Origin of the sequence: Isoptericola chiayiensis (genome assembly GCF_013149805.1) — a bacterium.
Classification (GTDB): domain Bacteria; phylum Actinomycetota; class Actinomycetes; order Actinomycetales; family Cellulomonadaceae; genus Isoptericola; species Isoptericola chiayiensis.
The window spans coordinates 607099-663051 of the sequence record NZ_JABEZT010000002.1 but is presented as its reverse complement, the minus strand read 5'-3'; the positions used below and the strand labels follow the sequence as shown (position 1 = coordinate 663051).

57 protein-coding genes, 2 tRNA genes and 1 pseudogene (1 of these 60 only partly in view) are annotated in these 55953 nt (G+C 72.5%); 32 read left to right on the top strand and 28 right to left on the bottom strand.

Features of this window, described 5'->3' with window-relative positions; all coding sequences use genetic code 11:
- Both HDG68_RS06195 and HDG68_RS06190 read right to left on the bottom strand, forming a co-directional pair.
- On the bottom strand, positions 1-540 hold the 5' portion of the coding sequence (locus HDG68_RS06195) for an enoyl-CoA hydratase-related protein (protein WP_172150262.1). The gene continues 312 nt to the left of window position 1, outside the view; the window shows 540 of its 852 coding nt (coding positions 1-540); it begins with the start codon at positions 538-540; its stop codon lies beyond the left edge, outside the window.
- A gap of 123 nt (positions 541-663) precedes the next feature.
- Positions 664-1449, bottom strand: a complete 786-nt coding sequence (locus HDG68_RS06190) for a maleylpyruvate isomerase N-terminal domain-containing protein (RefSeq protein ID WP_172150260.1) — start codon at positions 1447-1449, stop codon at positions 664-666.
- A 163-nt stretch (positions 1450-1612) separates the two neighbouring features.
- Between HDG68_RS06190 and lepA the strand changes: the two genes are divergently transcribed.
- Positions 1613-3490, top strand: a complete 1878-nt coding sequence (gene lepA / locus HDG68_RS06185; RefSeq protein WP_172150258.1) for a translation elongation factor 4 — start codon at positions 1613-1615, stop codon at positions 3488-3490.
- Complete coding sequence (gene hemW, locus HDG68_RS06180; protein ID WP_172150256.1) at positions 3490-4779, top strand: radical SAM family heme chaperone HemW; 1290 nt, start codon at positions 3490-3492, stop codon at positions 4777-4779. Before lepA ends, hemW begins: the two co-directional genes overlap by 1 nt.
- Here hemW and HDG68_RS06175 read toward each other — a convergent pair whose 3' ends face one another.
- Positions 4780-5184, bottom strand: a complete 405-nt coding sequence (locus tag HDG68_RS06175; protein ID WP_343037450.1) for a DUF4870 domain-containing protein — start codon at positions 5182-5184, stop codon at positions 4780-4782. It abuts the gene before it with no gap.
- Between the two features lie 131 nt (positions 5185-5315).
- Positions 5316-5717: a DUF4870 domain-containing protein gene (locus HDG68_RS06170; RefSeq protein WP_172150254.1), complete on the bottom strand. Its 402-nt coding sequence runs from the start codon at positions 5715-5717 to the stop codon at positions 5316-5318.
- A 126-nt stretch (positions 5718-5843) separates the two neighbouring features.
- On the opposite strand from HDG68_RS06170, the gene HDG68_RS06165 reads away from it, so the two are divergent.
- Positions 5844-6380 (top strand): DUF4282 domain-containing protein, encoded by a 537-nt coding sequence (locus tag HDG68_RS06165; RefSeq protein ID WP_172150252.1) that lies wholly within the window; start codon positions 5844-5846, stop codon positions 6378-6380.
- 15 nt (positions 6381-6395) lie between these two features.
- Here HDG68_RS06165 and HDG68_RS06160 read toward each other — a convergent pair whose 3' ends face one another.
- On the bottom strand, positions 6396-7265 hold the full coding sequence (locus HDG68_RS06160) for a DUF3097 family protein (RefSeq protein ID WP_172150250.1): 870 nt from the start codon (positions 7263-7265) through the stop codon (positions 6396-6398).
- A 179-nt stretch (positions 7266-7444) separates the two neighbouring features.
- On the opposite strand from HDG68_RS06160, the gene hrcA reads away from it, so the two are divergent.
- The 13 genes from hrcA (at position 7445) to HDG68_RS06095 (ending at position 21660) form a co-directional block, all read left to right on the top strand.
- Positions 7445-8485: a heat-inducible transcriptional repressor HrcA gene (gene hrcA, locus HDG68_RS06155; protein WP_172150248.1), complete on the top strand. Its 1041-nt coding sequence runs from the start codon at positions 7445-7447 to the stop codon at positions 8483-8485.
- 55 nt (positions 8486-8540) lie between these two features.
- The gene (gene dnaJ, locus HDG68_RS06150) at positions 8541-9662 is read left to right on the top strand and encodes a molecular chaperone DnaJ (RefSeq protein ID WP_172150246.1); all 1122 of its coding nucleotides are present in this window, start codon (positions 8541-8543) and stop codon (positions 9660-9662) included.
- Positions 9663-9684: 22 nt separating this feature from the next.
- On the top strand, positions 9685-10464 hold the full coding sequence (locus tag HDG68_RS06145) for a 16S rRNA (uracil(1498)-N(3))-methyltransferase (protein WP_172150244.1): 780 nt from the start codon (positions 9685-9687) through the stop codon (positions 10462-10464).
- 10 nt (positions 10465-10474) lie between these two features.
- Positions 10475-10828: an HIT domain-containing protein gene (locus HDG68_RS06140; protein WP_172150242.1), complete on the top strand. Its 354-nt coding sequence runs from the start codon at positions 10475-10477 to the stop codon at positions 10826-10828.
- Positions 10829-10830: 2 nt separating this feature from the next.
- Positions 10831-11895, top strand: coding sequence for a PhoH family protein (locus HDG68_RS06135; protein WP_172150240.1), 1065 nt, complete (start codon positions 10831-10833; stop codon positions 11893-11895).
- A complete protein-coding gene (gene ybeY / locus HDG68_RS06130; protein ID WP_172150238.1) occupies positions 11892-12344 on the top strand; it encodes an rRNA maturation RNase YbeY in 453 nt (150 codons plus the stop codon). Before HDG68_RS06135 ends, ybeY begins: the two co-directional genes overlap by 4 nt.
- A gap of 3 nt (positions 12345-12347) precedes the next feature.
- Positions 12348-13655, top strand: a complete 1308-nt coding sequence (locus HDG68_RS06125; RefSeq protein ID WP_172150236.1) for a CBS domain-containing protein — start codon at positions 12348-12350, stop codon at positions 13653-13655.
- Complete coding sequence (era, locus tag HDG68_RS06120) at positions 13652-14602, top strand: GTPase Era (protein WP_172150234.1); 951 nt, start codon at positions 13652-13654, stop codon at positions 14600-14602. The genes HDG68_RS06125 and era overlap by 4 nt, the downstream gene beginning before the upstream one ends.
- Before the next feature lie 21 nt (positions 14603-14623).
- Positions 14624-16219, top strand: a complete 1596-nt coding sequence (locus HDG68_RS06115; RefSeq protein ID WP_172150233.1) for an alpha/beta hydrolase family protein — start codon at positions 14624-14626, stop codon at positions 16217-16219.
- A gap of 91 nt (positions 16220-16310) precedes the next feature.
- Positions 16311-18068, top strand: a complete 1758-nt coding sequence (locus HDG68_RS06110; RefSeq protein ID WP_172150232.1) for a DUF7937 domain-containing protein — start codon at positions 16311-16313, stop codon at positions 18066-18068.
- A gap of 245 nt (positions 18069-18313) precedes the next feature.
- Positions 18314-20104, top strand: coding sequence for a 2-isopropylmalate synthase (leuA, locus tag HDG68_RS06105; RefSeq protein ID WP_172150231.1), 1791 nt, complete (start codon positions 18314-18316; stop codon positions 20102-20104).
- 30 nt (positions 20105-20134) lie between these two features.
- Positions 20135-20869, top strand: a complete 735-nt coding sequence (recO, locus tag HDG68_RS06100) for a DNA repair protein RecO (RefSeq protein WP_172150230.1) — start codon at positions 20135-20137, stop codon at positions 20867-20869.
- Entirely contained in the window at positions 20869-21660 is a 792-nt protein-coding gene (locus HDG68_RS06095) for an isoprenyl transferase (protein ID WP_172150229.1), read from the top strand. Before recO ends, HDG68_RS06095 begins: the two co-directional genes overlap by 1 nt.
- 145 nt (positions 21661-21805) lie before the next feature.
- Here HDG68_RS06095 and HDG68_RS06090 read toward each other — a convergent pair whose 3' ends face one another.
- The 9 genes from HDG68_RS06090 to HDG68_RS06050 form a co-directional block, all read right to left on the bottom strand.
- Positions 21806-22873 (bottom strand): ABC transporter substrate-binding protein, encoded by a 1068-nt coding sequence (locus HDG68_RS06090; protein ID WP_172150228.1) that lies wholly within the window; start codon positions 22871-22873, stop codon positions 21806-21808.
- A gap of 119 nt (positions 22874-22992) precedes the next feature.
- The gene (locus HDG68_RS06085; protein ID WP_172150227.1) at positions 22993-23868 is read right to left on the bottom strand and encodes an ABC transporter ATP-binding protein; all 876 of its coding nucleotides are present in this window, start codon (positions 23866-23868) and stop codon (positions 22993-22995) included.
- A complete protein-coding gene (locus tag HDG68_RS06080) occupies positions 23865-24929 on the bottom strand; it encodes a FecCD family ABC transporter permease (protein WP_172150225.1) in 1065 nt (354 codons plus the stop codon). Before HDG68_RS06080 ends, HDG68_RS06085 begins: the two co-directional genes overlap by 4 nt.
- 1 nt (position 24930) lies before the next feature.
- The gene (locus HDG68_RS06075; RefSeq protein ID WP_172150223.1) at positions 24931-25968 is read right to left on the bottom strand and encodes a FecCD family ABC transporter permease; all 1038 of its coding nucleotides are present in this window, start codon (positions 25966-25968) and stop codon (positions 24931-24933) included.
- The gene (locus HDG68_RS06070) at positions 25968-26513 is read right to left on the bottom strand and encodes a DedA family protein (protein WP_246253578.1); all 546 of its coding nucleotides are present in this window, start codon (positions 26511-26513) and stop codon (positions 25968-25970) included. The genes HDG68_RS06075 and HDG68_RS06070 overlap by 1 nt, the downstream gene beginning before the upstream one ends.
- Positions 26514-26547: 34 nt before the next feature.
- Positions 26548-26958 (bottom strand): Fur family transcriptional regulator, encoded by a 411-nt coding sequence (locus tag HDG68_RS06065; protein ID WP_172150219.1) that lies wholly within the window; start codon positions 26956-26958, stop codon positions 26548-26550.
- Positions 26955-27884 carry a metal ABC transporter permease gene (locus HDG68_RS06060; protein ID WP_172150217.1) on the bottom strand — a complete coding sequence of 310 codons (930 nt, stop codon included), beginning with the start codon at positions 27882-27884 and terminating at the stop codon, positions 26955-26957. The genes HDG68_RS06065 and HDG68_RS06060 overlap by 4 nt, the downstream gene beginning before the upstream one ends.
- Positions 27881-28687, bottom strand: a complete 807-nt coding sequence (locus tag HDG68_RS06055) for an ATP-binding cassette domain-containing protein (protein WP_172150215.1) — start codon at positions 28685-28687, stop codon at positions 27881-27883. Before HDG68_RS06055 ends, HDG68_RS06060 begins: the two co-directional genes overlap by 4 nt.
- Positions 28684-29691 carry a metal ABC transporter substrate-binding protein gene (locus HDG68_RS06050; RefSeq protein ID WP_172150213.1) on the bottom strand — a complete coding sequence of 336 codons (1008 nt, stop codon included), beginning with the start codon at positions 29689-29691 and terminating at the stop codon, positions 28684-28686. Before HDG68_RS06050 ends, HDG68_RS06055 begins: the two co-directional genes overlap by 4 nt.
- A 199-nt stretch (positions 29692-29890) precedes the next feature.
- Between HDG68_RS06050 and HDG68_RS06045 the strand changes: the two genes are divergently transcribed.
- Positions 29891-31285 carry a glycine--tRNA ligase gene (locus tag HDG68_RS06045; RefSeq protein WP_172150211.1) on the top strand — a complete coding sequence of 465 codons (1395 nt, stop codon included), beginning with the start codon at positions 29891-29893 and terminating at the stop codon, positions 31283-31285.
- A 105-nt stretch (positions 31286-31390) separates the two neighbouring features.
- Here HDG68_RS06045 and HDG68_RS06040 read toward each other — a convergent pair whose 3' ends face one another.
- Positions 31391-31534 (bottom strand): hypothetical protein, encoded by a 144-nt coding sequence (locus HDG68_RS06040; RefSeq protein WP_172150209.1) that lies wholly within the window; start codon positions 31532-31534, stop codon positions 31391-31393.
- 111 nt (positions 31535-31645) lie between these two features.
- Positions 31646-31801 (bottom strand): hypothetical protein, encoded by a 156-nt coding sequence (locus HDG68_RS06035; RefSeq protein WP_172150207.1) that lies wholly within the window; start codon positions 31799-31801, stop codon positions 31646-31648.
- 126 nt (positions 31802-31927) lie between these two features.
- Between HDG68_RS06035 and dusB the strand changes: the two genes are divergently transcribed.
- Complete coding sequence (gene dusB, locus HDG68_RS06030; protein ID WP_172150205.1) at positions 31928-33178, top strand: tRNA dihydrouridine synthase DusB; 1251 nt, start codon at positions 31928-31930, stop codon at positions 33176-33178.
- Between the two features lie 100 nt (positions 33179-33278).
- Here dusB and HDG68_RS06025 read toward each other — a convergent pair whose 3' ends face one another.
- Positions 33279-35093, bottom strand: a complete 1815-nt coding sequence (locus tag HDG68_RS06025) for a glycoside hydrolase family 13 protein (protein WP_172150203.1) — start codon at positions 35091-35093, stop codon at positions 33279-33281.
- Between the two features lie 159 nt (positions 35094-35252).
- Complete coding sequence (locus HDG68_RS06020; protein WP_343037449.1) at positions 35253-36275, bottom strand: LacI family DNA-binding transcriptional regulator; 1023 nt, start codon at positions 36273-36275, stop codon at positions 35253-35255.
- A 193-nt stretch (positions 36276-36468) separates the two neighbouring features.
- Here HDG68_RS06020 and HDG68_RS06015 point away from each other — a divergent pair, with 193 nt between their 5' ends.
- The 6 genes from HDG68_RS06015 to HDG68_RS05990 all read left to right on the top strand — a co-directional run bounded on the left by HDG68_RS06015 (position 36469) and on the right by HDG68_RS05990 (position 43472).
- The gene (locus HDG68_RS06015; RefSeq protein WP_172150199.1) at positions 36469-37725 is read left to right on the top strand and encodes a sugar ABC transporter substrate-binding protein; all 1257 of its coding nucleotides are present in this window, start codon (positions 36469-36471) and stop codon (positions 37723-37725) included.
- Between the two features lie 71 nt (positions 37726-37796).
- Positions 37797-39365 carry an ABC transporter permease subunit gene (locus HDG68_RS06010; protein WP_172150197.1) on the top strand — a complete coding sequence of 523 codons (1569 nt, stop codon included), beginning with the start codon at positions 37797-37799 and terminating at the stop codon, positions 39363-39365.
- 1 nt (position 39366) lies between these two features.
- On the top strand, positions 39367-40275 hold the full coding sequence (locus tag HDG68_RS06005; RefSeq protein ID WP_172150195.1) for a sugar ABC transporter permease: 909 nt from the start codon (positions 39367-39369) through the stop codon (positions 40273-40275).
- A gap of 54 nt (positions 40276-40329) precedes the next feature.
- Positions 40330-40881, top strand: coding sequence for a hypothetical protein (locus HDG68_RS06000; RefSeq protein WP_172150193.1), 552 nt, complete (start codon positions 40330-40332; stop codon positions 40879-40881).
- A gap of 53 nt (positions 40882-40934) precedes the next feature.
- Entirely contained in the window at positions 40935-42815 is a 1881-nt protein-coding gene (locus HDG68_RS05995; RefSeq protein ID WP_172150191.1) for a glycoside hydrolase family 13 protein, read from the top strand.
- A gap of 144 nt (positions 42816-42959) precedes the next feature.
- Positions 42960-43472: a mycothiol transferase gene (locus tag HDG68_RS05990; protein ID WP_172150189.1), complete on the top strand. Its 513-nt coding sequence runs from the start codon at positions 42960-42962 to the stop codon at positions 43470-43472.
- Between the two features lie 19 nt (positions 43473-43491).
- Here HDG68_RS05990 and HDG68_RS16955 read toward each other — a convergent pair whose 3' ends face one another.
- Positions 43492-43947 (bottom strand): hypothetical protein, encoded by a 456-nt coding sequence (locus HDG68_RS16955; RefSeq protein ID WP_246253576.1) that lies wholly within the window; start codon positions 43945-43947, stop codon positions 43492-43494.
- A 96-nt stretch (positions 43948-44043) separates the two neighbouring features.
- Between HDG68_RS16955 and HDG68_RS16950 the strand changes: the two genes are divergently transcribed.
- The 4 genes from HDG68_RS16950 to HDG68_RS05965 all read left to right on the top strand — a co-directional run bounded on the left by HDG68_RS16950 (position 44044) and on the right by HDG68_RS05965 (position 48819).
- Positions 44044-44787, top strand: coding sequence for a metallophosphoesterase family protein (locus tag HDG68_RS16950; RefSeq protein ID WP_343037448.1), 744 nt, complete (start codon positions 44044-44046; stop codon positions 44785-44787).
- A gap of 68 nt (positions 44788-44855) precedes the next feature.
- The gene (locus HDG68_RS05975; protein WP_343037454.1) at positions 44856-46154 is read left to right on the top strand and encodes a deoxyguanosinetriphosphate triphosphohydrolase; all 1299 of its coding nucleotides are present in this window, start codon (positions 44856-44858) and stop codon (positions 46152-46154) included.
- A gap of 44 nt (positions 46155-46198) precedes the next feature.
- Entirely contained in the window at positions 46199-48154 is a 1956-nt protein-coding gene (gene dnaG, locus HDG68_RS05970) for a DNA primase (protein ID WP_172150182.1), read from the top strand.
- A gap of 89 nt (positions 48155-48243) precedes the next feature.
- The gene (locus tag HDG68_RS05965) at positions 48244-48819 is read left to right on the top strand and encodes a Dps family protein (protein ID WP_172150180.1); all 576 of its coding nucleotides are present in this window, start codon (positions 48244-48246) and stop codon (positions 48817-48819) included.
- A gap of 67 nt (positions 48820-48886) precedes the next feature.
- Here the strand turns inward: HDG68_RS05965 and HDG68_RS05960 are convergent.
- Positions 48887-48959: transfer RNA gene (locus HDG68_RS05960), tRNA-Asn, on the bottom strand.
- 51 nt (positions 48960-49010) lie between these two features.
- A complete protein-coding gene (locus HDG68_RS05955) occupies positions 49011-49526 on the bottom strand; it encodes a hypothetical protein (protein ID WP_172150178.1) in 516 nt (171 codons plus the stop codon).
- Positions 49527-49587: 61 nt separating this feature from the next.
- Between HDG68_RS05955 and HDG68_RS05950 the strand changes: the two genes are divergently transcribed.
- The gene (locus HDG68_RS05950; RefSeq protein ID WP_172150176.1) at positions 49588-49836 is read left to right on the top strand and encodes a toxin-antitoxin system YwqK family antitoxin; all 249 of its coding nucleotides are present in this window, start codon (positions 49588-49590) and stop codon (positions 49834-49836) included.
- Between the two features lie 65 nt (positions 49837-49901).
- Positions 49902-50075 (top strand): CsbD family protein, encoded by a 174-nt coding sequence (locus tag HDG68_RS05945; RefSeq protein WP_172150174.1) that lies wholly within the window; start codon positions 49902-49904, stop codon positions 50073-50075.
- 53 nt (positions 50076-50128) lie between these two features.
- Here the strand turns inward: HDG68_RS05945 and HDG68_RS05940 are convergent, their stop codons facing one another.
- The 4 genes from HDG68_RS05940 to HDG68_RS05925 form a co-directional block, all read right to left on the bottom strand.
- A complete protein-coding gene (locus tag HDG68_RS05940; RefSeq protein WP_172150172.1) occupies positions 50129-51313 on the bottom strand; it encodes a zinc metalloprotease in 1185 nt (394 codons plus the stop codon).
- Positions 51314-51337: 24 nt separating this feature from the next.
- Positions 51338-51517, bottom strand: coding sequence for a hypothetical protein (locus tag HDG68_RS05935; RefSeq protein WP_172150170.1), 180 nt, complete (start codon positions 51515-51517; stop codon positions 51338-51340).
- Complete coding sequence (locus HDG68_RS05930) at positions 51498-51917, bottom strand: hypothetical protein (RefSeq protein WP_172150168.1); 420 nt, start codon at positions 51915-51917, stop codon at positions 51498-51500. Before HDG68_RS05930 ends, HDG68_RS05935 begins: the two co-directional genes overlap by 20 nt.
- Before the next feature lie 46 nt (positions 51918-51963).
- Positions 51964-52037: transfer RNA gene (locus HDG68_RS05925), tRNA-Ile, on the bottom strand.
- A 107-nt stretch (positions 52038-52144) separates the two neighbouring features.
- On the opposite strand from HDG68_RS05925, the gene def reads away from it, so the two are divergent.
- Both def and HDG68_RS05915 read left to right on the top strand, forming a co-directional pair.
- Positions 52145-52630 carry a peptide deformylase gene (gene def / locus HDG68_RS05920; RefSeq protein WP_172150166.1) on the top strand — a complete coding sequence of 162 codons (486 nt, stop codon included), beginning with the start codon at positions 52145-52147 and terminating at the stop codon, positions 52628-52630.
- Positions 52631-52790: 160 nt separating this feature from the next.
- Positions 52791-53291 carry a DUF3145 domain-containing protein gene (locus tag HDG68_RS05915; protein WP_172150164.1) on the top strand — a complete coding sequence of 167 codons (501 nt, stop codon included), beginning with the start codon at positions 52791-52793 and terminating at the stop codon, positions 53289-53291.
- A gap of 5 nt (positions 53292-53296) precedes the next feature.
- On the opposite strand, the gene HDG68_RS05910 is transcribed toward HDG68_RS05915, so the two are convergent.
- From HDG68_RS05910 to HDG68_RS05900, 3 genes and pseudogenes are all read right to left on the bottom strand, one after another.
- Positions 53297-54382, bottom strand: coding sequence for an HTTM domain-containing protein (locus HDG68_RS05910; protein WP_172150162.1), 1086 nt, complete (start codon positions 54380-54382; stop codon positions 53297-53299).
- The gene (locus HDG68_RS05905) at positions 54379-55074 is read right to left on the bottom strand and encodes a DUF5819 family protein (protein WP_172150160.1); all 696 of its coding nucleotides are present in this window, start codon (positions 55072-55074) and stop codon (positions 54379-54381) included. Before HDG68_RS05905 ends, HDG68_RS05910 begins: the two co-directional genes overlap by 4 nt.
- A 138-nt stretch (positions 55075-55212) precedes the next feature.
- Positions 55213-55953: pseudogene (locus tag HDG68_RS05900) on the bottom strand (MG2 domain-containing protein); the annotation flags it as partial.

Below are 55953 nucleotides of genomic sequence, written 5' to 3'. Positions count from 1 at the left end.
GCCCCACGCGACGGCGGTGGTGGCGTCGATGGTGTCCCCGCGCAGCACGAGCTCGCGGGCACGGGCGCTGCCGACGGCACGGGCGAGGGTGACGGACAGGCCGGTGTCGAACGTCAGGCCGATCCCCGTGAAGGCGGTGCCCAGCACGGCGTCCTCGGCCAGCACCCGCAGGTCGGCCGCGAGGGCCAGCTCGAGCCCGGCACCGACGCACGCACCGTGCACGGCGGCCATCACCGGCTTCGGCATCGTGGCCAGCGCCTGGACGATGGGGTTGTAGTGGTGCTCGACCGTGCGCTGCTCGGCCCACCCGCCGGTCGCCAGGGCGTCGGCGTGCTCGCGCAGGTCCTGGCCGACGCAGAACGCCGGGCCGCGGCCCGCGAGCAGCACGGCCCGCACGGCAGGGTCGGAGCCGACGTCGGTCAGGGCCTCCAGCAGCGCCTGCTTGAGCGCCAGGTCCAGGGCGTTGCGGGCCTCGGGGCGGTTCAGGGTCACCTCGGCGACGGCTCCGCTGACGGAGACCTCCACGGGCGCTGACGACACTGGCCCCTCCTCGGGTGCGTCCGGGCGCCCGGTGGGCCCCGGGCTGGTGGCAGTCAAGCATCGTCCGCGTGCCGGATCGACCCGGACGGCGTCTCAGTCCGACCGGCGCTGCCCGGTGTCGGGTCAGGGCACGACGCCGGGCGCCAGCGCTGCGCGCACCGCTGCCTCGTCCCCGTCGAGCCGCACGCCCGACTCGGCCGTGGTCAGCCGGCGCCACAGCAGCAGCGCGAGCTCGCGGGCGGGCGCCGTGAGCGTCGCGGCGGGGTCGTCCGGACGGCGGCCGTCCTCGTGCGCGCCGAGCGTCCAGCTCTCACCGACGTCGGAGGCGACCAGCCGGACGGTGCGCGGCAGCGGGTCGACGCGTCCCAGGCGGACCTGGCGGGGCTGGAACATCCGCGCGACCTCGTCGACGCCGTCGGCCCAGACAGCGGCGGGCACGTCGACCGGTTCCCGTGCGGCGTCGGGGCCGGAGGCCAGGCCGGCGGCGCGCAGGTCGTGCAGGTGCACCAGCGTCTCGTGGAGCTGGCGCCGGTGCCAGAACGACGCCGGCCCGGTGCCGAGCAGCGTCCACGCGGTGGCGTCGGGCCCGAGCGCGGTCAGCGTCTCGCGCAGCTCGGCCGCCTGGGCGGCGTAGAACGGTCCGAGGTCGAACGGGCCGCGCCCCAGGGGCGTCTCCTGGCGGCGCCGTGCCTGGCCGGCCGCCCAGTGGTGGATGCGTCCCAGGTGCACCACCAGGTGCCGCACCCGCCACCGCCCGCAGGCGGGCACGGGTGCCTCCGGGTCGGTGGCGGGGATCCGGGCCGCGAACTCGGCCTGCACGGCGCTGAGCAGGCTGAGCCGGTCCAGGTCGTCGACGCCGGGGCCGCGGCGTCCGGTCGCGGGGTCGACGGCGGTGCTGCTGGTGGTCATGACGGCACCGTAGGCGGGCGCGGGTCCGATTCCCAGGCTCGGTGCCGCCGTCGGGCGTCGACATCCTGCCGCCCGGCGGGCGCCGGCGTCGGGTGGCGGTGACGCGGCGTGGGACAATGACCGGGCCCATCCCACAAGCCCCGACCCGACGGAGCGAGACGAGTTGCCCATCCCGTCTGCCGCGCTGAGCGAGCGCATCCAGCCCAACGCGACCGCGCCCGAGCTGATCCGCAACTTCTGCATCATCGCCCACATCGACCACGGCAAGTCGACGCTGGCCGACCGCATGCTGCAGCTCACCGGCGTCGTGCAGCCGCGGGACGCCCGCGCGCAGTACCTCGACCGGATGGACATCGAGCGTGAGCGCGGCATCACGATCAAGTCCCAGGCCGTGCGCATGCCGTGGCAGCTCGGCGAGGAGCCGTACGCGCTCAACATGATCGACACCCCGGGGCACGTGGACTTCACCTACGAGGTCTCCCGTTCCCTCGCGGCGTGCGAGGGTGCCGTGCTGCTGGTGGACGCGGCCCAGGGCATCGAGGCCCAGACGCTGGCGAACCTGTACCTCGCCATGGAGCACGACCTGGAGATCATCCCGGTCCTGAACAAGATCGACCTGCCCGCCGCGCAGCCGGAGAAGTACGCGGCCGAGCTGGCCGGCCTGGTCGGCGGGGAGCCGGAGGACGTGCTGCGGGTCTCGGGCAAGACCGGTGAGGGCGTCGAAGAGCTCCTGGACCGGATCGTGCACCGCGTCCCGGCGCCCGTCGGCGACCCCGACGCGCCGGCCCGCGCCATGATCTTCGACTCCGTCTACGACACCTACCGCGGCGTGGTGACGTACGTCCGGGCGGTCGACGGCGACCTGAACCCGCGCGAGCGGATCCAGATGATGTCGACCAAGGCCACCCACGAGCTGCTCGAGATCGGGGTCATCTCGCCCGAGGCGATCAAGACCAACGGTCTGGGCGTCGGGGAGGTCGGCTACCTCATCACGGGCGTCAAGGACGTGCGCCAGTCCAAGGTGGGCGACACGGTCACGGCGGCGAACAATCCCGCCGAGAAGCCGCTGGGCGGCTACGAGGACCCCAAGCCGATGGTGTTCTCCGGTCTCTACCCGATCGACGGCTCGGACTACCCGACCCTGCGCGACGCGCTGGACAAGCTCAAGCTCAACGACGCCGCCCTGAACTACGAGCCGGAGACGTCCGTGGCACTCGGGTTCGGGTTCCGCGTCGGGTTCCTGGGGCTGCTGCATCTGGAGATCGTGCGTGAGCGCCTGGAGCGCGAGTTCGACCTCGACCTGATCTCGACGGCCCCGAACGTCGTCTACGACGTGACGATGGAGGACGGTACCGAGGTCAAGGTCACCAACCCCTCGGAGTTCCCGGGCGGCAGGATCAAGGACGTGCGCGAGCCGATCGTCAAGGCGACGGTGCTGACGCCGAGCGAGTTCGTCGGGGCCGTCATGGGCTTGTGCACGGACCGGCGCGGTCAGCTCGACGGGATGGACTACCTCTCGGAGGACCGCGTCGAGCTGCGCTGGACCCTCCCGCTGGCCGAGATCGTCTTCGACTTCTTCGACGCGCTCAAGTCGCGCACCCGCGGCTACGCGTCGCTCGACTACGAGCCCTCGGGCGACCAGGCCGCCGACCTGGTCAAGGTCGACATCCTGCTGCAGGGCGACCAGGTGGACGCGTTCAGCGCGATCGTGCACAAGGACGCCGCCTACGAGTACGGCGTGAAGATGACGGCCAAGCTCAAGGAGATCATCCCGCGCCAGCAGTTCGAGGTGCCGATCCAGGCCGCCGTCGGCGCGCGCATCATCGCGCGCGAGACGGTGCGGGCGATCCGCAAGGACGTGCTCGCCAAGTGCTACGGCGGCGACATCTCCCGCAAGCGCAAGCTCCTCGAGAAGCAGAAGGAGGGCAAGAAGCGCATGAAGAACATCGGGTCCGTGGAGGTCCCGAAGGAGGCGTTCATCTCCGCGCTGTCCTCCGACGGCGCCGGGGGCAAGGACGGCGGCAAGGACAAGAAGAAGTAGTGCCGGCCCTGCCCGACGGAGAACCCGTCCCGCCCGACGGGACGCTGCCGGCGGCGGTGGCCCGCACGGCGCACGACGGCGGCACCCGGGCGCCCGGACCGGCCCCCGCGGGCCGGTTCGGGGTGTACGTGCACGTGCCGTTCTGCTCGGTGCGCTGCGGCTACTGCGACTTCAACACCTACACCGCCGCCGAGCTCGGCGGCGGTGCCTCCCAGGTGGCGTACGCCGACACGGCGCTGCGCGAGGTGGACCTGGCGGCCCGCGTGCTGGCCGACGCCGGGCTGTCCGGGCGTGAGGTCTCGACGGTGTTCGTCGGCGGCGGCACGCCGACGATGCTGCCGGCCGGCGACCTGGGCCGGATCGTGCGCCGCATCGATGCCACCTGGGGCCTGGCCGAGGGGGCGGAGGTCACCACGGAGGCGAACCCCGACTCGGTGACCCCCGAGTCGCTGGCGGTGCTGGCCGACGCCGGGTTCACCCGGGTCTCGTTCGGGATGCAGTCGGCGGTGCCGCACGTGCTGGCCACGCTGGAACGTACCCACGACCCGGACCGCATCCCCGACGTCGTGCGCTGGGCGCGTGACGCCGGCCTCGACGTCTCGCTGGACCTCATCTACGGCACGCCGGGGGAGTCGCTCGCCGACTGGCGCACCTCGGTGGAGACGGCACTGGCCACCGGGGTCGACCACGTCTCGGCGTACGCCCTCGTGGTCGAGCCGGGCACCAAGATGGCGGCCCAGGTCCGCCGCGGCGAGCTGACGCTGCCCGACGAGGACGACCAGGCGGCCAAGTACGAGCTCGCCGACGACCTGCTGACCGCCGCCGGTCTCGACTGGTACGAGGTGAGCAACTGGGCTCGCGGGGCCGAGCACGCCTGCCGGCACAACCTGGCGTACTGGCGCGGTGACGACTGGTGGGGCATCGGCCCGGGCGCGCACTCCTACGTCGGCGCGCCCGCCGGCGGGCCTGCCGACGGCGTGGCGGGCGTGCGCTGGTGGAACGTCAAGCACCCGCGGCGCTACGCCGCGCTGCTGGAGGACGGGCGCTCGCCCGGTGCCGGGCGCGAGCTCCTCACCACGGCCGAGGCGCACCTGGAGCGCGTGATGCTGGGGGTGCGGCTGGCCGAGGGGCTCGACCTCGACGTGCTGGAGGCCGACGGCCGCCGCGCCGTGGCCGGACTGGTGGCGTCCGGGCTGCTCGACGGGGCGGCCGCGGTCCGTGGTCGGGCCGTCCTCACGCGGCGCGGCCGGCTGCTGGCCGATGCCGTTGTGCGGGACCTGACGGTCTGATCAGCGCACGAACGTGACGGCGAACGGGTACTCGTAGCGTTCGTCGCGCGACGCGGCCACGGCGCCGAGGATGCTGAAGACCAGCGAGCACACCCAGATGCCGAACGCGAGGACGCCGCCGAGGAACGCGAGCAACCCGATGATCGGGATCATCGCGACGACGCCGAAGACGACCCAGACGGCCACGTAGCCGATCAGGAGCGTGAGCTGGAAGTTCAGCGCCTGCTTGCCCTGGTGGTCGACGCGCGCGCTGCGGTCCCGGAACACCAGCCACACGACCAGCGGGCCGACGACGGACAGGACGACGCCGCTCACGTGGGCGAGGACCGACCAGGTCCGCTCGTCCTGCGGCGCGAGCGGTGCCTGAGGCGACGGGGTCGTCTGGTGCGGGGTGGGTTCGGTCACGGCAACCTCCATGAACGTCATGATCCGGACTTTCCGGCCGACGGGCACGGTAGCGACGAAGCCCCCGTCCCCGGACGGAGTTGACGGGGAACTGAGGTCGATTCACCCGCCCCGCCCGCGCCGCGTGTCCGCTACTTCACCAGGCGGAGCGTCAACGGGTACTCGAAGTCCTCGTACCGGTTGACGGCGAGCGCCGCGATGATCGCGAAGACGATCCCGAAGACCCACACCACGCCCAGGATCAGGAACCCGACCAGGATCCAGGTGAGGAGATAGCCGATCACGGTGCCGATGAGCAGCGTGAGCTGGAAGTTCAGGGCCTCCTTGGCCTGGTTCGCCACGTAGGTGCTGCGGTCGCGCAGGACCAGCCAGATCACCAGCGGCGCGACGAAGGCGAGCCAGCCCACGGTCAGGACGCCGACCAGGAGCGGGCCCAGATGGGCGAAGATCGCCCAGGTCCGCTCGTCGGACCGGGACAGCGGACGCGGTCCTTCGAACCCGCCGGCGCCCGGTGGGGGAGGTGTCTGTGTCATGGCTCCATTGTCCCAGGCCGGGCGGTGCGAAGTCACCCATAGCGGACGCGCCGTGCGTTCCGGTGGCGACGGCGCTGGTCAGGGACCACCCTGGTGCCGATCCCACCCGCACCACCAGGAGGAACGATGAGCGAGAACCCGCCGAACCAGCCCGGGCGCCCCGAGGACCCGTACGGCGAGGAGCCCACGCAGCCGACGCCGCCCCAGCAGCCCTACCAGCAGCCGCCGTCGTACCAGCAGCAGCCGCCCGCTCAGCCGTACCAGCAGCAGCCGCACCACGAGCAGCCGGGCAGCGGCGGCCAGCAGCCGTTCTACGCGAACGCCGCCTCGTCGGCGGCCGGCGTGGCCCGCGACGACACGAAGGGTCTGCTCGGCTCGCTGTTCGACTTCTCGTTCGCGAACTACGTCACCCCGAAGATCGTCAAGATCGTCTACGTCATCGTGACGATCCTGCTGGCCCTCGTCTGGCTGGGCTGGTTCATCTTCGGCGTCGTGACGCTGTTCTCGGACCAGTGGTACATCGGGCTGTTCACCATCCTGTTCGGATGGATCGTCGCCCTCGTCTACCTGGCGATCTACCGGATCGGCCTCGAGGTCTTCCAGGCGGTGGTGAACATCTCCGAGAAGGTCAACCGCTACGCCGAGCGCGACGGGATCGTCTGACCCGTCCCGGCGGCCTCACGCCGTCACGAAGTCGATGAGCTCCTCGACCCGGCCCAGCAGGGCCGGGTCGAGGTCTCTGAAGTCGCGCACCGAGGCCAGGATCCGCTGCCACGCCCGGCCGACGTCGGCGGTCGTGTCCGCCGGCCAGCCCAGCTCCGCCAGGATGCCGCGCTTCCACTCCGTGCCCCGGTCGATCGTGGGCCAGGCGTCCAGCCCCACCCGTGCCGGCTTGACCGCCTGCCAGACGTCGACGTAGGGGTGCCCGAGCACCAGCACCGTGCCGTCGGGCACGGTGCGCAGCGCGTCGGCGGCGATCCGCTGCTCCTTGGCGCCGGGCACCAGGTGGTCCACCAGCACACCGACCCGCCGGTCCGGCGTGGGGTCGAACTCCGCGAGCGCCTCGGCGAGGTGGTCGACGCCGTCGAGCATCTCGACCACGACCCCCTCGATGCGCAGGTCGTCGCCCCAGACCTTCTCCACGAGCTCGGCGTCGTGCTTGCCCTCCACCCAGATGCGCGAGCCGCGGGCCACGCGCGCGCGGGCGCCGTGCACGGCCACCGAGCCCGACGCCGTGCGCGTCGGGGCGGCCGGTGCCCGGGATGTGACGGGGGCGGTGAGCTCGACGGGCTGCCCGTCGACCCAGAAGCCCGGGCCGAGGGGGAACGACCGCACCTTCCCGCGCCGGTCCTCGAGGACCACCAGGTGCACCCCGCCGGACTTCTCCACCCGGGTCACGGCCCCGACCCAGCCGGAGCCGACCTCCTCGACCACCAGGCCGGTCTCGGCCGGCACCGGCGCCGACGTGGGCCGACGGCGGTGGTGGGCGGACCCGTCCGGCGCGCCGGGGGAGGAGGACAGGACGTCGGAACCGTAGCGATCGTGCACGGCGTGAGCCTACGGAGCCGTGCGGCGTCGCCGGCGACCGACACTCCGGGACCTCGTGGCACGGGACCGCCGTCGTCGCCGGACCTGTCGGCGGCTGCGCGTAGGATGGATGGCACTCGACGCACGAGAGTGCTAAGACCGGACGAGGACACGGGGAAGACGAGCGAGGGGAGGGTCACGTGAGCGAGGTCCGCAGGTTCGAGGTGCTGCGCGCCATCGTCGAGGACTACGTCACGACGCGCGAACCGGTGGGCTCCCGCATGCTCACCGAGCGCCATCGTCTCGGCGTGTCCCCGGCCACGATCCGCAACGACATGGCCGCCCTGGAGGAGGCCGGGTACATCGCCCAGCCGCACACCTCGGCCGGGCGGGTGCCCACGGACGCCGGCTACCGGGTGTTCGTCGACCGCCTCGCCGAGGTGCGTCCCCTCAACGTCCCGCAGAAGCGCGCCATCGAGACCTTCCTGTCCGAGGCCGTCGACCTCGACGACGTCCTGACCCGCGCCGGGCGGCTCATCGCCCAGCTCACCGGGCAGGTCGCCGTGGTCCAGTACCCGTCGCTGCGACGGTCCGGGCTGCGGCACCTCGAGCTCGTCCCGGTGGCCGAGGGGCGTCTGCTCGTCGTCGTCATCACCGACACCGGCCGCGTCGAGCAGCGCTTCTGCGAGCTGCCGCTGCGCCCGGACGGCACCGACGGCGGGATCGTGCTCGACGACATCACGCTCGGCGAGCTGCGGGCGCGCTTCAACGCGGCCGCCGCCGGCAAGCGCCTGCGCGACCTGCCGACGGCGTTCGCGGGCGTCGTCGAGGCCGTCGGGCCCGAGCTCGGCGGCGTCGCCCAGGCCGTGGCTGACCTCGTCGTGGACACCCTCGGCGAGGAGGGCGAGGAGCGGATCGTGCTGGCCGGCACCGCCAACCTGGCCCGGTCCGAGGCCACCTTCGAGCAGGGGCTCAGCCCCGTGCTGGAGGCCCTCGAGGAACAGGTCGTGCTGCTCGGTCTGCTCACCGAGATGGCCGGCGACGGCGTCGGGGTGCGCATCGGGCACGAGAACCGCCTCGACGGCCTCACCGAGACGTCCGTCGTGGCCTCCGGCTACGGTACCGACGGCGACACGGTCGCCTCGCTCGGATCGATCGGCCCCACCCGCATGGACTACCCCGGCACCATTGCCTCGGTGCGTGCCGTGGCCCGCTACCTCTCCCGGGTCCTGCCGAACTGACCGGCCGGCCCCGGGGAACCTGACCAGACTTCTCAACGTCACCGAAGAGAGACCTGTGACCGACTACTACGAGATCCTCGGCGTCGAGCGCGACGCCTCGCCCGAGCAGATCAAGAAGGCCTACCGCAAGCTCGCCCGCACGCTGCACCCGGACGTCGCCGGGGCGGAGGGCGAGGAACGCTTCAAGGACGTCGCCCGCGCCTACGAGGTGCTCTCCAACCCGGAGAAGCGCCAGCAGTTCGACATGGGGGTGGACCCCAGCGCCCCGGGTGGTGCCGGCGGCGGGTTCGGCCAGGGCTTCGGCTTCCAGGACATCTTCGAGACGTTCTTCGGGGGCGGCGGGCAGCCGTCCGGCCCCGTCCCGCGCGCCCGCCGCGGCCAGGACGCGCTCGTGCGCCTCGACATCGACCTCGCCGAGGCGACGTTCGGCGCCAAGCGCGAGCTGCAGGTCGACACCGCCGTGGTGTGCGGCACCTGCAGCGGCAACGGCTGCCGGCCCGGCACCGACGTGCGCACCTGCGAGGTCTGCCAGGGACGCGGCAACGTCCAGCGCGTCGCCCGCTCCTTCCTCGGCCAGGTCATGACCACCGCACCCTGCGCCGCCTGCCAGGGCTTCGGCACGGTCATCCCCGAGCCCTGCGCCGAGTGCTCCGGCGACGGCCGCGTCCGCTCGCGCCGCACCCTGAGCGTCAACGTCCCCGCCGGCGTCGACACCGGGACCCGCATCAAGCTGTCCGCACAGGGCGAGGTCGGCCCCGGCGGCGGCCCCGCCGGCGACCTCTACGTCGAGATCCGCGAGAAGGCCCACGACACGTTCGTACGCCGGGGCGACGACCTGCACTGCACCCTGCAGGTCCCCATGACCGCCGCCGCCCTGGGCACCGTGCTCGAGCTCGCCACGCTCGACGGACCCGAGGAGATCGACCTGCGTCCCGGCACCCAGCCCGGCCAGATCGTCACCCTCAAGGGTCTCGGCGTCGGCCACCTGCACGGCAACGGGCGCGGCGACCTCAACGTCCACGTCGAGGTCACCATCCCCACCTCGCTGGACGACGAGCAGGGCGAGCTGCTGCGCAAGCTCGCCGCCGCACGCGGCGAGGAGCGCCCCGAGCCCCGCCTCACCGCCGCCCACCCCGGCGTGTTCTCCCGGCTGCGCGACAAGTTCGGCGGCCGGTGACCGCGCCCGGCACGGACCCGGCATGAGCGCACCCGTCTTCCTCGTCGACGACGGCGCACCGCCCCTGACGGTGCAGCCCGGCGGCACGTACGTGCTCACCGGGCCCGAGGGCCGGCACGCCGCCGTCGTCCAGCGCCGCGGACCCGGCGAGCGCGTCGACGTCGTCGACGGGGCCGGCACCCGGCTGCACGGCGTCGTCGCGTCGGTCGACGGCCACGACCTGCACCTCACGGTCGAGGACGTCACCCACGAGGCGGCGCCCACGGTGACCGTCGCCCTCGCCCAGGCCCTCGCCAAGGGCGACCGCGACCACCAGGCCGTCGAGGCCGCCGTCGAGCTCGGCGTCGACCGGGTCCTGCCCTGGCAGGCCGACCGGTCCGTCGTCGTCTGGCGCGGTCCGCGCGCCTCCAAGTCCCACGCCAAGTGGGAGGCCACGGTGCGCTCCGCCGTCAAGCAGTCCCGCCGGGCCCGGCTGCCCGCCGTCGACCAGCACGTGACCACCCGCGGCCTGGCCGAGCGCACCCGGGACGTCGTCGCCGTCGGCGGTGCCGTCGTCGTGCTGCACGAGGAGGCCACGACGGCGCTCGCGGATGTCGTGTTGCCCGCCCCCGCGTCCGGGGCGCCCGCACCCGAGCTGCTGGTGGTCGTCGGGCCCGAGGGCGGCATCGGCGCCGACGAGCTCGACGTCCTGACCGGCGCCGGCGCCGTCACCGCGCGGCTCGGACCCCACGTGCTGCGCACCTCGACGGCGGGACCCGTCGCCGTGGCGCTCCTGAGCGACCGGCTTGGCCGGTGGCGGTAGCGTGGAGCGCATGACGGACACCGCCGAGACGGACTGCCTCTTCTGCAAGATCGTCGCCGGGGACCTGCCGGCCGACGTCGTGGAGACGACCGAACGCGTCGTCGCCTTCCGCGACATCGACCCGCAGGCGCCCGTGCACGTGCTCGTCGTGCCCAAGGAGCACCACGGCGACGTGTCCGTGCTCGCCGCCGCCGACCCGACCCTGCTCGCCGAGGTCGTCTCCGTCGCGGACACCGTGGCCCACGACCTGGCCGACGGTCAGTACCGGTTCATCTTCAACTCCGGCCCCCGCGCGGGCCAGAGCGTCTTCCACGTGCACGGCCATGTGATCGCCGGCACCCAGCTGGGATGGAGTCCCGCCTGAGCATGACGTCCTCCGTACCGTCGTCCCACCCGGCCGCGTCCACGCCGTCGGGCACCCACAGCGCCGAGCACCGGGTCGTCGTCCCGCCGCACGTGCCGATGGTGGCGCTGCTCGGCAGCGGCGACGCCGTGCTGCGGGCCGTCGAGGACGGCTTCCCCGCCGTCGACGTGCACGCCCGCGGCAACGAGATCGCCGTCCGCGGCCCCTCGCAGGACGTCGGGCTGGTCTCCCAGCTGCTCGACGAGCTCGTCGAGGTCGCCGAGTCCGGAGCCCAGCTCACGCCCGAGGTCGTGTCCCGGTCGGTCGCGATGCTCACCGCAGCGACCGTGCACCGGCCCGCCGAGGTGCTCACCCACCAGATCCTGTCCAGCCGAGGCCGCACGATCCGACCCAAGACGGTCGGGCAGAAGTCCTACGTCGAGGCCATCGACGCCAACACCATCACGTTCGGCATCGGCCCCGCCGGCACCGGCAAGACCTACCTCGCGATGGCGAAGGCCGTGCAGGCGCTGCAGGCCAAGCAGATCAACCGGATCGTGCTCACGCGCCCCGCCGTCGAGGCCGGGGAGAAGCTCGGCTACCTGCCGGGCTCCCTCAGCGACAAGATCGACCCCTACCTGCGGCCGCTGTACGACGCGCTGCACGACATGCTCGACCCCGACGCGATCCCGCGGCTGGTCGAGTCCGGCACGATCGAGGTCGCCCCGCTGGCGTACATGCGGGGACGAACGATCAACGACTCGTTCATCATCCTCGACGAGGCGCAGAACACCTCCGCCGAGCAGATGAAGATGTTCCTCACCCGGCTCGGGTTCGGCTCCACGATGGTGATCACCGGCGACGCCACCCAGGTCGACCTGCCGGGCGGGACCGCGTCCGGGCTGCGGGTCGTCGAGGACATCCTCACCGGCGTCGACGACGTCGAGTTCTGCCGCCTGGGCAGCGGCGACGTCGTGCGCCACCGGCTCGTCAGCGACATCGTGGACGCCTACGCACGGTGGGACAGCACCCGCCCGGCCGACGACCGCCGTCGTCCCGGCCGCCACGACCGAGGAGGACGCCGGTGAGCATCGAGGTCAACAACGAGTCCGGCGTCGACGTCGACGAGGCCGAGTTCGCGGCACTGGCCCGGTTCGCCCTGGACGAGCTGCACGTGCACCCGCAGGCCGAGCTGTCCATCCTGTTCGTCGACGTCGAGGCCATGACCGACCTGCACGTGCAGTGGATGGACGAACCGGGGCCCACCGACGTGCTGTCGTTCCCCATGGACGAGCTGCGACCCGGACGCGAGGGCGAGGAGACCCCGCCCGGCACGCTCGGCGACATCGTGCTGTGCCCCGAGGTCGCCGCGACCCAGGCGCAGGCCGCCGGGCACTCCACCGTCGAGGAGATGCTGCTGCTGACCACGCACGGGATCCTGCACCTGCTCGGCTACGACCACGCCGAACCGGACGAGGAGGCCGAGATGTTCGGCCTCCAGCGCCGGCTCCTGCTGACCTTCCTGGCCGGGCGGTGACCCGTGGAGGCTCCTGACGCCCTGCTGTGGGTGGTGCTCGTCGGCGCGGTCGCGATCTCCGCCGTGCTCAGCGCCGGCGAGGCGGCCGTCCTGCGCGTGACGCGGGTGTCGCTCGCCGTCGCCCTCGAGGAGGTCGGCAGCGAGGGCCCCCCGGCACGACGACGGCGGATCGAGCGTGCGCAGGCGCTCGCGGCCGACCCCGAAGCCGCCGGGTCGTTCGCGCTGGTGCGCGTGCTCGCCGAGACGGTGTCGGTCGCCAGCGCGACCCTGCTGCTGGCGCACTGGTTCGGCCGCTGGTGGGAGGTGCTGCTCGGGGTCCTCGTCGTCGGCGTCGTGGCGGGTCTCCTCGTGGTGCGGCTCAGCCCGCGCACGTGGGCGCACCACCGACCCACCCAGGCCCTGGTCGGCCTCGCGGGTCCGCTGACCGTCGTCCACCGTGCCGTGGCGTGGGTGCCCCGCCCCCGCGCGGGCGGCGAGACCCCCGGACAGGACGCCGACGAGCTGCGCGAGATGGCCGACCGCGTGCGGGAGAACGAGGCGATCGAGGAACCCGAGCGCGAGCTGCTGCGCTCGGCGCTCGAGCTCGGCGACACCCTCGCCCGCGAGGTGATGGTGCCGCGCACCGACATGGTCACCACCGGGTCCGCCACCCCGCTGCGCAAGGCGATGCGCCTGTTCCTGCGCTCCGGGTTCTCGCGGGTGCCCGTGGTGGGGCGGACCGTGGACGACCTGGTCGGCGTGGTCTACCTCAAGGACGTCGCACGCCTGCTCGACGCCGACCCCCGCGCCGAGGACCGGCCCGTCGGCGACGTCGTGCGCGAGGCGATCTTCGTGCCCGAGTCCAAGCCGGCCGACGACCTCCTGCGCGACATGCAGGCCCGCCGCTCCCACATCGCGATCGTCGTCGACGAGTACGGCGGCGTGGCCGGCCTGGTCACCGTCGAGGACGTGATCGAGGAGCTCGTCGGCGAGCTCACCGACGAGCACGACACCGCGCCCGAGCCCGAGCCGGAGGAGCTGGACCACGGCACGTGGCGGGTCCCCGCACGGCTGCCGGTGGACGAGCTGGGCGAGCTGTTCGACCTGCGCCTGGACGACGACGACGTCGACACCGTCGGCGGCCTGCTCGCCAAGGCGCTCGGCAAGGTCCCGCTGCCCGGCTCCGCCGCCGACGTCGGCGTGCTGCGCCTGGAGGCGGAACGGGTCGAGGGGCGCCGCAAGCAGCTCTCGAGCATCCTGGTGCGACGCACCGCCGTCGAAGCAGCGGACGGGGACGCCCTCGTGCCGCACGATCAGAAGGACTCCGCATGACCACCCCCGAGGACCACCGCTCCGGGTTCGCCTGCCTCGTCGGCCGGCCGAACGTCGGCAAGTCGACGCTCACCAACGCGCTGGTCGGCCAGAAGGTCGCCATCATGTCGGCGCGGCCGCAGACCACCCGGCACACGATCCGCGGCATCGTCCAGCGCGACGACGCCCAGCTCGTGCTCGTCGACACCCCGGGGCTGCACCGACCCCGCACGCTGCTCGGCGAGCGGTTGAACACCCTGGTGGTGGACACCCTCAGCGAGGTCGACGTGGTCGCGTTCTGCCTGCCCGCCGACCAGAAGATCGGCCCCGGCGACCGGTACATCGCCAACCAGCTCGCCCCGCTGATGGAGGGCCGGCGCGCCGTCCCGGTGGTCGCGGTGGTCACCAAGTCCGACCTGGTCGGCAAGGGCGAGCTGGCGGAGCACCTCATGGCGGTGGACCTGCTCGCCCGTTCGCTGGACCGGGACTGGTCGGCGATCGTGCCCGTCTCCGCCAAGGGCGGTTACCAGGTCGACGAGCTCACCGACGTGCTGATCGCCCACCTTCCCGAGGGGCCCGACCTCTATCCCGGGGGCGAGCTCACCGACGAGCCCGAGGAGACGATGATCGCCGAGCTCGTGCGCGAGGCGGCCCTCGAGGGCGTCCGCGACGAGCTGCCCCACTCGCTGGCGGTCGTGGTCGAGGAGATCGTGCCCCGCGAGGGCACCGAGGACGAGTCCACGGGCCGGCCGCCGCTGCTGGACGTGCGCGTGAACCTGTTCGTCGAGCGCGAGAGCCAGAAGGGCATTATCATCGGGCGCGGCGGGTCGCGGTTGCGGGAGGTGGGCTCCCAGGCCCGCGAGGGCATCGAGAAGCTGCTCGGCGCGCGCATCTACCTGGACCTGCACGTCAAGGTCGCCAAGGACTGGCAGCGCGACCCGAAGCAGCTGCAGCGGTTGGGCTTCTGAACGCCGAGTAGCATCCGGTAGGTGGTGTTCCGGACGATCGCGACCAGCCTGGCCCTGCTGGTCGGGCTGGCGGTGATCGGGTCGGTCGCCGGGCCGCAGTGGCACCCCGTGCCGGTCCGCGACCACATCACGCCGTCGACGGCGGACACGACCGTGGACACCTCGGGCCCGGCCGTGCTGGCGCCCGGGGAGATCGGGGAGGTCGGCGACCTCGCGGTGCGCACCACGCCCGTGACGGTGGAGCTCGACGGCGCGGAGGTGGGCGGTCTGCTGCGCCGCCCGGTCGGACCCGACGGGACGCTCCTGACCGGCCGGCCGGGCCTGGTGTTCGTGCACGGTGCGGGAACCGGCAGCGCCGACGAGGCGTTCGTCGACACCGCCGAGCTGCTCGCGAGCGCGGGCGTGGCGACGCTCGTGCCGGACAAGCGGCTGGACACGTACTCCACGCGCGACCGCGACTACGTGGCGATGGCCGACGACTACCTGCGCTCGGTGGACCTGCTGCGGTCGTCCGAGGGCGTCGACCCGGAGCAGGTGGGGGTCTACGGGGAGTCGGAGGGCACGTGGGTGGCTCCGGTGATGCAGGTCGCGGACCCGCAGATCGCCTTCACGGTCCTGGTGTCGGCCCCGGTCGTGCCCCCGCGGGAGCAGGCCGCGTTCGCCGTCGACAACTACCTGCGCAACACCGAGGTGCCGGACCAGGTCTTCCGCGCGATCCCGCGCGCCGTCGGCATGCAGCTCCCCGGCGGGGGGTTCGACTACGCGGACTTCGACGTCCGGCCCTGGCTGGAGCAGCAGACGGCACCGGTGCTCGTCGTGTACGGCACGGCCGACCCGTCGATGCCCATCGAGCAGGGCGTGCGGCTCATCGCCGCCGACACCGCCGTCGGGGCCGGCGCCCCGGTCACGGTCCGGTACTACGGCGGTGCGGACCACGGCATCCGGCTGCGTGACGAGCTGCCCGAGGGTGCGCCCGAGGACCTCGAGGCGCCGCTGCACCCCGACTTCCCGCGGGACATGGCCGCCTGGATCCAGGGCATGCCGGGCACGGCCGATGCCGAGCCCCACGTCGCCGGGGCCGAGCCCGAGCAGCTCTACCTGGCCGCGCCCGTGCCGCAGCCGCGCTGGTGGGGCAACGGTGACGTCGTGCTCGCCGTCGTGGTGGCGGGCACCGGGCTGGTGGTGCTGTCCCTGGTGGCCTGGGGGGTGACCGTGCTCGCCCGGCGCGCCACGCACCGGCCCGGTCGGACCCGCCTCAAGCGGTTCGCGCCCGGCGTCGGGCCGCCGCTCGTCGCCCTCGGGCTCTTCGCGACGGTCACCGTGGTGGCGCTGACCGTCTACCTCGCCGCGGTCGCGCGTCTGGCCATCGACTACGAGCGCGACGCCCTCGTCGTCCAGGGTGGGTGGATCGCCGTGCGGCTGCTCGGGGTGGGCGCCGCGGTCGCCGCTGCCGTCCTCCTGCAGCGGGTCGTGGACGCCCGGTCGCGCCCGCGCGAGGACGCCGGGCCCGTCGCGCGGGGTGCCGTCGCTCACGTCACCCTGTGGGCCGTCGTCGTCGGCTCGGCGTTGTTGCTGGTCACGGTCGCGTACTGGGGGGTGTACCAGCTCGGTCTGTGACCTGGTGCGCGCGGTGACCTGACGTGGCCGTCGTCATCAGGTAGAAACGTTCCGGGCCGGTCCCGGCCCCCGACAACGAGGAGTCACCGCCATGTCCGACGTCGTCAACGCGTCCCGCCGCTCGCCGTTCACGGGCGTGCCGCCCCGGGACGTCGTGCGCGACGTCGTCGCCGCCGTCGCGCTGCTCGTGGCCCTGCCCCTACCGTGGGAGATCGGGCACCGCGGCAGCGACCTGCTGTGGGTGGTGCTCACGACGGTGCTCGCGCTCGTGGCGATCGTCGCGCCGTACGCCGAGCGGGCCGGTGTCCTCGCCGGCGGCTGGGGGCGGCTGGTCGACCCCGCCACCCGGCTCCTCTGCCTCATGCCGTACGGACTGGTGGCCCTGCTGTACCTGGTGCTCGACGTCGCCCGCACCGCCGGTGACGCCGGCGCCGTCGGGGGCGGCCTCGCCGTCGGCCTGGCCGGCGTGGTCCTGGCCGCCGCCGTGCCCGGCCCGCGGCCCGTGATCGTCAGCGCCGTCGTGGTGGCACTCGGGGCCGTCGTGACGCCGGTGCTCGCGATGCTCGGCGGGGCGTCGTGGTCGGCGGTGGTCGGTGCCCTGCTGGCGGCGGTGCTGGTCCTCGGCGTGCTGTGGCTGACGGTGCGGCGCTTCCTGCGCGACGACGAACCCGCGGGCATCGTGCTGATCGTCGTGGGTGCGGCGGTGGCGCTGGAGATCGTGTTCCTCGGTGGGGGGTCCGCGGCCTGGTTCGAGTCCCTGCACGGCGGCCGCTACGGGCTGCTCCTGCTGCCGGTGGTGGCCGCTGCCGCGGTGCCGGTGGCGTTCGACCGGGCGGCCGCCGCCGTGGGCGAACCGGGGGAGCGGAGCGCGCACCGGTGGGTCGCCGTGGCGGTCCAGGCGTTCGAGCTGATGATGCTCGTCGGCGGGTTCGTCGCCGCCGTCGCGGTGCTGCGGCTGGTGGACCGCGAGCCCTTCTCCGGCGGGCTGGTCGAGGCGGTCCTGCGACTGGTCGTCGGTGTGCTGGTGGTGGTCCTGGCTCTCCTCGCCCGGCGCGCCCTGCTGCGCGACCCGCGGGCCGGGCACTCGACGGCGGTGGGTGCCGCCTGCCTGGTCGTGGTCCTCGGCGTCGTGATCCTGGTCGCGCGTGCCGGGATCGGGACGGCGTCGCGCGTCGAGGAGCTGCTGCTGGCGCTCGCGCTCCCGGCGCTGGTCCTCGGCGCGCTGCTGCTGCCGCCGTCCGTGCGCGCGCTCCTCGGCGCGGCCCCCGCCGACGGATCCGCGTCGGGTCCGGCCGAGACGCCCGGTGAGCGGCCGTGGGAGGCCCAGGCCCCCGCCGGCTCCTACCAGGGCCGGGACGAGGAGGGCCGACGGCCCGCCGCGGAGGAGACGGCGGTCCAGCAGCCGGTCGTGCCGGAGCGCAGCTGGCAGGAGCCCGCGGCCCAGGAGCACGCGGACGAACCGCAGGGGACCAGCCACGGCTCGCGGTGGCGTGGGACGTGGGCCGCCGGGACGGACGCCACCCAGCAGATGGCACCGGTGCGCACCGACGTCGCCGAGCAGCCCGCACCGTCCGCGCAGCCCGAGTCGTCGGCGCCCGAGCCGGTGGGCCACGCCGCGCACCAGACCCAGGTGCTGCCGCCCGTGGCGGACGTGCCCGGCAGTCGCTGGACGGCGGACCAGGCCCTTGACCCGAGCACCCCGCTGGAGTCGCTGGCCGTCATCGTCCAGGAGGCGCCGCACCTGCGGCCCCACGTCGCGGCGAACCCGTCGACCTACCCGGCGCTGCTCGACTGGCTCGGCGCGCTCGGCGACCCCGCGGTCGACGCCGCCCTGCGCACCCGCCGCTGAGCCGACCCGACGACGCCGGCCCTACCGCGGGGTAGGCAACTCTCCCGCCAGGTGGGCCGGGCGCGCGCCTCGCGGACCGTCCGGGTGACCGGGCCCACACACGGTGTACGGTGTGAGGGTGCAGCACGTGGTGAGCCTCCTCCTTCGGTGCCGCGGCGAGGCCTAGCAGAGGCCGGTTCCTCGCCGCGGAGGACGTTGGTGCGCCGGCCGTCACCGAGCCACACCACCCCCGAAGGAACTCCCTGATGAACACCGAGCACCCGCACGTCACGAACGGCATCGCCGCGCAGAACCCGCAGCGACCCTCGCAGATGCCGTACCACCGGTACGTCCCCTTCCACGAGCAGATCCGCGTGGACCTGCCGGACCGCACCTGGCCCGACCGTCGTATCGAGAAGGCCCCCCGCTGGTGCGCCGTCGACCTGCGCGACGGGAACCAGGCCCTCATCGAACCGATGAACGCCGAGCGCAAGCTGCGCATGTTCGAGCTCCTGGTCCAGATGGGGTACAAGGAGATCGAGGTCGGCTTCCCGTCGGCCTCGCAGACGGACTTCGACTTCGTGCGCACCCTCATCGAGTCCGGGCGGATCCCCGACGACGTCGTCATCCAGGTGCTGACCCAGTGCCGCGACCACCTCATCGAGCGCACCTTCGACGCGATCCGCGGCGCCAAGCAGGCGATCGTGCACATCTACAACTCCACCTCGATCCTGCAGCGCGAGGTCGTCTTCCGCACCGACCAGGACGGGATCGTCGACATCGCCCTGCAGGGCGCGCGGCTGTGCCGCAAGCTCGAGGAGACCGTCCCGGAGACCACCGTCTACTACGAGTACTCGCCGGAGTCCTACACGGGCACCGAGCTGGAGTACGCCGCCCGCATCTGCAACGAGGTGCTCGAGGTCCTGGAGCCGACGGCGGAGCGCCCGATGATCGTCAACCTGCCGGCCACGGTGGAGATGGCCACGCCCAACGTGTACGCCGACTCGATCGAGTGGATGAGCCGCCACCTCAACCACCGCGAGCACGTGGTGCTGTCCCTGCACCCGCACAACGACCGCGGCACCGCCGTCGCGGCGGCCGAGCTGGGCTACCAGGCCGGCGCCGACCGCGTCGAGGGCTGCCTGTTCGGCAACGGCGAGCGCACCGGCAACGTGGACCTGGTGACGCTGGGCATGAACCTGTTCGGCCAGGGCATCGACCCGCAGATCGACTTCACCGTCGGCGGCGGGATCGACGCCATCCGTCGCACGGTCGAGTACTGCAACCAGCTCCCGGTGCACGAACGGCACCCCTACGCCGGCGACCTGGTGTTCACGGCGTTCTCCGGGTCGCACCAGGACGCGATCAAGAAGGGCTTCGAGCACATGGCCGGCCGCGCCGAGGCGGAGGGCAAGGCCGTCGACGAGCTCACCTGGGGCGTGCCGTACCTGCCGATCGACCCGAAGGACCTGGGGCGCTCGTACGAGGCCGTGATCCGCGTGAACTCGCAGTCCGGCAAGGGCGGGGTGTCGTACCTGCTCAAGACGGAGCATCACCTGGAGCTGCCCCGCCGCCTGCAGATCGAGTTCTCGGGCGTGGTGCAGAAGTACTCCGACACCGCGGGCAGCGAGGTCACCGGCGCCGACATCTGGCGCATGTTCGCCGACGAGTACCTGCCCGCCGAGGAGAACGACGGCCAGGACCTGCAGCCGTGGGGCCGGCTCAAGCTGCGCGAGATCCGCACGCGGGCCGTCGAGGACGGCACCACCACCCTCGAGGTGGACGTCGTGGACCAGGGCGCCGAGCAGACCCTCGTCGGGACCGGCAACGGCCCGCTGGACGCGTTCGTGACGGCGATCGCCGGCGTCGGTGTGGACGTGAAGGTCCTCGACTACACCGAGCACGCGATGAGCGCCGGCGGTGACGCGAAGGCGGCCGCCTACGTGGAGTGCGCGGTGGGCGACGACGTGCTGTGGGGCGTCGGCGTCGACCCGTCGATCACGACGGCCTCGCTCAAGGCGATCGTCTCGGCCGTCAACCGCGCCGAGCACGGCTGACCTGACAGGGGCACCTGGGACAATGGCCGGGTGCCCCTGTACCGAGACGACGCGATCGTGCTGCGCACCCACAAGCTGGGTGAGGCCGACCGCATCATCACGTTCCTGACGCGCGAGCACGGCAAGGTCCGCGCGGTCGGGCGCGGCGTGCGGCGCACGTCCTCGAAGTTCGGCGCCCGGCTGGAGCCGTTCATGATGGTGGACGTCCAGCTCTACACCGGCCGCAACCTCGACTCGGTGACGCAGGTCGAGACGATCGGCGCCTTCGCCCGCCAGATCAGTGCCGACTACGCCCTGTACACGGCAGGTGCCGCGATGCTGGAGACCGCGGACCGCCTGGTCGCGGCCGAGCACGAGCCGGCCGTCCAGCAGTACTGGCTGCTGGTGGGCGCGCTGCGGGCCCTGTCCGAGCGGGCGCACACCCCGGGCCTGGTGCTGAACTCCTACCTGCTGCGCGCGCTGGCGGTGGCCGGGTGGGCGCCGTCGTTCACGGAGTGCGCGCGCTGCGGAGAGCCGGGCCCGCACCACTCGTTCGCCGTCGCGCAGGGCGGCGCCGTGTGCTCGCGGTGCCGTCCGCCGGGCAGCGCGTCCCCGGCGCCCGAGACCTTCGACCTGCTGGCGGCGCTGCTGGCGGGCGACTGGGAGGTGGCCGACGCCGCCGAGCGCCGACACCGCAGCGAGGCGGACGGCCTGGTCGCCGCGTACTCGCAGTTCTACCTGGAGCGCACCCTGCGCTCGTTGCGCATGATCGAGAGAGAGGCCTGATGCCCACCGCACCCCGGCAGTACGCCGAGCCGTACCCGCACCCGTCCGGCGCCAACCCGCCACGGATCCCGGCACAGTTCGTGCCGAACCACGTCGCCGTCGTCATGGACGGCAACGGCCGGTGGGCCAACGCGCGGGGCCTGTCCCGGATCGAGGGGCACAAGGAGGGCGAGAAGTCCCTGCTCGACGTCGTGGCGGGCGCCGTGCAGATCGGGGTCAAGCACGTCTCCGCGTACGCGTTCAGCACGGAGAACTGGAAGCGGTCGCCGGAGGAGGTGCGCTTCCTGCTGGGGTTCAACCGGGACGTGATCCGACGACGGCGCGACGAGATGGCGTCGTGGGGCGTGCGGATCCGCTGGGCCGGGCGTCGGCCGAAGCTGTGGGGCTCGGTGATCGACGAGCTCGAGAAGGCCGAGGAGATGACCAGGGGCAACGACCGCTGCACCTTGACGATGTGCGTGAACTACGGGGGGCGCGCCGAGATCGCGGACGCCGCCGCCGCCATCGCCCGGGACGCCGTGGCCGGGAAGGTGAACCCGGCGCGCGTCACGGAGAAGACCGTCCAGAAGTACCTCGACGAGCCCGACCTGCCGGACGTGGACCTGTTCCTGCGCTCGTCGGGCGAGCAGCGCACGAGCAACTTCATGATCTGGCAGGCCGCCTACGCCGAGATGGTGTTCCTGCCCGAGCCGTGGCCGGACGTCGACCGTCGGCACCTGTGGCGTGCGGTCGAGGAGTTCGCGCGGCGGGACCGGCGGTACGGGGGAGCGGTGGACGCGCCGACAGCCTGAGCACGACGACGTCGGGCGGGCCTTGACCCGCGCACGGTCGCGTTCACGGGCCCTGCGGGCCCTCCACTTCGGGGATGACGACCGTGCGCGGGTCAAGGCCCGCCCGACGTCCGGGTCTCGGCCCGGGGTCTGGAGGACCGAGGCGTCAGCTCTCGCCGTAGATGCCGGCGAGCTGCTCGACGAGGGCCGGCACGCCGGTCTCCCAGTCGTAGGACAGCGCGGTGGGCGGCGAGACGGACGAGGTGGCGACGTTGCCCTCGATCATGACGACGTCGCCGTCGGCGACCGCGGGGATGGCCTGCAGCTCCTCGGAACCGGTGAAGGCCTCGGGCTCCTCGCCGTCGTACAGGTACGTGACGACGAAGTCGGCCTCGAGCTTGTCGAGCTCCTCGTAGGAGAGCGTGTAGTAGAAGCCGCCGTCGGAGCTGTCCAGCTCCTCGACGGACGGGGCCGAGACGACGCCGAGGCCCTCGAGGATGCTGACGCGCGGGTCGGCCGGCGTGTAGACGTACACGAGCCCCTCGGTGGGCGAGTCCTTGATGGCGGCGAACGTCTTGCCCTCGAACTCGGGGTGCTCCGCGGCCAGGTCGGCGAAGTACGTGTCGACGTCGCTCAGCACCTGCTCGCCGGCGTCGGTGCGACCGAGCGCCTCGGCGGTGACGGTGATGATGTCGTCCCACGGCGTGGTCCAGGGGGCCTCGGGGTAGGCGACGACCGGCGCGATCTCCGTGAGCAGGTCGTACTGCTCCTCGGTGAGACCCGAGTACGGGGCGAGGATGAGGTCGGGGTCGGCCTCGACGAACTCCTCGTAGGGGACGGTCGCGCCGGCCTCGGCGTCGCTGAAGATCACGGGGTCCTCGGCGCCGAGCGCCTCGTACTCCTCGGCGACCCACGGCAGCAGGGCCTGCTCGCCGACGGTGAAGACCTGCTCGGCGACGCCGACGGGGGCGACGCCGACCGCGAGGGCGGCCTCCGTGGAGCCCCAGCCCCAGGTGGCGACGCGCTGCGGCTCGGACTCGACGGTGGTCTCGCCGAGCGCGTGCGTGATGGTCACGGGGAACTCGTCGGTGGCGCCCTCCGGAGCGGCGGACTCCTCGGTGGTCGACTCCTCGCCGGAGGTGTCGGGCTCCGACTCGGAGGCGCACGCGGTCAGCGTGAGGGCGGTGGCCGCGGCGAGGCCGACGGCGGTGCTCAGGGAGCGGCGAAGACGCACGGATTCTCCTCGGTGTGCTCGCGCCGGAGCGCGAGGTGGAACGGATGAGGAAAGGCTAACCTCACTGACGAGACGGGCGGAAGCCCGTTCCGCCGTCGTGCACGAATCGTGATGTGACGTCACTCACCGCGCGGCTCGGTCGAGCCGTCCGGTGCGAGCGAACCGTCCGCACGGCGGTGCCGCCCGACCGGCACGATCATCGGCGTCCCCGACACCGGGTCCGGCACGACCCGCGCGTCCAGACCGAACGCCTCGAGGACGGTGCGCTCGTCGAGCACGTCCTGCGGAGCGCCCTGCGCCACCACGCGACCCGCGCACATGACCACCAGGTGGTCCGCGTACCGGGCGGCGAGGTTGAGCTCGTGCAGCACCATGACCACGGTGGTGCCCCGCTCGGCGTTCAGGTCGGTCAGGAGGTCCAGCAGCTCGATCTGGTGGGTGACGTCCAGGAACGTCGTCGGCTCGTCGAGCAGCACGATGTCGGTCTCCTGGGCGAGCACCATCGCCACCCACACGCGCTGACGCTGCCCGCCCGAGAGCTCGGCCACGGGCCGGTCGGCCAGGTCCGCGACCCCGGTGGCCTCGAGCGACCGCATCACCACGGCGTCGTCGTCGCTGCTGTGCCGGCCGAACCACCCCTGGTGCGGGTACCGGCCGCGGCCGACCAGCTCGGCGACCCGCACCCCGTCCGGGGCCACGGACGACTGCGGCAGCACGCCGACGGACCGTGCCAGCTCCTTGCGCGGCATCGCGGTCACGTCGAGGTCGCCCAGCGTGACCCGCCCGGCCTCCAGCGGGTGCAGCCGGGCGAGCCCGCGCAGCAGCGTCGACTTGCCGCAGGCGTTGGGGCCGACGACGGCGGTGACCTTGCCCTCGGGCAGCGTCAGGTCGAGCGACTCGATCACCCGGTGCCCGTCGTACCCGATGGAGACGCCGTGCGCGACCAGGTCGCCGCGGGTGGCGGTCCGTGGTGCGCGGTGCGGGGTGTCGATCATGCGCGGGCTCTCTTCTCGTGGGTGGCCAGGAGCCACAGCAGGTACGGCGCGCCGACGAGGCCGGTGACGATGCCGGTGGGGGCGGTGACGCCGAGCAGGCCGTTCTCGGCGACGACGTCGGCCGCGAGCACCAGCGCGGCACCCGTGGCGACGGACACGGTCAGCGCCGCTCCGCCGTCGTCCACCAGCCGCCGGGCGATGGCCGGTGCGACGAGCGCGACGAACGCCAGCGGCCCGACGACGGAGGTGGCGAGCGCGACCAGGGCGACGGCTGCGAGCAGCGAACCGACACGGGCGGCGTCGGTGGACACGCCGAGACCGCGGGCGTGGTCGTCTCCCAGGCCGAGCGGCGCCTGCCAGCGGGCGATCGACGCGACCACGAGCGCCAGCACGGCGAGCCCGAGCCCGAGGACGGCGAGCTCCGTGCCGCGGACGTCCGCCACGCTGCCGACCGTCCACACGAGCGCCGAGGCGGCCTCGCGCTGGTCGGCGCTCGCGAGCAGCCACGCCAGGATCGACGAGGCGAGGTAGGCGAAGCCGACGCCGACCAGGACGAAGCGGATGGAGTGCAGGCCCTGGCGCCACGCGAAGAACCAGATGAGCAGCGCGATGACCGACGCCCCGGCGAACGCGCCGGCGGAGACCGCGAGGCCGGTCAGGCCGAGGCCCAGCATCACGGTGACCGCGCCGACCGAGGCGCCGGTCGCGATGCCGAGGATGTCGGGGCTGGCCAGCGGGTTGCGCAGCGTCGACTGGAACAGTGCACCGGCGAGCCCGAAGGCGGCGCCCGCCAGCAGGGCGGCGAGGAGCCGGGGCAGGCGCAGGCGCTGGACGATGAACAGGTCGCCGTCGTCGCCGACGCCGAACAGGGCGAGCAGCGCGCGTCCCGGCGGGAGCGAGGCGGCGCCGAGCGTGAGGGCGAGAGTGGCCAGGGCGACGATCAGGCCGGCCAGGACGGCGAGGACCAGGAGGAGGCGGCGACGGCGGTGACGGCGCAGCGCCGTCACCGGGGCGGCGGAGGCGGTGCCGGGCGCGGGTGCGGCCACGGGGCGTGTCGTCATGTCAGACCCCCGAGACCTTCTTGCCGCGGGCGACCGCGACGAGCACGGGGGCGCCGATCGCGGCGGCGACGACGCCGGCCTCGAGCTCGCTGTGCGGCAGGATCAGGCGGCCGATCACGTCCGCCCCGAGCAGCATGACGGGCCCGAGCAGCGCGGACAGCAGCAGCACCCAGCGGTAGTCAGTGCCGACGAGGCGGCGGGCGGCGTGGGGGACGGCGAGACCCACCAGCGCGATCGGTCCGGCGAGGGACGTCGCGGCCCCGGCCAGGAGCACGATGGTCAGCCCGGCCACGGCCCGGGTGACCCCGACCCGCTGACCGAGGCCGCGGGCGATGTCGTCGCCGAGGGCGAGCATGTTGAGACGGTGGGCGAGCCCTGCCGCGAGGACGGCGCCGACGGCGATGAACGGCAGCACGACGACCAGCGTGTCCAGCCCGCGTCCGGTGAGCGACCCGACGGCCCAGAACCGGTAGAGGTTGAACGCCTGCTGGTCGCGCAGCAGCACGAGCGTGATCATCGGCGTGATGAGCGCGGTGACCGTGGCGCCGACGAGCGCCAGCTTGACCGGTTGCCCGGCGCCGATCGAGAACACCAGGGCTGCGGCCGCCGCGGCGCCGAGGAACGCGAACCAGACGAACTGCGACGGCGCGGACAGGCCGAGCAGCCAGACGGCGCAGACGACGGCCAGCGACGCGCCGGAGTTCAGCCCGAGAAGACCGGGGTCGGCGATCGGGTTGCGGGTGACGCCCTGGATCACCGCGCCGGCGACACCGAGCGCGAGACCGGCGGCCAGGCCCACGAGGGCACGCGGGACGCGCTGGCCGGCGATGACCCGGTGGTCGACGTCGCCGGCGACGGGGTCCGTGAGCGCCTGCCACACGACCGGTAGCGACACGTCGCGCACCCCGAGCACCAGGCTGGCCACGACCACCACGGCGAGGGCGACCAGCGCCAGCACGCAGGCGAGGAGCCGTCGCCGGGTGCGGCGGGCGACCTGCTCGGCGGCGCTGGTGGGCACCGCGGCGGGGGAGGTCAGCATCACACCTCCTCGGGCGTCGGCTGCGCCGCGTCGGTGCGCGTCCGACGGCGGTGCAGCAGCCAGGCGGTCAGGCCCAGCGCGAGGACGACGAGCGCGGCGAGCACGGCGGGGTGGTGCAGGAACAGCAGGACGGCGCCCCAGACGACGGCGGTCCCGACGGTGGTCCAGATCGCGGCCCACACGAGGCAGCCGAACGTGAGTGCCACCAGGTAGCGCCCGAACGGCATGCGCAGGTACCCGGCGGCGAGGTTGACCACGGTCTGCACCCCGACGGTGAAGAACGAGAAGGTCACCGCGGGAGGGCCCCAGCGGTGGATGCGGTCGATGACCTGGGTGGCGCGCGGGGAGGCCAGCACGTGCGCGACGCGGGTGCCGCCCATGCCGCGCGCGACCCCGCGCCCCAGCCAGTACGTGGCCTGGGCGCGGACCATGACGATGCCGAACGCGGCGACGTACACGATCCAGTACGGGAAGCCCTCGAGCGTGAACACGCCGTGCCGCTCGGCGTCGGAGGACGCGGCGGCGAGCAGCGGGGCGGTGACCATGGGCCCCATTCTGCACCGCTGAGGTATGCCTGGCCTAACTCGCCCGGTCGGCGGACGCGCGGCAGGCGGCGCAGGTGCCCCACAGCTCGACGGTGTGCTCGATGTCGGCGAACCCGTGGGTGGAGCCCACCTCGGCGGCCCAGGCCTCGACGGTGGGGCCGTCGATCTCGACCGCGCGCCCGCACGAGCGGCACACCAGGTGGTGGTGGTGCTCGGTCCGGGCGCACCGGCGGTACAGGGCCTCGCCGTCGTCGGTGCGCAGCACGTCCACGTCGCCGCCGTCGGCCAGCGCCTGCAGCGTGCGGTAGACGGTGGCGAGCCCGACGGCGTCGCCACGGTCCCGCAGGAGCTCGTGGAGCTGCTGGGCGCTGCGGAACTCGTCGCTGACCTGCAGGGCCTCGGCGACGGCGGCCCGCTGCTTGGTCATGCGCAGCGGCTGGTTCATGGTGTGCAGTCTCCTCGGGCGGACGCTCTCGGGGCAACCTCGACGTCGTCGGGGATGTCGGGGTGCGGGTCGCCGGCGGGCCGACGGCGCGCGAGCAACGGGTGCAAGCCTGCCACGACGGCGTAGACCGCGATGGCGAGGACCACGATGAGGGCACCGGGGGAGACCGGGTACCAGTAGGTGACGCTCAGCCCGACGACGCACACGAGGACACCGATCACCGACCCGACCGCCATGGTGCGGCGGAACGAGTGCGTCACGAGCTGGCCGATCGCGACCGGCACGATCATCAGCGCCGAGACCAGCAGCAGCCCGACCACCCGCATCGCCACCGTGACGGTCAGGGCCGCCAGCACGGCCACCGCCATGTTCAGCGCCCAGACCGGTAGCCCCGAGGAGATCGCGAACTCCTCGTCGTGGCTGACCGAGAACAGCGCGGCCCGCAGGCCGACACCCACGGCCAGGATCAGCGCGCACAGGATGACCGTGAGGACCAGGTCGGTCGTGGTGACCGTGGAGATCGACCCGAACAGGTACGCCATGAGGCTGCCGGACGAGCCGCCCGCGATACCGATGATGAGCACGCCCCCGGCGATGCCGCCGTAGAACATGATCGCCAGGGCCAGGTCGCCCGACGTGCGTCCCCGCCGTCGGACCACCTCGATGAGGACGGAGCCGATGACGGCGGTCACCACGGCGCCCGGGACGGCCAGCACGTCGTTCGGCACCAGACCCATCGCCGACCCGATGAGCCAGCCGAGCGCCACGCCGGTCAGCGCGACGTGCCCGATGCCGTCACCCAGCAGCGCCAGGCGTCGCTGGACCAGGTACGTGCCGACCACCGGGGCGGCGGCGCCGACCAGCAGCGCGGCCAGCAGCGCCCGCTGCATCAGCGGGTCGGTGAGCATGTAGGTGATCTCGCTCATGGGCGGGCCTCCCGGTCGCCGGCGTCCAGGGGTCCGTCGCTCAGGCCGACGTGGCGCGCGTCGAGCGCCGGCAGCTCGGAGGTGTGCGGGTGCAGGTGCTCGTGCTCGGCGGCGTCGTGGCTGGCGTGCGGGCGCGGGGGAGCGCCGTCGTGCACCACCTGGCCGTGCCGCAGGACGACGGCGCGCGTGATGAGGTCGGCGAGCTCGCCCAGCTCGTGCAGCACCACCAGGACGGTGAGGCCGTCGTCGACCAGTCGGGTCATGGTCGCGGCGAACGCCTCCTGGCTCGGCCGGTCGACGCCGGCGACCGGCTCGTCGAGCACCAGCAGCTCGGGTCGGCGCACCAGGGCGCGTGCGATGAGGACCCGCTGCTGCTGGCCGCCGGAGAGCTGGCCGATGGCGTCCCCGGCGCGGTCGGCCAGGCCGACCTGGTCGAGCGCCTCGCGCGCCAGCGTCCGCCAGCCGCGGGGGAGCGACAGGCGCCGGCCGTGCAGGAGGCCGGAGGCGACGACCTCGCTCGCCGTCGAGGGCACGCCGGCGGCCGCGCTGATGCGCTGGGGCACGTAGCCGATGCGCTGCCAGGGCACGTCGTTGCCGAGGCGGTGGCCGAGCAGGTTGACCTCTCCCCGGCTGGGCTCCAGGACCCCGACGACGGTGCGCACCAGCGTGGACTTGCCGGAGCCGTTGGCGCCGAGCAGGGCCACGACCTCACCGGGCTCGACCCGCAGGTCGACCCCGCGCAGGACGTGGCTGGCGCCCAGGTGGACGTGGACGCCGCGGGCGTCGATGGCGGGTGTCGTCACGCGCAGCCCAGGCCCTCGGTCAGTGCGGCCAGGTTGTTCTCCATGACAGCAACGTAGTCGTCGCCGGCCTCCTCGGCCTCGGTGGACAGGCCCTCGAGCGGGTCGAGCACCGCGGTGGCGACGCCCAGGTCGTCCGCCAGGGTCTCGGCGACCTTCGGGCTGGTCAGCGTCTCGGTGAAGATGGTCTGCACGTCGTTCGCCTCGACGACCTCGCCGATCTCGCGCAGGCGCGCCGGAGACGGCTCGGCCTCCGGGTCGATCGAGGAGATGCCCATCTGGGTCAGGCCGTAGCGCTCGGCCAGGTACCCGAACGCGGCGTGGCTCGTCACGAGCGTCTCGTCGGCGCAGGGCTCCAGCGCCGTGGCGTACTCGGCGTCGAGGTCGTCCAGGGTGGCCTTCAGCGTCTCGGCGTTGGCGGCATAGGTGTCGGCGTTGTCCGGGTCGGCCGCGGAGAGCTCGGCGGCGACGGCGTCGGCGACCGGCTCCAGCAGGGTCGGGTCGAGCCAGAAGTGCGGGTCGAGCGTGCCGTGGTCGTGGCCGTCGTCCTCCGCGTGCTCGGCGTGCTCCTCCGCGGTCTCGCCCTCGTGGTCGTGCTCGTCGGCGTCCTCGGCCTCGTCCAAGTGCTCGACGGTGCCGGGGCTCTCCTCGAGGGGCACGACGTCGGCGGCGTCGACGACGTGCTCCGGCGCGCGCGCCTCGACGGCCTCGTCGACGGACGGCTGGAAGCCGGTGAGGTAGACGACCAGGTCGGCGTCGCCGATCTCGCGCACCTGGGCGGGGGCGAGCTCGAGGTCGTGCGGCTCGGCGGCCGGGGGAGTGAGGTTGTCGACGCTCACGAGGTCGCCGCCGACCTGCTCGGCCACGTACTGCAGGGGGTAGAACGAGGCGAGGACCTGCACGCCGTCGGCGGCCGCGTCGTCGCTGCCGGCGTCGGTGGCGCAGGCGGTCAGGACGAGGCCGAGGGGGAGCGCGGCGGCGAGGCCGAGGCGGGCACGAGGAGTCATGATAACGATTCTCACTCTGGTTGAGAATGAAAGTCAAAGCTGGCCGGTGCGACGTCAGTCACGCTACCGCCGCGCGGGCCCGAGGGCTGCTCGACGGCATGCCGGTAGGCTGGGCCACCGGCGCCCGCGAGGCGCCGGTCCCACCGTGAACGTACGCCCCGCCGGAGCCACCTGCGGGGTCGACACCCAGGAGTGATCCGTGGCAGCACCGTCCGCGAACGCCAAGCTCGACGCCGTCGTCTCCCTCGCCAAGCGGCGGGGATTCGTCTTCCAGTCCGGCGAGATCTACGGCGGGACGCGCTCCGCGTGGGACTACGGCCCCCTGGGCGTGGAGCTCAAGGAGAACATCAAGAAGCAGTGGTGGAAGGCGATGACGCGTCGTCCCGACGTCGTCGGCATCGACTCGTCGGTCATCCTGCCCACCCCGGTCTGGAAGGCCTCCGGCCACCTCGGCGCGTTCACCGACCCGCTGACGGAGTGCCTGAGCTGCCACAAGCGGTTCCGCGAGGACCAGATGATCGAGGAGTTCGAGGAGCGCAAGGGCCGCGAGCCCGAGGGCGGCCTCGCAGAGATCGCCTGCCCCAACTGCGGCACCCGCGGGCAGTGGACCGAGCCGCGTGACTTCAACATGATGCTCTCGACCTACCTCGGCGCGATCGAGGACGAGTCCGGCAAGCACTACCTGCGCCCGGAGACCGCCCAGGGCATCTTCGTGAACTTCGCCAACGTGGCCGCTGCGGCGCGGCAGAAGCCGCCGTTCGGCATCGCGCAGATCGGCAAGTCGTTCCGCAACGAGATCACGCCGGGCAACTTCATCTTCCGCACCCGTGAGTTCGAGCAGATGGAGATGGAGTTCTTCGTCGAGCCGGGCAGCGACGCCGAGTGGCACCAGTACTGGATCGACACCCGCATGGCCTGGTACACGGGTCTGGGCATCGACCCGGAGAACCTGCGCCTCTACGAGCACCCCGAGGACAAGCTCTCCCACTACTCGACGCGCACGGTGGACATCGAGTACCGCTTCGGCTTCACCGGCGGGGAGTGGGGCGAGCTCGAGGGCATCGCCAACCGCACCGACTTCGACCTCAGCACGCACGCGGAGCACTCCGGCAAGGATCTGATGTACCGCGACCCGGTGACCAACGAGAAGTACTTCCCGTACGTCATCGAGCCCGCCGCCGGCCTGACCCGGTCCCTCATGGCGTTCCTGGTCGAGGCGTACGCCGAGGACGAGGCGCCCAACACCAAGGGCGGCGTCGACAAGCGCACCGTCCTGCGCCTGGACAAGCGGCTCGCCCCGGTCAAGGCCGCCGTGCTGCCGCTGTCCAAGAGCTCCGAGCTGCTCCCGACGGCGGAGAAGCTCGCCGCGGACCTGCGCCAGTACTGGAACGTCGACCACGACGTCACCCAGGCGATCGGCAAGCGGTACCGCCGCCAGGACGAGATCGGCACGCCGTACTGCGTCACCGTCGACTTCGACACGCTGGACGACCAGGCCGTGACCATCCGCGACCGCGACACCATGTCCCAGGAGCGCGTCGCCCTGGACAAGGTCGCCGGCTACCTCGCCGAGAAGATGCCCGGGGTCTCCTGACCGCAGGTCCACTCCGCACGACGCAGCGGGGCCGTCCCACGTGGGACGGCCCCGCTGCGTCGTACCCGGTGCTTCCCGGGTGTGTCCTGCTGGACGATCAGGTCGCTACTTCGCCCTTCTCACCAGGGCCAGGACCAGGCTGACCACCAGCACGGCGACGCCGATCCAGAGCAGGAACTCCGCGATCCCGGTGAGGCCGAGGATGAGGAGTACGACACCGATGATGATGAGGATGAGCCAGAGGGGCATAGTTGGACCTCCTTCGTCCGTCCGCGACAGGTCTTGTCGCGATATCGACGACGATCGCACGACTTGTCATGATCCGCGCGCCGAACGGCTCGAGCGCGCCGGTCCCACGGGTCAGCCGACCTTGCGGTTCCCGCGGTTGACCAGCACGAGCACCACGCCGACCACCATGGCGATCACACCGGCCCAGATGAAGAACTGCCCGAGTCCGACCAGGCCGAGGATCAGCGAGACGAGACCGGCGATGATGAGGACGAGCCAGAGAGCCATGAGATTCCTTTCGTCGGGGTTGCGCCAGAATGCCAGCAGTGGTCGGTCCGGGCGACCCGAGCGCGGCGGATGGTGAGCAGCGCCACCAGACGGCGTCACAGCGGCGGCCACGCCCCCGGTGGGACAATGGCGAGCGTGACCTCCACGCTCGACCCGACACGTACGACGCCGCAGCCCGCCACCGCACCGGACGCTCCGGCGTCGGGCACCCGTGTGCTCCCGCCGCTGCAGATCGGTCCGATCACCGTGGACACGCCGGTCGTGCTCGCGCCGATGGCCGGCGTGACCAACCGGGCGTTCCGCACCCTGTGCCGGCAGGCCGGGCAGTCCACCGGGTTCGACCCGGGCCTGTACGTGGCCGAGATGGTGACCTCGCGCGCCCTCGTGGAGCGCAACACCGAGGCGCTGCGCATCGTCACCTTCGGCAGGGACGAGACGCCCCGCTCGGCGCAGGTGTACGGCGTCGACCCCGCCACCGTCGGCGAGGCGGTGCGCATCATCGCCCGTGAGGACCGGGCCGACCACGTCGACCTGAACTTCGGGTGCCCCGTGCCCAAGGTGACGCGCAAGGGCGGCGGGGCCGCCGTGCCGTGGAAGCGTGAGCTGTTCGCCGGCATCGTGCGTGCCGCCGTCGACGCGGCCGAGCCGTACGGCATCCCGGTCACCGTCAAGATGCGCAAGGGCATCGACGACGACCACCTGACCTACCTCGAGGCGGGCCGGACGGCCGAGTCCCTCGGTGCCGCCGCCGTCGCGCTCCACGCCCGCACCGCCGCGCAGCACTACTCCGGCACCGCCGACTGGACCGCGATCGCGCGGCTCAAGGAGGCGGTGCGGACGGTGCCCGTGCTCGGCAACGGCGACATCTGGGCCGCCGAGGACGCGATCCGCCTGGTGCGCGAGACCGGCGCCGACGGCGTCGTCGTGGGTCGCGGCTGCCAGGGTCGGCCGTGGCTGTTCGCGGACCTCGCTGCGGCGTTCAACGGGTCGGACGCCCGGGTGCGGCCCGGGCTGCGGCAGGTCGCCGACACGATCTACCGCCACGGCGAGCTGATGATCGAGTACTACGACGGCGACGAGGACAAGGGCACGCGCGACCTGCGCAAGCACATGGCCTGGTACCTCAAGGGGTACGCGGTCGGCGGCGACGCCCGGCGCGGGCTGGCGATGGTCTCGAGCCTCGCCGAGCTGCGCGAGCGCCTCGACGCCCTCGACCTGTCCCTGCCGTACCCGGGTGAGGACGCCGAGGGGCCGCGCGGTCGTGCTGGGTCGCCCAAGAAGCCGCACCTGCCCTACGGCTGGCTCGACTCGCGCGAGCTGGACGAGGAGTTCGAGCAGAAGCTGCGCGAGGCCGAGCTCAGCGTCTCCGGCGGCTGACCGGCTCGTCGTCCCGTCCTCGCTCCGGCAAATCGGCCCCGGCGCGGCAGTCCAGACTGCCGCACCGGGGCCGAGGTGCCGAACCGGTGGGGGGAAGCGGTCAGGCGCGCAGCCACACCGTCGTGTCGGCGGGCACGACGACGGTCCCCTCGTCCAGCGCGGGAGCCAGCGGCCCGGAGGCGAGCATCAGCTCCCCGGCGCCGGGCACGTTCGCGGGCACCTCGACGGGCTCCGCGCCCAGGTTCGCCACGACGACGACGTCACCGTTGCGGAACGCGACGACGTCGGCCGAGTCCTCCCAGCCGGCCAGCCAGGACAGGGCACCGAAGCCGAGGCGCTCGGCCTGCCGCACGGCCAGCGCGGACCGGTACAGCTCGAGCGTCGACCCCTCGACGCCGGCCTGGACGTCGGCGGCGTAGCGCGCGTACGACTCCGGCTGCGGCAGCCAGGTCCGGCCGGTCGGCCCGAACCCGAGGCCCGGCTCGTCGGCGGACCAGGGCAGCGGGACGCGGCAGCCGTCGCGGCCCGCCTCGGCGCCCTGGGTGCGGAAGTGCGCCGGGTCCTGACGCACGTCGTTCGGCATCGTGGTGTGCTCGGGCAGCCCGAGCTCCTCGCCCTGGTAGAGGTAGGCGGACCCGGGCAGACCCAGCATGAGCGCCGTCGCGGCGCGACCGCGGCGCAGGCCGAGCTCCTCGTCGGGCTGCGGGTCCGTGGCGAACACGCCGTTGGGGCGCACGCCGGGGTCCGGCAGCCCGAGCCGGGTGACGTGCCGGACCACGTCGTGGTTGGACAGCACCCAGGTGGTGGGCGCGCCGACCTCGTCGTTCGCGCGGTACGACGCCGCGATGACGCGGCGCAGCGCCGCCGCGTCCCAGCCGGTGGTCAGAAAGGAGAAGTTGAACGCCTGGTGCATCTCGTCGGGGCGGACGTACCGGGCCAGGCGGGACAACGGCTCGACCCAGGCCTCGGCCACCAGGCAGCGGTCGCCGTCGTACTCGGCCAGCACGCGGTGCCAGTCCCGGTAGATCTCGTGCACGCCGTCCTGGTCGAACATCGGCCCGGAGTTACCGGCGCCGGTGGAGCCGTCCTCCGGCGCACCGGGGTCGGACTCCTCATCGGCGGTGCCGCCGTCGACCATGGAGACGTGGCCGTGCCAGTCGGGCAGGCCGTCGGCCTTGACCATGCCGTGGGCGACGTCGACCCGGAAGCCGTCGACGCCCTTGTCGAGCCAGAACCGCAGCACGTCCTCGAACTCGGACCGGACCTCGGGCCGGTTCCAGTCGAGGTCGGGCTGGGTGGAGTCGAACAGGTGCAGGTACCACTGCGGCGAGGGCTCGTCGTAGGCGTCGCCGTCGGCCGTGCTCGACGGGGCGAGCCGGGTCCAGGCCGGTCCGCCGAAGATGGAGTGCCAGTTGTTGGGCGGCTCGGTGCCGTCGGGGCCCCGGCCGTCACGGAAGATGTACCTGGCCCGCTCGGGCGAGCCGGGGGCGGCGGCGAGCGCCTCCTGGAACCAGGCGTGCTGGTCGGAGGTGTGGTTCGGCACGAGGTCGACGATGACGCGCATGCCGCGCGCGTGGGCGCCGGCGAGCATCTCGTCGAAGTCGGCCAGGGTGCCGAACAGCGGGTCGACGTCGCGGTAGTCGGCGACGTCGTAGCCGGCGTCGTTCTGCGGGGAGCGGTAGAACGGCGAGAGCCAGACGGCGTCGATCCCGAGGGTCTTGAGGTGGTCGAGCCGGGCGGTGATGCCGGGGATGTCGCCGATGCCGTCCCCGTTGCCGTCCGCGAACGAGCGCGGGTAGACCTGGTAGATGACGGCGTCGCGCCACCACTCGCGGGCGGTGTCGGTCCCGACGTGGACGGTGGTGCCCGGCTGCAGGGCGTCCGGAGTCGGGGTGGTCTGCTCGGTGGTGGCCATGCGATGCGTCCTCGGGGTGGGGGTCGGTACGGCGAACGAGTGTATGCCTTGCAGCAAGATTTCAGAACGTCGGATCGTGCCGGTCCGCGCGTGTCGCGCTCACGACAAGCCTGGGAGGCGGGCCGGAGGGGCGCAACGCGACCCGTCCGACGACCGGGCTCAGCCCCGCGGGGCGGGACCGGTCGAGCCGCGCACCACGAGCTCGGGGGAGAAGAGCAGCTCCGTGCGCGGGGCGCGGTCGCCGCCGATCTCGGTGAGCAGCGCGCTCACGGCGGCGTGGGCCATGGCGTCGACCGGCTGGCGGACCGTGGTCAGCGGCGGGTCGGTGAACGCGATCAGGGGGGCGTCGTCGTACCCGACGATCGAGACGTCGTCGGGCACGCGCAGGCCCTGCGAGCGGGCGGCGCGCACGGCGCCGAGCGCCATGAGGTCGGAGCCGCAGACGACGGCGGTGTGCCCCGCCGCGTACAGCTCGGCCGCGGCCGCCTGCCCGCCCTCGAGCGTGTACAGCGTGCTGATGGCGTGCCGGCGTGCGTCGGCGGTGTCCGCGGCCAGGCCGTGCCGCACCAGGGCCTTCAGGAACGCGCCGAGCTTGCGGCGGGCCGGGACGTAGCGCTCCGGGCCGATGGCCAGGCCGATCTCGCGGTGACCCAGCGTGACCAGGTGCTGGACCGCCACGTCGACGGCCTCGGCGTCGTCGGGGGAGACGAAGGGCGCGTCGACGTCCTCGGCGTAGCCGTTGACCAGCACGATCGGGACGCCCTGGCCGCTGAGGAGCTCGTAGCGGCGGTGGCTCGCCCGGCTGTCGGCGTGCAGGCCGGAGACGAACACGATGCCGTCCACCGAGTGGTCCACCAGCGTGGAGACGTACTCGTCCTCCGTGGTGCCGCCGGGGGCCTGCGTGCACAGCAGCGGGGTGTAGCCGCGCTGGGCCAGGATCGACTCGATGGCCTGGGCGAACGCGGGGAAGACGGGGTTGGTGAGCTCGGGCACCACGAGGCCGACGAGTCCGGCGGACCGGCCGCTGAGCGCCGACGGGCGCTCGTAGCCGAGCACGTCGAGCGCGGCGAGCACGGCCTGGCGGGTGGAGCTGGCGACGCCGGGCTTGCCGTTGAGCACGCGCGACACCGTCGCGGTGGAGACTCCGGCCTGCTCGGCCAGGTCGCTCAGACGGGTACGCACGCCTGCGATCGTAGGGGACAACGTTTCTCCTCGGTGGACGACGCCCGGACTGCGGACGCTCGCGCGGCACCGCGTTGCAGAAACGTTATTGCAAAATCTTGCAACGCGCGAACATCTTGCCTACATTCATCCCTCAGCAGGGCCCACCGGCACCCCGCCACCGGGCCACCGAACCATGCTGGGAGTACCCCTGATGCGACGGAGCATCCTTCTCGCCTCCGCCCTGGTCACCACGCTCGCCCTGTCGGCGTGCGGGTCGGACGACGCCGCCGAGCCGGCCGAGGGCAGCACCGACGACGCCACCGCGACGGAGGGTGAGGACGCCGGCGACGACATGGCGACCGGCTCCCTGACCGTCTGGGTCGACGAGACCCGCCAGGCGGCCGTCGAGTCCGCCGCCGAGGACTTCACCGCCGAGACCGGCACCGAGGTCGAGCTGGTCCTCAAGCCGTTCGAGGACATCCGCACCGACTTCATCGCCCAGGTCCCCACCGGCGAGGGACCCGACGTCACCGTCGGCGCCCACGACTGGCTGGGCGAGCTCATCACCAACGGCGTCGTCGCCCCGGTCGAGCTGGGTGACACCACCCCGCAGTTCGAGGACGTGGCCGTCGAGGCGTTCACCGCCGACGGCGCCGTCTACGGCATGCCGTACGCCATCGAGAACATCGCCCTCATCCGCAACACCGAGCTGGCGGACTCCGCTCCCGCCACCTGGGACGAGGCCATCGCCGCGGGCGAGGACGCCGGGACCAAGTACCCGCTGCTGATCCAGACCGGCGTCGAGGGCGACCCGTACACCTACTACCCGTTCCAGACGTCGTTCGGCGCCCCCGTGTTCGAGCAGAACGAGGACGGCTCCTACTCCCCGGAGATCGCCATGGGCGGCGACGCCGGGACGGCGTACGCCCAGTGGCTCGCCGAGCAGGGCGAGTCCGGTGCCCTGACCACGGACATCACCTACGACATCGCCGTCGAGGCCTTCGCCAAGGGCCAGTCGCCGTTCATCGTGGGCGGTCCGTGGATGCTCGAGCAGTTCGCCGACCTGGACCTGGCGATCGACCCGATCCCCGCCGCGGGTGACGAGGCGGCCCAGCCGTTCGTGGGCGTGCAGGGCTTCTACGTCAGCGCCCAGAGCGAGAACGCGCTGCTGGCCAACGACTTCCTCGTGAACTACCTGTCCACCGAGGAGGCGCAGACCGCGCTGTTCGAGGCCGGCGGCCGCCCGCCGGCGCTCACCGCCGCGGCCGACGCCGCGTCGTCCGACCCGATCGTGGCCGGCTTCCGCGAGGTCGGGGCCGAGGCCGTCCCGATGCCGTCCATCCCCGAGATGGGCTCGGTCTGGGCCTTCTGGGGCGTGACCGAGGCCAACATCATCTCCGGCTCCGCCGACCCGGCGAAGGCCTGGGACAAGATGATCGCCGACATCGAGGGTGCGCTCGACTCCTGACGTCCTGACCTCTCTCGCGACGGGCCGCGGCACCAGCCGCGGCCCGTCGCGCGACCCCGGAAGGCCCTTCGATGACCGTCCTGCAAGAACCCCGCACCGAGTCCCACGCCCGCCGCTACGGGGCCGGCTTCCTCGTCAAGCTCGCCCTCATGGCCGTCGTCGACGCGTTCGGCGTCTACGTCCTCTGGGCCGCGTGGGTGGCCGAGTCCTGGATCATCCTCGGCGCGATGCTCGCCATGCTGGTGGTCGTCAACTGGGTGTACTTCTCCCGGCGCGCCGTCCCCCTGAAGTACGTGGTGCCCGGACTGGTCTTCCTGTTCACGTTCCAGATCTTCACGATCGGGTACACCGGCTGGGTCGCCTTCACGAACTACGGCGACGGCCACAACTCCACCAAGGAGGACGCGGTCACCGCCCTGCTCGCGCAGAACGAGCGCCGGGTGGAGGGCTCGCCCGCCCTGCCCCTGACCGTCGTGAGCGACGGCGACGAGCTGGGCTTCGTCGTCGTGCAGCCCGACGGGACGACGGCGGCCGGCGACGCCGAGCAGCCGCTCGAGCCCGTCGAGGCCACCGTCGCCGACGGGACGGTCACCGCCGTCGACGGGTGGGAGGTGCTGGACCGTCAGCAGATCATCGCCCGCCAGGGCGAGGTGACCGACCTGCGGGTGCCGGTCTCCGACGACCCCAACAACGGGTCGGTGCGCACGCAGGACGCCCGCACCGGGTACGTCTACCTGCCCACGCTCGTCTACGACGACGGCGCCGACACCATGACGGACACCGTCACCGGCACGGTCTACACCCCGAACGACGACGGGCAGTTCGAGGCCGCGGACGGCAGCACGCTGGACGTCGGATGGCGCGTGTTCGTCGGCCTCGACAACTTCACCACCGCGTTCTCCGACTCGCGCTACGCCGGCCCCTTCTTCCAGATCGTGGCGTGGACGTTCGTGTTCGCGTTCGCCTCGGTGGCCACCACGTTCCTGCTCGGCATGTTCCTCGCGACGGTGTTTAACTCCCCGATCCGCGGGCGCAAGATCTACCGGACGCTGCTGATCCTGCCGTACGCGATCCCCGGCTTCGTGGCGCCGCTGCTGTGGTCGGGCCTGCTCAACCGCAGCTTCGGGTTCGTCAACCAGGTGCTGCTCGGCGGCGCGGCCGTGCCGTGGCTCACCGACCCCTGGCTGGCGAAGCTGTCGATCATCGGCGTGAACCTGTGGCTCGGCTTCCCGTACATGTTCCTCATCTGCACCGGCGCGCTGCAGTCGCTGCCGAGCGACGTGCTGGAGGCCGCCAAGATCGACGGGGCGGGCCGCCTGCGCACCTGGAGCTCGGTGACGATGCCGCTGCTGCTGGTCTCGACGACGCCGCTGCTCATCTCGAGCTTCGCGTTCAACTTCAACAACTTCGCCCTGGTGTACATGCTCACCGGCGGTGGTCCACGGTTCGAGGACGCGTCCGTGCCGCTGGGCCACACGGACATCCTCATCACGATGGTCTACTCGGTGGCCGGGCTCGACGGCACCGCGCCGAAGAACTTCGGTCTCGCCAGCGCGCTGTCCATCGTCATCTTCGTCATCATCGCGACGATCTCGGCCATCGCGTTCAAGCGGACCCGCTCGCTCGAGGAGATCAACTGACATGACCACGACCTCGATCGCTCCCGCCCCGCCCACCGCGCCGACGTCGCCGCCGCGGCGCCGGTCCACCGGCCGCTGGTTCGCCGAGAACGGCTGGCGTCACCTCGTCGGCGTCGTGTTCGTCGTGTACGCCGTCTTCCCGATCGTGTACATCCTCTCGGCGTCCCTGTCCGAGGGCGGCACCCTGACCGGGTCCAACCAGCTCTTCGACACGATCAGCACGGCCAACTACGCCGGCCTGGCCGACACGGCGTTCTGGTCGTGGGTGGTCAACTCCGTGCAGGTCGCCGTGGCCACCGCCGTGGGCACGGTGCTCATGGGTGCCGCGGCGGCCTACGCGTTCAGCCGCTTCCGCTTCACCGGGCGGCGCGCCGGCCTGACCACGCTGCTGATCATCCAGATGTTCCCGCAGATGCTGGCGTTCGTGGCGATCTTCCTGCTGCTCATCAGCCTCGGCGAGGTGGTCCCCGCGCTCGGGCTGAACTCCAAGGTGGCGCTGATCTGCGTCTACCTCGGTGGCGCGCTCGGGGTGAACACGTTCCTGATGTACGGGTTCTTCAACACGATCCCGCGCGAGCTCGACGAGGCCGCGAAGATCGACGGCGCCACGCACGCCCAGACGTACTGGACGATCATCCTGCGCCTGGTGACCCCGATCCTCGCGGTGGTGGCGCTGCTGTCGATCATCGCGACCTTCGGCGAGTTCGTCATCGCCCGGGTGCTGCTGCAGTCGGAGTCCAACTGGACGCTGGCCGTGGGCCTGTACTCGTGGGTCTCCAGCCTGCTCGAGGCCAACTGGGGGCTGTTCGCCGCCGGAGCGGTGATCTCGACCGTGCCGATCCTGGCGCTGTTCCTGTTCCTGCAGAAGTACATCGTCGGCGGGCTGACCGCCGGCTCGGTGAAGGGCTGACGAACGTCGTCCCGGCCTGTGGCGGGCCTCACACCATGGCTCTAGCCTGGGCGCATGACCGAGACGCGCAGCTACACCCCGGACCTGGGGCGGCTCACGGACGCCGCCGACGACTCGTTCTCCGTGCGCCGCGCGTACGGCGAACCCTACGAGCACGAGGGCCAGCTCATCGTCCCCGTCGCCAAGGTGTGGGGCGGCATGAGCACCGGCTCCGTGGGCGGGACCGGCAACACGGCCGGGAGCGGGTCCGGCCAGGGCACGGGAAGCGGCAAGGGCACGGGCCACCTGGCCGGCTGGTCGCGCTCGTTCCACGTCGGCTCACCCGCCGAGGAGTCCGACGACGGCAACGGGTCCGACGCCGGGGACGCCTCCGGTGACGCGTCCGGCGAGGCCCACGGCGAGCTCCGCGGCGAGGGGTCCGGCGAGGGCGGCGGCGGGGGCGGCGGCTACGGTCTGCAGGTCAAGCCCCTGGGCGTGTTCGTCGTCGACGCCGGCGGCACGCGCTGGCAGCCCGTGCTCGACCTGAACAAGGTGATCCTCGGCGGCCAGATCGTCGGGGTCGCGATCGCGCTCGCCACCGGGTGGGCGATCGGTCGCCGTCGCTGACACGTCCTTCGGGGGCACGGTCGGCGCCGGTGGCCGCCGACCGAGAGGACAGCATGACCGACCACCTGCTCGACCAGCCGCACCACGACGGTTCCGCCCTCCACGTCCCGGCGGGGACGCCCGCGCTCGGCGACGTCGTCCCCGTGACCGTGCGTGTGCCCCGGGAATCCGGCGTCGACCGGGTCTGGGTGCGGTCGGTGCGCGACGGCGAGCCGCGGCTCGTGGAGGCGCGCGACGACGGCGGCACCGCGGCCGAACGGTGCCTCACCGCCGACGTGGTGGTCCACAACCCGGTGACGCCGTACCGGTTCCTGCTCGACGGCCCGGGCGGGTACCGGTGGCTGGACGGCCGCGGCGTGCACGACCGCGAGGTGCCCGACGCCGGCAGCTTCCGCCTGACGACGCACGCCCCGGCGCCGTCGTGGCTGGGCGACGGACTCGTCTACCAGATCTTCCCCGACCGGTTCGCGCGGTCCGCCGCGGCCGCCGACCGCCCGGTGCCCGACTGGGCCGTGCCGGCCGCCTGGGACGACGAGCCCGCCGGGGCCGGTCCGCTCGCCGGCACCCAGTACTACGGCGGGGACCTCGACGGCGTCGTCGAGCACCTCGACCACCTCGTGGCGCTCGGGGTCGGCACCGTCTACCTCACCCCGGTGTTCCCGGGACGGTCCAACCACCGCTACGACGCCTCCACCTTCGCCGCCGTGGACCCGCTGCTCGGCGGCGACGAGGCGTACGCGCGCTTCACGGCCGCCGCGCACGCCCGAGGTCTGCGGGTCATGGGCGACATCACCACCAACCACACCGGCGAGGACCACGAGTGGTTCCGCCGGGCACTGGCGGACCCGACCTCGCCGGAGCACGGCATGTACGTGTGGGCGGAGTCCGGCCCCGGTAACCCGGACGTCGCGACGGCACCGGACGGCCAGGGGTACGCCTCCTGGCTGGGCTTCGGCTCGTTGCCCAAGCTCGACTGGACCGCTCCCGAGACCTGGCACCGCATGGTCACCGGCCCGGACGCGCCCATCGGACGCTACCTGCGCGAACCCTTCGGCCTGGACGGCTGGCGGGTCGACGTCGCCAACATGACCGGCCGCTGGGAGGACACCGACCGGACGCACGCCGTCGCGCGCGAGCTGCGTGCCGCCGTCGGACGTGAACGCCTCGACGGCGCGCTGATCGCCGAGCACTTCCACGACGCCACCACCGACCTGCTCGCCGGCGGCTGGCACGCCAACATGAACTACACCGGCTTCACCCGCCCCGCCTGGTCGTGGCTGGCCGAGCACGGCTCGCCGGTCGCCGCGCACGGACTGCCCGTGGCCGGTGCCCGGCGCCCCGGCGGCGCGATGGTCGCCGCGATGCGCGACTTCGACGCCGCCGTGCCCTGGTCGGTGACCGCCGCGCAGTGGAACATGCTCGGCTCCCACGACACGCCGCGCCTGCGCACCGTCGTCGGCTCCGACGCCCTGGCCGAGGTCGCGACCACCCTGCTGTTCACCTACCCGGGCAACCCCGTCGTGTTCGCGGGCGACGAGGTCGGCGCCACCGGCGACAACGGCGAGCACGCCCGCACCACCATGGCGTGGGACCAGGGCGCTCGCGGCGGCGGTCCGCGCTGGGACGCCTCCACGTTGGAGCGGTACCGCCGCCTCTCGGCGCTGCGGCGCGGTTCGGCGGCGCTGCGCGACGGCGGGATGCGCTGGGCCGTGGTGGACGACGACGCCGTGGTGTTCCTGCGCGAGTCGCCCGCCGAGCGGGTGCTCGTGGTCCTCGCCCGGGCACCCTGGTCCGGTGCGGTGCTGCCGGGGTGGCTGCTCGGTGGCGACGCGGAGCCGGAGCGGCTGTACGGCGCGGTGGGTCTCGCCGTCGGCCCGGAGGGGATCGAGGTGTCGGGCGACGGACCCGCGGTCGGGGTCTTCCGCCTCGCCTGACCGCCCCCTCCCTGTGGCCGACGGCTAGGAAATGTTGCACTCCGGGCGTCGTACTGCAACGTTCCCTAGCCGTCGGCGGCGGTGTGGGGCATCGTGGTGACCGTTGCTGACCGGACCCGACCCGGGACGACGGACGGAGGAACCATGCACGGCATCGCGGTGCTGCAGGACCTGTACGGCCGGATCTCGCCCACGGTCCACCGCGCGGTGGACGGGCTGCCCGCCTCGGCCCTGACCGAGCGGCTCGACCCGGCCGCGAACACGATCGCCTGGCTGACGTGGCACATCGGCCGCGACCAGGACGTCCAGGTCGCCGCCGCCGTCGGCCGCGACCAGGTGTACTCGCGCGGCTGGGCCGAGAGGTTCGACCTGCCCTTCGGCCTGCAGGACACGGGCTACGGGCACACGCCCGACGACGTGGCGACGGTCCGCGCACCGGCCGAGCTGCTGCTCGGCTACGTGGACGAGGTCGCCGCCGAGTCGCTCGACGTGCTCGCCGGACTCGCCGACGCCGACCTCGACGAGGTGGTCGACGACGCCTGGGACCCGCCCGTCACCCGCGGCGCCCGGCTCGTGAGCGTCGCGAACGACTCGCTGGAGCACGCCGCCCAGATCGCCTACCTGCGCGGCGTCCTGGAGCGCACCGGTCGGGCGTAGGCGGCGGCGGGTGCGTAGGTCACTGCGCCGCGACGAACGTCACCAGACCCGCGAGCACGGCGAGCGCGCCCAGGCGCCACCACCACCCGGGTATCGCCAGCGCGGCGACGGCCCCGGCGGCGACTCCCGTCAGCACAGCGAGGAGGTGTGCGTCGTCCGCCGCCGGATGGCCACCCGAGAGCAGGATGGCGCCGGTGAACGACGCGACCACCGGACCCATGACCCCGAGATGGGGTCCTGCCGGCCCGCGAGTCGTCATGACCGCCTTGCAGATCCAGGCGCCGAAGAACAACGGGACCAGGACCAGGAGGTACGTCAGGTAGCCGGCGACGAAACTCCCGGCGACGTACACCCAGGCGCAGAATCCCAGTGTCACGATCGTGGTGACCACGACGGTGAGCACGGCGGCCACGTCACCCCGGAACCGGGACGCGGCGGCCAGACGTTCGGGGTCGGGTGGTGTCGAAGCGTCCACGATGCTCCTCGTCGTCGGCTGCGAGCGACCCTAGCGGTCGAGGACGGCGGCGCACCGGTCGGGCGTAGGCCGACGGGCGTGTGGGAGCATCGACGCGTGGCCACCGAGCAGATCGCCGTCATCTCCGACGTCCACGGCAACCTCACCGCCCTCGAGGCGGTGCTGGCCGACATCGGCTCCCGCGGCATCACCCGCATCGTCAACCTCGGCGACGACGTCGGCAAGGGCCCCCGCGGCGGCGCCGTCGTCGACCGCACCGAACAGGTCTGCGAGGTCAACGTCCGCGGCAACTGGGACGACTTCCTGCCCGCGATCGCCGACGACGGCGCCCCCGAGATGGTGTGGTGGCGCGACGAGCTGCGCCCCGACCAGCGCGAGACGATCCGCCGTCGTCCCCTGTGCCACGACCTCCTCGTGTCGGGCCGGCGCATCCGGCTGTTCCACGCCTCCGCCACGAGCGTGCACCACCGCGTGCACTTCCACCACACGCCCGAGGAGTTCGCGGGCATGTTCGCCGCCACCGAGCTGACCGGACCCGGACCGGAGCCGCACCTGGTCGGCTACGGCGACGTCCACGACGCCTACGTCGAGACGCACCGCGGCCGCACGCTCTTCAACGTCGGCAGCGTCGGCAACCCGCTCGACGAACCCACGCCCAGCTACGCGATCCTGTCCGGCACGGCCGGCGCGACGCCCGCGCCGTTCGGGCTGCAGCTCGTGCGGGTGCCCTACGACGTCGACACCGAGCTCGCCGTCGCCCGCGCCCTGGACATGCCGCAGTACGAGCCGTGGGAACGCGAGCTGCGCACCGGCGTCTACCGCGCGCTGCAGGATGCCTGACCTGCAGCGCCCGCCTCGGTAGGCTGCCCCTCGTGCACACGTTCTCGCAGGACGCGTTCGACCCCTCGGTGGTCGGGACGGGCCCGCGGCCTGCCCCCGGCGAGGAGGGCACGACGTCGTACACCGACGCCGACACCGAACGCTGGGCCGCCGAACCCCCCAAGTCCAAGCACCGCACCCCGTTCGAGCGGGACCGTGCCCGCGTCGTGCACTCCTCGGGGCTGCGCCGCCTCGGCGCCAAGACGCAGGTGCTCACCCCCGGCAGCGACGACTTCGTGCGCACCCGCCTCACGCACTCCCTCGAGGTGGCCCAGGTGGGCCGCGAGATGGGACGTGCGCTCGGCTGCGACCCCGACCTGGTCGACACCGCCTGCCTCACCCACGACCTCGGCCACCCGCCGTTCGGGCACAACGGCGAACGGGCGCTCGCGGACCTGGCGGCGGACATCGGCGGGTTCGAGGGCAACGCCCAGACGCTGCGGCTGCTGACCCGGCTCGAGCCCAAGATCGTGGCGGACGACGGCGCCTCGCGCGGCCTGAACCTCACGCGCGCGTCCCTGGACGCCAGCGTGAAGTACCCGTGGCGCCTGGGCGAGGGTCCCGAGCGTCCCGACGGCGGCACCACGCACAAGTTCGGCGTCTACCCGGACGATGCCGAGGTGTTCGCCTGGCTGCGTCAGGGAGCGCCGCGCGGGGGAGTGCGGTGCATGGAGGCGCAGGTCATGGACCTGGCCGACGACATCAGCTACTCGGTGCACGACGTCGAGGACGCCGTCGTCGGGGGACGCCTCGACCTGCGGGTGCTCGACGACGAGTCCGAACGTGCGCGCATCACCGAGTACGTGCGCGCCTGGTACGGCGACTGGAACGACGCCGACGCCCTCGACGCCGCGCTGTGCCGGCTGCGGGACACGGGCTACCTGGTGACCGACTTCGACGGGTCGCGGGCCTCGCTGGCCGCGCTGAAGGACGCGACCAGCCAGCTCATCGGCCGGTTCAGCGGGGCGGCGCAGCGGGCCACGCGCGAGGTCTACGGCGAGGGCCCGCTGACCCGGTACACGGCGCGGCTCGTGGTGCCGCCGGAGACGGCCGACGAGATCCTCGCGCTCAAGGGCGTGGCCGTCACCTACGTCATGGCTCCGCGGGAGTCCGAGCCGCTGTACGGCGCGCAGCGCGAGATCGTCACCGAGCTGGTCGAGGTGCTGTGCGACCGGGCGCCCGTGGCGCTGGAGGCGCAGTTCGCGGCCGACTGGCACGCGGCGCCCGACGACGGGGCCCGGCTGCGCGTCGTCGTCGACCAGGTGGCCTCGTTGACGGACGTCTCGGCGATGCAGCTGCACGCCCGCCTGGTGCGCGGCGACGCCTGACATGCCCACAACATCGCAGGTCCGCAGGGCATAGACTCGCGCCCGTGGCAGGCCTGATCAAGCGCGAGGACGTGGACGCGGTCCGCGAACGCGCGCGGATCGAGGAGATCGTCGGCGCGCACGTCACCCTCAAGACCGCCGGTGTCGGGTCGCTCAAGGGCCTGTGCCCGTTCCACGACGAGCGCACCCCCTCGTTCCACGTCCGGCCCGGCGTCGGACGCTGGCACTGCTTCGGCTGCGGCGAGGGCGGGGACGTCATCTCGTTCGTGCAGAAGATCGACGGGATGGGGTTCACGGACGCCGTCGAGTACCTCGCCGACCGGGCCGGCGTGCAGCTGCGCTACGAGGACTCGCGCACCGGTGCGGCCGCCCAGCGTGGCCCGCGTGAGGAGCCCGGTCGCCGCCAGCGCCTCCTCGAGGCGCACCGCGTGGCCGCCCAGTTCTACGCCGAGCAGCTCTTCGCGCCCGGCGCGCAGGCCGCCCGGGCGTTTCTCGCCGAGCGCAGCTTCGAGCGGGCCGACGCCGAGACGTTCGGCCTCGGGTACGCCCCGACCGGGTGGGACGCGCTGCTGCGCCACCTGCAGGGCCGCGGGTTCACCCAGCCCGAGCTCGTCGCCTCGGGACTGGTCAGCCAGGGCCAGCGCGGCATCTACGACCGGTTCCGCGGCCGGCTCGTCTGGCCGATCCGGGACGTGACCGGCGCCGTCATCGGGTTCGGGGCGCGCAAGCTCTTCGACGACGACCCCGGCCCCAAGTACCTCAACACGCCGGAGACCAGCCTCTACAAGAAGGCGCAGGTCCTGTACGGGATCGACCTGGCCAAGCGCGCGATCGCGCAGAACAAGCGGGTCGTCATCGTCGAGGGGTACACCGACGTCATGGCGGCGCACCTGTCCGGCGTGGACGTCGCGGTCGCCACCTGCGGCACCGCGTTCGGCGCCGAGCACGCCAAGGTGCTGCGCCGGCTGCTGGGGGACACCAACCCGGGAGGCGGGCTGCAGCTCGCCTCGGGTGCCTCGCTGGGCGGCGAGATCATCTTCACGTTCGACGGCGATGCCGCCGGGCAGCAGGCCGCCATGCGCGCCTTCGGGGAGGACCAGCGCTTCCACGCCCAGACCTTCGTGGCGGTCGAGCGCAGCGGCATGGACCCGTGCGACCTGCGCATGGCGCGCGGTCCCCAGGCGGTCAAGGCCCTCGTCGACGGCCGGGTGCCGCTCTTCGAGTTCGTCATCCGCACCACGCTGGAGACCTACGACCTGGACACCGTCGAGGGTCGCGTCAACGCGTTGCGCTCCGCCGCGCCCCTGGTCGCCGGGATCCGCGACCGTTCCATGCAGCTCGGCTACTCCCGGTCCCTGGCCCGCTGGATCGGCCTGGACCCGGAGGAGGTGCGCCGCGAGGTCGGGCGCGCCGGCAACCGACCGGCACCGGGACGACGGCGTGACGAGCGCGCCGCACCGTCCGCGCGCGACGACGGACCGCCGTCGGGCGACGACCCCGCGGCCGGGCCGGTGCTCACCGCGCCGGACCCGTCGGACCCGGTGGCGCGGATCGAACGGCTCGGTCTGGTCGTGGTGCTGCAGTACCCGCAGCACGTGCCCGACACGTTCGACGCGCTCGACGAGGACGCGTTCGCCACGCCTGCCTGGCGCGCCGTGCATGCCGCGATCCGCGCGGCCGGGGGAGTGTCCACCGGCCGCGGGCTCGGGGCCGGCCGCTGGGTCGAGGCGGTCGTCACCGAGGCCGGCGACGCCGTCGCCCCGCTCGTCACCCAGCTGTCGGTGGCCCCGGTACCCGAGGACCGCGAGAACGTCATCGCCGCCTACGTGGCCGACGTCGTGCGCAAGGTCGCCGACCTGGGGCTCACCCGCCGCATCGCGGACGCCAAGAGTCGCGTGCAACGGCTCGACCCGGCGTCGGACCCGGACGGCTACCAGGCCGCGTTCGAACGGCTGCTGTCGATCGAGGCGGAACGGCGCCGGCTGCGCGAGAGCGCCTGACCGGCCATGCGGCACCGCGTCCTCGGCTCAGGTCGCGGTGCGCGCCCCTCGGCGGGAGCATGGGTGCTCCGAACGACGAAGGAGCATCGATGGCTGACAGCAAGAACGTGCCCTCCTACACGGTCCCGTCCCTGAGCAACGAGGACGGAGCCAAGGTCGCCGCGATCCTGCAGGAGCGACTCAACGCGCTCACCGACCTGCACCTGACGCTCAAGCACGTGCACTGGAACGTGGTGGGCCCGCACTTCATCGCGGTCCACGAGATGCTCGACCCGCAGGTGGACGCGGTGCGCCTCATGGCCGACGACGTCGCCGAACGCATCGCGACCCTCGGCGGCGAGCCGCTCGGCACCCCGGGTGCCCTGGTGGCGCAGCGGACCTGGGACGACTACCACCTGGGGCGCGCGACGACGATCGAGCACCTCGGCGCGCTCGACGAGGTCTACCGGGGCGTGATCTCCGACCACCGGGCCGCCGCCGACACCACGGCCGAGCTGGACGACGTCACCAACGACCTGCTCATCGGCAACCTGCGGGAGCTCGAGCAGTTCCACTGGTTCGTGCGGGCGCACCTGGAGACCGCCGGCGGTGAGCTGTCGACGTCGGGCGAGCGTTCCGAGCTGGGTGCCGCGCGGGCGGCTCGCGAGGGCGAGCACCAGGGCTGAGCGTCCCGGCACGCACTCGCGTACGGCGAAGGGCCCCTGACCTGGTGGTCAGGGGCCCTTCGTGATGCTCCCGCGACTGGACTTGAACCAGTGACCGTCCGATTAACAGTCGGATGCTCTGCCAGCTGAGCTACGCGGGATCGTGGCTGCTCACCCTGCTGGGCGGCGAACCGGTGAAAACCATACCAGGTTCACCGGGGTAGTCCGCACGCCCCGCGGACCTTCTCCTCCGTGGCGTCCACCACTCTCGCGACGTCCGGGAGGGTCAGGTCGACGCCGTCGTCGGAGATCGCCTGCGAGTACATGGTCCCGTCCAGGCGACGACGGACCGCGACGCGGACCTGACCGCCGGGGACGTCGACGGTCTCGGCGAGCACCACCGACCACACGACCCGTTCGCGCAGCGCCGACGGGAAGCTCGTGCGTCCCGGGTCGGAGAGGCGCAGCCGCAGGTCCGGCGCGCCGTCGACCCACTCGACGGTCAGCTCGGAGCGGGCCGGGTCGAACGCCGCCCGGTCCACGTCGCCCCAGGGGCGACGCGACAGCAGCCGGGTGCCGTCGTCGTGCCCCGACACGACCGCGAGGTCCGCCGTGGTGGCCACGACCCAGCCGCCGTCGGCGAGCTCCGCGCCTGCCAGCAGGCGTTCCCGGCCGGTCACGGGCACCGCGGCGCGGGCGGGGGACGGGAGCTGGCGACGTCGGAGCATGCGCCCACCGTAGCCGCCGCGCCGTGGCCCGCCGACCGTCCCGGCGGGCATGATGGGGGACATGGCACCCGAGCACTCCGGCGACCCGTCGGCCCCCGGCCTCGTCGAGCACACCGAGCACCACCGGGACGGCAGCGTGTGCGCCACGGGGCAGTTCCTCGACGGCGAGCTGCACGGGTACTGGGAGTGGTTCCGCACCGACGGCACCCGCAAGCGCTCCGGGCACTTCGACCGCGGGCGCCGGGTCGGCGAGTGGATCACGTACGACCGCGGCGGCATCGTCTACAAGGTGACGAACGTGCAGGACTGAGCGTTGCGGATGCGCCGGCACGATCACCCTCGTATCGTCGATTGCCCCGTACAAGGAGGCATCTGATGAGCATCGGTGACAAGGCCAAGCACGCTGCGGAAGAGGCCATCGGCAAGGCCAAGGAGGGCCTCGGCAAGGCGTCGGACGACGAGGGCATGGAGGCCGAGGGGCGCGGCGAGCAGTCGCAGGCGAACCTCAAGCAGGCCGGCGACGACGTCAAGGACGCCTTCAGGAAGTAGCGGCCGATCGATGACGGGGGCGGGCGCCGGACGGTGCCCGCCCTTCGTCGTTCTCAGTGCGCCCGGGAGACCAGGGCGTCCGTGGGGAACCCTGCCACGATGTAGTTCCAGACCGCCTTGGCCTCCTCGAGGACGAACTTCGGTTGCTGCTCGAGGAAGAGCAGGGAGGGGATGGTCCACCAGCGGATCGCCTCGGTCCCGGCGTCGGGGTTGGCGGTGTACATGATGCGGTGGTAGCCGTCCACGTGCGTGAGGCCGAAGTAGTGTCCGAGCTCGTGGGCGAGGACGTACTCGTAGATGAGGTCGGGCACCCGGTCGCGCACCGACACCCCTGACGTCCAGCTCCCCGGGAACGGCATCCCGTCGACACCGACCGCATCGTCGAGGTGCGCGCTCAGGCCGATGAGCGTGCCCCCGTAACCGAAGACCGTGCCTGCGTGCGGGACGGGCAGGTCCGCGCGGGCGCCGACGGGATCGACCCGTTCGTCGGTGCGCCCGAGCACGTCGACGTCGTAGGCGTCCTGGGTCGTGGTGAGCACTACGTGGGCCGGGTCCGTCACCTCCCGCTCGTCGAGCTCGAAGCGGTAGATCAGGCCCAGCTCACGGGATCGCTCGGCGCAGACCGCGGTCTTGTGACGCAGAGTGCGTTCGCTCATCGGGTAGATCCGGAAGCTGCGTCCGCCGCGGTCGCGCAGGTAGGCGTCCACCTGGGTCTCGTCGGCACCGACCACTTCGGGGCGGCCGCGCCGCCAGAAGCTCTCGCTGTCGTAGCCGGCCAGCACCCGGACGTCGATCGGGAGGTCGGGGTCCTCGTGCCAGCGCACCAGCTCCGGGACGCTGCGATCGGGGTCGGTCCGTTCCGACCGGACGAACGTGCGGGTGGCACGGCCCAGGAGCCGCAGGCCGAACGCGCCGTGGTCCACGCCGATCGCGCGCAGTGCTGCGGCCAGGGACTCCGGGTCGCGGGCGAACCGGCGTGCCAGCAGGCCCCGGACGTGGTCGCGCAGCCGGGACTCCTGGACCTCCTCACGCACGAAGTCGACCGTGTCGAGCAGCAACCCGACGCGCAGCAGGCCGAGCACAGCCACGATCACCCCGCCGACGATCGACACCAGGCCGTCCCAGACCCGTTCCCAGTCCCAGGTGAAGATCCCGGCGATGACGTCCCACAGGCCCACGGCGAGGGCGACGATCAGGTTGACGAGGATCGAGACGACGACGCACACCGTCCGGGTCACCCAGCGGCCCACCGTCACCACGACCTAGCGCACGACCTTGACGACGACGGTCACGAGCCAGCACACGAGCTTGTTGAGGCAGAGCATCCACCACTTGCACTTCTCTTCGCGACAGCGTTCCTCCTGCCTCTCCTCCCACTCCTCTACCGGTCGGGAGACCTGCTCCTCGATCCACTCGTCGATGTCACGGCAGATCTCCGCCATGGGACTCACCTCGATCGGTTCGCGCGGCGAGGACGCGCCGCAGCTCGATGCGTAGGCGCGCTCGGCTCGCGGCCAGCCCTGCGAGCTTGCCGACGACGGCGGCCGCCAGGGCGAGCGGTACGGACACGGCTGGTCCGGGACCGGCGGCGCCCACGACGGCGGGACCGGCCCAGAGGGTGGCGACGGCGAGGACGAGCGACAGCTCACCCCACCGGCACCCGCAGTCGTTGGTGGCCCGGCGGATCCGCCGGGCCGACTCGAGTGCCTGCTGAGGGCCGATCCCCGGGAGCCGGACGTGCACCTCGTCGAGACGCTCGCGACCGAGCCACGTGGCGCGCTCCAGTGCTGCGACGACGGCGATGTCGCCGTCGAGGACGAGGACGGAGCGGTCTGTGCCCATGCTGGAGGGAGCCGTGCCGCGGCGATGGTGATACAGGGGGTGCCGGTGCCCCGTGCAGGACTTGAACCCGCGACCGAGAGATTATGAGTCTCCTGCTCTGACCGACTGAGCTAACGGGGCGCGGCCGTGAGCCTACCGGAACCGCAGGTGTGGAGCGGTTGTGACGTCCGCCGTGGGACCTGCTGCCGGGGCGCTGGTCAGGGCGACGACGTGGAAGAATGCCAGCCATGGCGATGCGAGAGATCCGGGTGGTGCCCGACCCCGTGCTGCGCACGGCGTGCGACGAGATCACGACGATCGACGACCGCGTGCGGTCGCTGGTGACGGACCTGCTCGAGACCGTCGACGACGAGGGTCGTGCGGGCCTGGCCGCCAATCAGATCGGCGTCAACCTGCGGGCGTTCTCGTGGAACATCGAGGACGAGATCGGTTACGTGCTCAATCCTCGCCTGGTCGACGTGTCCGAGGAGCTGCAGGACGGCGACGAGGGCTGCCTGTCCGTGCCGGGACTCTTCTACCCGACGACGCGCGCCTGGTACGCCCGCGTCGAGGGCATCGACCTGGACGGCAACCCTGTCGTGGTCGAGGGCACGGACCTCATGGCGCGTTGCCTGCAGCACGAGTGCGACCACCTGGACGGCAAGCTCTACCTCGACCGGCTGGAGCGGGCGACGCGCAAGAAGGCGATGCGGGAGCTGCGCGAACGCCTCTGAGATGTCTCAAATGTGCAAATCCCTCTCGCGCGCGTCGCCGAGGTGCGAAAAGATGTGAGCCACGACGCAAGGCGACACGCCGCAGCGACGCTCTGACCAGTGAGTTCGCTCGATTTCGAGGACGTAGGGGAAGACGGCCCTCGGAACCAGGGAGGACATCATGGCCGGTGCGATCACCCGCGGTGTGCTGCTCGTGCACTCTGCGCCCCGTGCGCTGTGCCCCCATCTCGAGTGGGCGGCGGGCAACGTGCTGGGCGGGGACGTGTCGTTGGACTGGACGCCCCAGCCCGCTGCGCGCGGTCTCTACCGTGCGGAGTACCCGTGGCAGGGCGCCCAGGGCACCGGCGCGCGCCTCGCCTCGGCGCTGCGCGGCTGGGACCACCTGCGCTACGAGGTCACCGAGGACGCCAGCCACGGCGCCGACGGCGCCCGCTGGTCCCACACTCCCGAGCTCGGCATCTTCCACGCCATGACGGACGTCCACGGCAACGTGGTCGTCCCCGAGGACCGGGTGCGTGCCGCCATGGAGGGAGCGCGGGACCCGCTCGCCCTGCGCGAAGCCATGGACCTCGCCCTCGGCAGCGCGTGGGACGACGAGCTCGAGCCGTTCCGCTACGCCGGCGCCGGCGCGCCGGTGCGCTGGCTGCACCGCGTCGGGTAGGTCCCTCAGTCCCGCAACGATGTCTGGTAGGAGCGACTGTCGCTCCGAGCCGATCGTCGAACACCGTCCTGACCCGCTCCACGCACCGGCCGGGCGCGACGGCTCGCTGCTCGACGGAGGCGTCGTTGGACGGCTTCGAAGGTGCTGTCGCGGACGAACAGGCAGTCTCCTGCCATGATGAACAAGGAGAAGAAGGGCAGGCCCATCACGACGGCGATCCCGACGTGCATCGACAGCACGCCGGAGATCGCGATGAGCCGAGTCCAGCGCTGCAGCAGCATCAGAGGGAAGAAGAGCTGGATGAAGACCGAGAAGTAGGTCACCACGGCCACCATGAACGGGTTCGCGACGAGGATGTCCGCGAGCTCGGGCCACGGTCGGTAGTGGGAGAGCTGGAGCGGATAGTAGATCGCCGTCCCGTCCTGCCAGAGCGCTCCTTGCGCCTTGTAGAGGCCTGAGGCCACGTAGATGAGGCAGATCTGCGTACCCGCCATGATCACGGCGAAGTTGTGGAGCAGCGTCCCTGCTTGTTCAGCGCGTGCGTTGAACGTGGGCGTGCCCAGCGGTCCGAACGGCCGTGGAGCGCCGTGAAGGGCTGCCTTCCTCGCGCGCCGGCGGGCGTCCAGCGACCAGCGTCCGCCCAGGTCGGCGAAGCACAGGTAGAGCAGCAGGATCCGGAAGATGTTGTCGCTCTGGTCGCCGGTCAGTGGGCTGGACTCCAGGAGGCTCACCCAGAGCACCAGGAACACGGGCGCAACCAAGCGGCTACGCCATCCGATCGTCAGCAGCACGGCGAGGCCCACGAGGAGGAGGTACCCGAGCGTCAGAGGTACTGGTGCGAGTCCTTCCGAGAACGCCGTGAAGGGGGCGGAGAAGCCGCCGTTCGACTGCAGGGGAGCGGCCCAAAGGGCGGCTTCTCCCCACAGGTACTGCCGGTTCGTGAAGTGCACGAGGAGGAAGACGAGTGCTCCGAACCCGAACGCGATGCGGACCAGCGCGGAGCCGTACGTCGCTCGCCGGTCATCAGCGACCCATGCGAGACCGCGGTCGGCCAGCTGCTGCGCCGGACGAAGCCACGCCGCGTCCTTCACTGCTGGAACCTCTCGATCGCCCGCGCGAAGCGGTCGCTGTCCTGTCTGTCGAACTCGTACATCGGCCGGCGCCCGAAGGTGTAGTACGACGGATCGTGCGACTGCTCGTCCCGGCGGATGTACGGCGTGACGCGCACTCGTGCCACTCGGAACTGGACGTAGGCCGGTTCGGTGCCGGTGGCGGTCGCACGGGCGAACTCGGTGGCGTATGCGGCCATGGTGCGGTCGTACTCGATGACCAGGTCGAGTCGAGCCTGTGACGAAGGCCCGTCGACAGCTTCGAGCGCTTCCGCCAGACGCGGCCAGGCGTCCTGGTGGTAGTGCCCGCCGAGGACTTCGAGCTCAGCGTCGGAGAGCTTGGAGAACTGGGCGTGCGCGCGCGCCGCGAGCATCCTCGTCGGCAGGCTCGCTCGGTTGGGCAGGAGATGGTGGGTGAAGTTGGCCGAGATCTCGAGGTCTGTGACGTCCACCCAGGGCGTCGGCGCCAACTCCACATCGAGTGCACGCACTTCGAGGGAGTTCGCGACGTTGATCGGGGTCGGCGCGAACAGTGACCAGTTCTGCTGGAACATCGGATCCATCGCGCGGTCCAGAGGTCCGCTGAGAGCAGTGCTGATGGCGTTGCGCGGGGCGATCCAGAGGAAGGTGGCGGCAGCGTGGACGGTCACGATCAGCGCGAGCAGGATCGCCACGAAGACGACCCACGGCGCCCTCGTACCGGACGATGTCCGACCCAATTGCCCTCCTCATGATCTCCCCCTGCAGGTCGACGGCCTGGTGCGGGCTGCCGCTCCAGGCCGTCGACGTGCAGCTCTAGCGCTCGTCGGTGCTCACTCAGTGGCCGATCGGTCGCGGCGCCTCACGACGCCGAGCGTCACCGCACCGGCACCGATCAGGAACGCGGCGAGTGCGAGCTCGACCCACAGGTCGGAGCCGGTCCGCGGAAGCATGCCGCCACCACCGGTCGTCACCGTGCCATCGGAAGTGGTGTCGTCACCAGGCGCTGGCGCCGCGGTCACGATGACGTCGAACGTCGCCACGACGGAGTCGCCGACCGGCACGCTCGTCGCTGTGCCGGTGTGGGACCCGCCCTCGAAGTCGGCAGGGACGACGAAGGTCCAGGTGACCTCACCGTCTCCGTCTGCCGTCCGGACCGGCAGGTTCAGAGGTTCCGAGTTGATGACGGCCCGCACGGCTTCACCGGGGCGGAATCCCGATGCCGAGAACTCCTGCTCATCGCCTGGTTCACGCTCCGGATAGGTGAACTGGGCCGTGAGTGTGCGGTCGTCCACCGTGACAGTGAGCGCATCGTTCGCCTCGTTGCCCTGCTCGTCCGAAGCCTCGACCGTGTAGTCACCGGGGACGGCGTCCTCCGGTACGGACACGGGCGTGGTGAATGAACCGTTCTCGTCGGTCTCCACCTCGACACTCGTAACGATGTCGCCATCCGGACCGACCAGGTCGACTGTGACCGTCTCGTCGCCAGGCCAGTCCTCACCAGTCACGGTGACTTCGTCGCCGGGCTCGGCGGTGTCGGGGTCGACGACTACGCTCGGGTCGACCTCGGTGCC

Excerpts from the sequence above, each read along its gene's own strand:
- HDG68_RS06190 (WP_172150260.1), bottom strand. The coding sequence starts at position 1,449 with ATGACCACCAGCAGCACCGCCGTCGACCCCGCGACCGGACGCCGCGGC.
- HDG68_RS06170 (WP_172150254.1), bottom strand. The coding sequence starts at position 5,717 with ATGACACAGACACCTCCCCCACCGGGCGCCGGCGGGTTCGAAGGACCG.
- HDG68_RS06165 (WP_172150252.1), top strand. The coding sequence starts at position 5,844 with ATGAGCGAGAACCCGCCGAACCAGCCCGGGCGCCCCGAGGACCCGTAC.
- HDG68_RS06145 (WP_172150244.1), top strand. The coding sequence starts at position 9,685 with ATGAGCGCACCCGTCTTCCTCGTCGACGACGGCGCACCGCCCCTGACG.
- HDG68_RS06140 (WP_172150242.1), top strand. The coding sequence starts at position 10,475 with ATGACGGACACCGCCGAGACGGACTGCCTCTTCTGCAAGATCGTCGCC.
- HDG68_RS06135 (WP_172150240.1), top strand. The coding sequence starts at position 10,831 with ATGACGTCCTCCGTACCGTCGTCCCACCCGGCCGCGTCCACGCCGTCG.
- era (WP_172150234.1), top strand. The coding sequence starts at position 13,652 with ATGACCACCCCCGAGGACCACCGCTCCGGGTTCGCCTGCCTCGTCGGC.
- HDG68_RS06110 (WP_172150232.1), top strand. The coding sequence starts at position 16,311 with ATGTCCGACGTCGTCAACGCGTCCCGCCGCTCGCCGTTCACGGGCGTG.
- leuA (WP_172150231.1), top strand. The coding sequence starts at position 18,314 with ATGAACACCGAGCACCCGCACGTCACGAACGGCATCGCCGCGCAGAAC.
- HDG68_RS06095 (WP_172150229.1), top strand. The coding sequence starts at position 20,869 with ATGCCCACCGCACCCCGGCAGTACGCCGAGCCGTACCCGCACCCGTCC.
- HDG68_RS06085 (WP_172150227.1), bottom strand. The coding sequence starts at position 23,868 with ATGATCGACACCCCGCACCGCGCACCACGGACCGCCACCCGCGGCGAC.
- HDG68_RS06080 (WP_172150225.1), bottom strand. The coding sequence starts at position 24,929 with ATGACGACACGCCCCGTGGCCGCACCCGCGCCCGGCACCGCCTCCGCC.
- HDG68_RS06075 (WP_172150223.1), bottom strand. The coding sequence starts at position 25,968 with ATGCTGACCTCCCCCGCCGCGGTGCCCACCAGCGCCGCCGAGCAGGTC.
- HDG68_RS06070 (WP_246253578.1), bottom strand. The coding sequence starts at position 26,513 with ATGGTCACCGCCCCGCTGCTCGCCGCCGCGTCCTCCGACGCCGAGCGG.
- HDG68_RS06065 (WP_172150219.1), bottom strand. The coding sequence starts at position 26,958 with ATGAACCAGCCGCTGCGCATGACCAAGCAGCGGGCCGCCGTCGCCGAG.
- HDG68_RS06060 (WP_172150217.1), bottom strand. The coding sequence starts at position 27,884 with ATGAGCGAGATCACCTACATGCTCACCGACCCGCTGATGCAGCGGGCG.
- HDG68_RS06050 (WP_172150213.1), bottom strand. The coding sequence starts at position 29,691 with ATGACTCCTCGTGCCCGCCTCGGCCTCGCCGCCGCGCTCCCCCTCGGC.
- HDG68_RS06040 (WP_172150209.1), bottom strand. The coding sequence starts at position 31,534 with ATGCCCCTCTGGCTCATCCTCATCATCATCGGTGTCGTACTCCTCATC.
- HDG68_RS06035 (WP_172150207.1), bottom strand. The coding sequence starts at position 31,801 with ATGGCTCTCTGGCTCGTCCTCATCATCGCCGGTCTCGTCTCGCTGATC.
- dusB (WP_172150205.1), top strand. The coding sequence starts at position 31,928 with ATGGCGAGCGTGACCTCCACGCTCGACCCGACACGTACGACGCCGCAG.
- HDG68_RS06025 (WP_172150203.1), bottom strand. The coding sequence starts at position 35,093 with ATGGCCACCACCGAGCAGACCACCCCGACTCCGGACGCCCTGCAGCCG.
- HDG68_RS06015 (WP_172150199.1), top strand. The coding sequence starts at position 36,469 with ATGCGACGGAGCATCCTTCTCGCCTCCGCCCTGGTCACCACGCTCGCC.
- HDG68_RS06010 (WP_172150197.1), top strand. The coding sequence starts at position 37,797 with ATGACCGTCCTGCAAGAACCCCGCACCGAGTCCCACGCCCGCCGCTAC.
- HDG68_RS06005 (WP_172150195.1), top strand. The coding sequence starts at position 39,367 with ATGACCACGACCTCGATCGCTCCCGCCCCGCCCACCGCGCCGACGTCG.
- HDG68_RS06000 (WP_172150193.1), top strand. The coding sequence starts at position 40,330 with ATGACCGAGACGCGCAGCTACACCCCGGACCTGGGGCGGCTCACGGAC.
- HDG68_RS05995 (WP_172150191.1), top strand. The coding sequence starts at position 40,935 with ATGACCGACCACCTGCTCGACCAGCCGCACCACGACGGTTCCGCCCTC.
- HDG68_RS05990 (WP_172150189.1), top strand. The coding sequence starts at position 42,960 with ATGCACGGCATCGCGGTGCTGCAGGACCTGTACGGCCGGATCTCGCCC.
- HDG68_RS05965 (WP_172150180.1), top strand. The coding sequence starts at position 48,244 with ATGGCTGACAGCAAGAACGTGCCCTCCTACACGGTCCCGTCCCTGAGC.
- HDG68_RS05955 (WP_172150178.1), bottom strand. The coding sequence starts at position 49,526 with ATGCTCCGACGTCGCCAGCTCCCGTCCCCCGCCCGCGCCGCGGTGCCC.
- HDG68_RS05950 (WP_172150176.1), top strand. The coding sequence starts at position 49,588 with ATGGCACCCGAGCACTCCGGCGACCCGTCGGCCCCCGGCCTCGTCGAG.
- HDG68_RS05945 (WP_172150174.1), top strand. The coding sequence starts at position 49,902 with ATGAGCATCGGTGACAAGGCCAAGCACGCTGCGGAAGAGGCCATCGGC.
- HDG68_RS05935 (WP_172150170.1), bottom strand. The coding sequence starts at position 51,517 with ATGGCGGAGATCTGCCGTGACATCGACGAGTGGATCGAGGAGCAGGTC.
- HDG68_RS05930 (WP_172150168.1), bottom strand. The coding sequence starts at position 51,917 with ATGGGCACAGACCGCTCCGTCCTCGTCCTCGACGGCGACATCGCCGTC.
- def (WP_172150166.1), top strand. The coding sequence starts at position 52,145 with ATGGCGATGCGAGAGATCCGGGTGGTGCCCGACCCCGTGCTGCGCACG.
- HDG68_RS05915 (WP_172150164.1), top strand. The coding sequence starts at position 52,791 with ATGGCCGGTGCGATCACCCGCGGTGTGCTGCTCGTGCACTCTGCGCCC.